Raw genomic sequence first — 56716 nt, forward strand, 5'->3', positions numbered from 1 at the left:
GCGTCAAGACTGCCGACGGCGCGCGGCCCTTCGAGCTGGTGACGTTCGACAGCAAGGGCAACGTCGACGAAAGCCTGATCCAGTTGCGCGCCCTGACTGACCGGCGTATTCCGTTCGTCCTGCAGGGCAACAGTTCGGCCGTGGCCGGGGCACTGATCTCGGCCATCAACCGCCACAATGCGCGCCAGCCCGATGCGCGCGTGCTGTTCCTGAACTATTCGGCGGTCGATCCTAGCCTGACCAACGAGAACTGCAGCTTCTGGCATTTCCGCTTCGACGCCAGCGCCGACATGCGCATGCAGGCGCTGACAGAGGTGATCCGGCAGGACCAGTCCGTGCGCAAGGTCTACCTGATCGACCAGGACTACAGCTTCGGCCACCAGGTGGCGCGTTCGGCACGCGAGATGCTGGCCGCGCGTCGCCCCGACGTCCAGATCGTTGGCGACGAGTTCCATCCGATCGGCAAGATCAAGGATTTTGCCCCCTATATCGCCAAGATCAAGGCGAGTGGCGCGGACGCCGTCATCACTGGCAACTGGGGCAACGACCTGACGCTGATGGTCAAGGCTGCGCGCGAGGGTGGGTTGCAGGCCAAGTTCTACACCTTCTACGGCAATGGCCTGGGCGCGCCCGCGGCAATGGGTGATGCCGGCGTCGGCCGTGTGCTGGCCGTGGCCGAATGGCACCCGAACGTGGGCGGCGCTGCCTCGGACGCGTTTTACCAGCAGTTCCGCGCGCGTTACCCGGAGCCGAAGGATGATTACGTGCATCTGCGCATGCAGATGATGGTGGAAATGCTGGCACGCGCGATCGAGAAGGCGGGCTCAACCGACGCGGTGAAGGTGGCGCGGGCGCTGGAGAACATGCGGTACGTCAACGACTTCCACGAGGCCACCATCCGCGCCGAGGACCACCAGGTACTGCAGCCGCTCTATGTTTCGGTGATGGAAAAGCAGGGCGGTGCGGTGCGGTTCGACAACGAGGGCTCGGGCTACGGCTTCCGCACGGTGCGCAAGCTGAAGACGGCGCAAACCACGTTGCCGACCACGTGCCGGATGGAGCGCCCCTGAGCGCAGGAGCGCCGCGAAGGCGCCGCGGTTCTCCCTGCGGCCCTTTTCGGCTATAATGTGCGGCTGTCGTCGATCGGCCTCGCGCCGTATCGCGGCAATCCCCGTGACACGACGCAAGCGGCGCATCCCGCGCTGTAGCGTTCGCAAGTGAAAGGAAATCATCATGGCAGTCGCCGATATCAACAAGTCCGAAGTCATCAAGCAGTTCGCCCGTGGCGCCAACGACACCGGCAGCCCCGAAGTGCAAGTGGCCCTGCTGACCACCCGCATCAACGAACTGACCCCGCACTTCAAGGCCAACATGAAGGATCACCACAGCCGCCGCGGCCTGCTGCGCATGGTGAGCCGCCGCCGCCGCCTGCTGGACTACCTCAAGTCCAACGACGCCGACCGCTACCGCGCCCTGATCGAAAAGCTGGGCCTGCGCAAGTAAGCTTGCGCAAGAGGTTGCGTACGATGGCAGCGCGATTCCTGGGTTTGCACGGTTTCGCGTGAGGCCTGGATGCCTGCTTCAGCATTGCTGGGGCAGGCATTTTGCATTTCTGGTCGGGTGATTACGCCCCTGCCGGCAATGCAGCAGGTTGATGGAGTGATTTTCGCTTCACTGCTTCCGGCGAGGACTCCGATTCGCCGGAACCCCGTTGCGGCAAGGCGCGCAACGGAGTAAGTTGTTCTTTTTTTTGGGTTTAGTATCCGGACCGGCCAAGGAAACAGGGCTTTGTGTCATTCCAGCGCGGCATCGGCAACAGTGCCGCGCTGGAATGGCATAGCACTTCCCTGCGACTGCAGCTGTCTCCGGCAGTTAGCCTGCGGCTGAGAACGCAGGCGTGGCACGCTGCGCAATGATTGCGGCGTGCCCGCAAGACAAGGAATGCACATGTCCATGTTCAACAAGATCGTCAAGGAATTCCAATGGGGCCAGCACACGGTCCGCATGGAAACTGGCGAAATCGCCCGCCAGGCCGGCGGTGCCGTGCTGGTCGATGTGGAAGACACCGTAGTGCTGGCGACCGTGGTCGCCGCCAAGAACCCGAAGCCGGGCCAGGACTTCTTCCCGCTGACCGTCGACTACATCGAGAAGACCTATGCGGCCGGCAAGATCCCCGGCGGCTTCTTCAAGCGTGAAGGCCGTCCGTCGGAAAACGAGACGCTGACCTCGCGCCTGATCGACCGTCCGCTGCGTCCGCTGTTCCCGGAAGGCTTCTACAACGAAGTCCAGGTCGTGGTGCACGTGATTTCGCTGAACCCGGAAGTGCCCGCCGACATCCCCGCGCTGATCGGCGCGTCGGCCGCGCTGGCCGTGTCGGGCATCCCGTTCAGCGGCCCGGTGGGCGCCGCGCGCGTGGGCTACAAGGACGGCCAGTACCTGCTGAACCCGACCCGCCCGCAGATCGCCGCTTCGGACCTGGACCTGATCGTCGCCGGCACCGAGCGCGCCGTGCTGATGGTGGAATCGGAAGCCAACCAGCTGTCCGAAGACGTGATGCTGGGCGCCGTGGTCTATGGCCACGAGCAGATGCAGATCGCCATCAACGCCATCCATGAACTGGTGCGCGAAGGCGGCAAGGCCGAGTGGGACTGGACCGCGGCTGCCAAGAACGAGCCGCTGATCGCCAAGGTCACCGAAGTCGCGCAGCCGCTGCTGCAGGAAGCCTATCAGCTGCGCCAGAAGTCGGCCCGCAGCCAGAAGCTGAAGGAAGTGTCGCTCAAGGTGGCCGCCGCGCTGGCAGACGCCGGTGTGGAAGCCGACAAGGTGGAAGTCGGCAACATCATGTTCGACCTGGAAGCCAAGATCGTGCGCGGCCAGATCCTGAACGGCGAGCCGCGCATCGATGGCCGCGACACCCGCACCGTGCGCCCGATCGAGATCCGTTCGTCGGTGCTGCCGCGCGCGCACGGCTCGGCGCTGTTCACCCGCGGCGAGACGCAGGCACTGGTGGTGGCCACGCTGGGCACCAAGAGCGACGAGCAGATCATCGACGCGCTCGCCGGCGAGTACCGCGACCGCTTCATGCTCCACTACAACATGCCCCCGTTCGCCACCGGTGAAACCGGCCGCGTGGGCAGCCCGAAGCGCCGCGAAATCGGCCACGGCCGCCTGGCCAAGCGCGCACTGATCCCGGTGCTGCCGAAGGACGATGAATTCGCCTACACCATCCGCCTGGTTTCGGAAATCACCGAATCCAACGGTTCGTCGTCGATGGCTTCGGTCTGCGGCGGCTGCCTGGCACTGATGGACGCCGGCGTTCCGGTCAAGGCGCACGTGGCCGGCGTGGCCATGGGCCTGATCCTGGAAGGCAACAAGTTTGCCGTGCTGACCGACATCCTGGGCGATGAAGATCACCTGGGTGACATGGACTTCAAGGTTGCGGGTACCGACAACGGCATTACCGCGCTGCAGATGGACATCAAGGTCCAGGGCATCACCAAGGAGATCATGCAGGTCGCGCTGGCGCAGGCCAAGGAAGGCCGCCTGCATATCCTGTCGAACATGCAGGGAGCGATGGGCCACGCCCGCACCGAGCTGTCGGAGCACGCGCCGCGCATGATCACCATGAAGATCCATCCGGACAAGATCCGCGAAGTGATCGGCAAGGGCGGTTCGACCATCCAGGCGCTGACCAAGGAAACCGGTACCACCATCGACATCCAGGAAGACGGCACCATCACCATCGCCTCGACCTCGACCGAAGGCATGGCCGAAGCCAAGCGCCGCATCGAAGGCATCACCGCCGAAGCCGAAGTGGGCAAGATCTACAACGGCACCGTGCTGAAGCTGCTGGACTTCGGCGCCATCGTCAACATCCTGCCGGGCAAGGATGGCCTGCTGCACATCTCGGAAATCGTCAACGAGCGTGTGAAGGACATCAAGGACTGGCTGAAGGAAGGCCAGCAGGTCCGCGTCAAGCTGATCCAGGCCGACGAGAAGGGCCGGCTGCGCCTGTCGCTGAAGGCCGCGCTGGCCGAAGAGGGCGGCAGCATCAGCCCGATCAACGCTGGCGAAGGTGCTGCCCCGGCAGCGCCGGCCGGCGGCTCGGAGCAGCAGCAGTAAGCGGGGCAGTACTGTCCCATAGGTGCCGCCGCAAGGCGGCGCCGCGAAGAAACGGCCGGGCAATGCCCGGCCGTTTTTTTGTTTACACTGCGGCAACCCATCGAGCGAAGGCTCACACCGAGCAAAGACAAGGAGCAGAGAAGCATGCAAGCCATCGAGATCCGCGAATACGGCGCCCCCGAAGTCCTCCAGCTGACCGAGCGGCCCGATCCGGTGCCCGCCGCGGGCGAGGTGCTGATCCGCGTGGCAGCCGCCGGCGTGAACCGCCCGGACGTGTTCCAGCGCACCGGCAACTATCCGGTGCCGCCCGGTGCGTCGGACCTGCCCGGCCTGGAAGTGGCGGGCGTGGTGGTCGGCGGTGACCTGTCTCATGCGGACAACCGCTTCGGCCTCAAGGTGGGCGATCGCGTTTGCGCGCTGGTGCAGGGCGGTGGCTACGCGCAGCTGTGCACCGCGCCGCTGGCGCAGGTATTGCCAGCCCCTGATGGCCTCAGCGATATCGAAGCCGCCGCGCTGCCGGAAACCTTCTTTACGGTGTGGAGCAATGTATTCGACCGCGGCTACCTGGGCCAGGGCCCGCGTGGCAAGGACGAAACGCTGCTGATCCAGGGCGGCTCCAGCGGCATCGGCACCACCGCGATCCAGATCGCCAAGGCGCTGGGCTTCAAGGTGTTCGTCACCGCCGGCACCGATGAAAAGTGCAAGGCGTGCGAGGACCTGGGCGCCGATCGCGCGATCAACTACAAGACGCAGGACTTCGTTGCCGAGGTGGCGGCGCTGACCGGCGGCAAGGGCGCCGACGTGATCCTCGACATGGTCGCCGGTCCGTACCTGGCACGCGAGTTGAAGTGCATCGCCGACGACGGCCGTATCGTCATCATCGCGCTGCTCGGTGGTGCCAAGGCCGAGATCCCGCTCGGCGATATCCTGCGCCGCCGCATCACCGTGACCGGCTCGACGCTGCGGCCGCGTCCGGCATCGTTCAAGGGCAAGATCGCAGCCGCGCTGCATGAGCAGGTGTGGCCGCTGCTGGCCGCCGGCAAGATCAAGCCGGTGATCCACCAGGTGTTCCCGGCCGCGCAGGCCGCCGACGCGCACCGCCTGATGGAGTCGAGCGAGCACATTGGCAAGATCGTGCTGACCTGGTGAGGCCGCGCGCCGTGCGCTGGCGCTGAAACCACGCAACGAAATGCCGCCGCCCGCCGTTGTCGGGCGGCGGTAGCGTCCCGCCCCTGCCACACGCTACAATAGCGGGTTTGATTTTGGAGGGGCACTTCGTGAGACAAAAGCTCGTCATCGGCAATTGGAAGATGCATGGCAGCCTGGCTGCGAACGCGGCGCTGCTGGAGGGAATCAAGGCCGGCGTGGCGCGTGCGTCGCTGGCGGTGTGCGCACCGTTCCCCTATCTTGCACAATGCCAGGCGGTGCTGAACGGCTCGCAAGTGACCTGGGGTGCGCAAGACGTCTCGGCGGAGGCGCGCGGTGCCTTCACGGGCGAAGTGGCCGCCTCCATGCTGGGTGAGTTTGGCTGCACTTATGCATTGGTTGGCCACTCGGAGCGCCGCACCTACCATGGCGAGACCGACCAGGTCGTCGCCGCCAAGGCGCTGCGCGCACTGGAGTTCGGTATCGTCCCGGTGGTCTGCGTCGGCGAAACGCTGGCCGAGCGCGAGGCCGGTCAGACCGAGGCCGTCGTTGGCCGCCAGCTGCAGGCAGTGCTGGACGCGCTGTCGGTGGAGCAGTTGAGCCGCGTGGTGCTGGCCTATGAGCCGGTTTGGGCGATCGGCACCGGCAAGACCGCGACCAACGCACAGGCGCAGGCCGTGCATGCCTTCCTGCGCGGCAAGGTGGCGGCGCGCGACGCGGGCGTGGCCGAGCGCATGGCCATCCTCTACGGCGGCAGCGTCAAGCCGGACAATGCGGCCGAATTGTTTTCCATGGCCGATATCGACGGGGGCCTGATTGGCGGCGCCTCGCTGAAATCGGAAGATTTTCTCGCGATCGGCAACGCCTGAATGCCGGCCGTTCCGATCGTTCCCATCGTTCCGGTCGGGCAGTAACCAGGCAAGTAACGCTTATTTAAATCAAATGGCAATCTTCAAGACTTTGTTGGTGGTGTTGCAGGTGCTGTCGGCCCTGGGCGTGATTGGCCTGGTGCTGATCCAGCATGGCAAGGGCGCCGATGTGGGCGCGGCATTCGGCTCGGGCGCCTCGGGCAGCCTGTTCGGTGCCACCGGCTCGGCAAACTTCCTGTCGCGTACCACCGCCGTGCTGGCCACGCTGTTCTTCGTGTCCACGCTGGCGCTGACGTTGCTGGGCAACTACAAGCCCGCTGCATCGCTGGGCGTGATGGGCGCCGCCCCGGCTTCGGCACCGGCCACGGCAGGCGCATCGGCTCCGGCCGCTGCCCCGGCCGCCGCTGCTGGCGCTTCGGCGCCCGCAGGTCCCGCTGTACCGAAATAATCCGATTGCCTTGCGGCGGATTCCTGAGTTTTTTTGCAGTTGTGCGTTGAACAAAGCAAGAAATTTAGGTTAGAATGCAAGGCTTGAAACGATTCCCCAGCGATGGGTCTTGAGCGAAGGCGAAACGCCCCAGCGAGAGTCCTGAAGGGCCTGAAAACCCGGCGCCAGGCAATATTGTTTCTCCCCCAGCCGACGTGGTGAAATTGGTAGACACGCTATCTTGAGGGGGTAGTGGCGAAAGCTGTGCGAGTTCGAGTCTCGCCGTCGGCACCAAACAACTTGATCGGAGTCCCTGGCCGGGCAATGCACCCGAGCGTGGGACTCCGGCAGTCCGCAAGGCGGCGCGCCATGATTCTCGTGGCTTAGCGCCTGGGGTGGGCAACAGGACGCCGCTTCAGCTGGTGCTGTTGACAACATTCCAGATAAGGCTGGCCGTACCTTGAATCTCGAAGCCTACTTCCCCGTTCTCATCTTCATCATCTTCGGTGTCGTGCTCGGCGTGGCACTGATGTCGATTGGTCGGATCCTCGGTCCGAACAAGCCCGATCCCGCGAAGCTGTCGCCGTACGAGTGCGGCTTCGAAGCGTTCGAGGATGCGCGCATGAAGTTCGACGTGCGCTACTACCTCATCGCCATCCTTTTTATCCTGTTCGATCTCGAAACCGCCTTCCTGTTTCCGTGGGGTGTTGCCCTGAGGGATATCGGCTGGCCGGGATTCATCGCCATGGGCGTGTTTCTGCTGGAATTCATCGTGGGCTTCGTCTACATCTGGAAAAAGGGCGCGCTCGATTGGGAGTGATGTGAAATGGCAATCGAAGGCGTTCTCAACGAAGGCTTTGTCACGACTACTGCTGACAAGCTGATCAATTGGACCCGCACCGGGTCGCTGTGGCCGATGACTTTCGGCCTGGCCTGCTGTGCCGTGGAAATGATGCATGCCGGCGCGGCGCGCTATGACCTGGACCGCTTCGGCGTGGTGTTCCGCCCGTCGCCGCGCCAGTCGGACGTGATGATCGTGGCCGGCACGCTGTGCAACAAGATGGCCCCCGCGCTGCGCAAGGTCTACGACCAGATGGCGGAACCGCGCTGGGTGATCTCGATGGGCTCGTGCGCCAACGGCGGCGGCTACTACCACTATTCGTACTCGGTGGTGCGTGGTTGCGACCGGATCGTGCCGGTGGATATCTACGTGCCGGGCTGCCCGCCGACGGCCGAAGCGCTGATCTACGGCGTGATCCAGCTGCAGAACAAGATCAAGCGTACCAACACCATCGCGCGCAAGGGCTGAAATGGCGAAGCTCGACATCCTGAAGGCCGCGCTCGAGAAGGCTCTCGGCAAGCGCGTGCAGAAACTGATCGAGGCGACCGGCGAACTGACGCTGATCGTCAAGGCCGACGACTACCTGGAAGCCGCCCGCATCCTGCGCGACGATCCCTCGCTGCGCTTCGAGCAGCTGATCGACCTGTGCGGCGTGGACTATTCCGACTTCGGCGACGGCGCCTGGGACGGCCCGCGCTTTGCCGCCGTGTCGCACCTGCTGTCGGTGACCCACAACTGGCGCGTGCGCCTGCGCGTGTTCGCCCCGGAGGACGATTTCCCGGTGGTGGCCAGCCTGATCGACGTCTGGAACTCGGTGAACTGGTTCGAGCGCGAAGCGTTCGATTTCTACGGCATCGTGTTCGACGGCCACCCGGACCTGCGCCGCATCCTGACCGACTACGGTTTCGTCGGCCATCCGTTCCGCAAGGATTTCCCGGTCTCCGGCTACGTCGAGATGCGCTACGACCCCGAACAGAAGCGGGTCATCTACCAGCCGGTCACGATCGAGCCGCGCGAAGTCACGCCGCGCGTGATCCGCGAGGACAAGTACGGCGGTTTGGAGCACTGAGAACGCGCCATGGCAGATATCAAGAATTACACCCTGAACTTCGGCCCGCAGCACCCGGCCGCGCACGGCGTGCTGCGCCTGGTGCTCGAGCTGGACGGCGAAGTCATCCAACGCGCCGACCCGCATATCGGCCTGCTGCACCGTGCCACCGAAAAGCTGGCTGAACAGAAGTCCTGGATCCAGAACGTGCCCTACATGGACCGTCTCGACTACGTGTCGATGATGTCCAACGAGCACGCCTACGTGATGGCGATCGAGCGCCTGCTGGGCCTGGAAGTGCCGGTCCGCGCGCAGTACATCCGCGTGATGTTCGACGAAATCACCCGCATCATGAACCACTTGATGTGGATCGGTGCGCACGCACTCGACGTGGGCGCGATGGCGGTGTTCCTGTACGCCTTCCGCGAGCGCGAAGACCTGTTCGACATGTACGAGGCGGTGTCGGGCGCGCGCATGCACGCGGCCTACTATCGGCCGGGCGGCGTCTACCGCGACCTGCCTGACACGATGCCGCAATATCGTGCCTCGAAGATCCACAACGAGCGTGCCATCAAGGTGATGAACGAAGCGCGTTCGGGCTCGCTGCTGGACTTCATCGAGGATTTCACCAACCGTTTCCCGAAGTACGTCGACGAGTACGAGACGCTGCTGACCGACAACCGGATCTGGAAGCAGCGCCTCGTGGACATCGGCGTGGTCAGTCCGGAACGTGCGCTGCAGATGGGCTTTACCGGCCCGATGTTGCGTGGCTCGGGCATCGAGTGGGACCTGCGCAAGAAGCAGCCGTACGAGGTGTACGACAAGATGGACTTCGACGTGCCGGTGGGTGTGGGTGGCGACTGCTACGCGCGCTACCTGGTGCGCGTGGAAGAGATGCGCCAGTCCAACCGCATCATCAAGCAGTGCATCGAATGGCTGCGCCGCAACCCGGGCCCGGTGATCACCGATAACCACAAGGTGGCGCCGCCCTCGCGCGTGGACATGAAGTCCAACATGGAAGAACTGATCCACCACTTCAAGCTGTTCACCGAAGGCATCCACGTGCCCGAAGGCGAAGCGTACGCAGCGGTGGAACACCCGAAGGGCGAGTTCGGTATCTACGCGATCTCGGACGGCGCGAACAAGCCGTACCGTCTGAAGATCCGTGCACCTGGCTTCCCGCACCTGGCCGCGCTGGACGAAATGGCCAAGGGACACATGATTGCTGACGCGGTAACGATCATCGGCACGCAAGACATCGTCTTCGGCGAGATCGACCGCTAATCACGGACCGCCGGCCCGGACGACGATCCGGGCGCTTTCCGAGGTGCTCCGCTGAGCGGAGCGGCCCGGAAGACCCGCGGCGGACCGGCAAGGCCTAAGGCCCGCCGGCGGAACGGCAGCGACGGCTGCAAACCTGCGGATGTACGCCCAGTGGCGCTGCCTCCGCCGTTTTACTGCAATGACCATGCTATCAGCAGAAGCTCTCAAGGAAATCGATCGCGCGATCGCGAAGTATCCGGCCGACCAGAAGCAGTCGGCCGTGATGGCGGCGCTTGCCGTGGCACAGGGCGAGGTGGGCTGGGTTTCCCCCGAAGTCATGCAGTTCGTCGCCAGCTACCTCGAGATGCCGCCCGTGTGGGTGGAAGAGGTGGCGACCTTCTACAACATGTACGACACCAAGCCGGTGGGCAAATTCAAGCTCGCCGTCTGCACCAACCTGCCGTGCGCGTTGTCGGGCGGCGAGCGGGCTGGCGAGTACCTGAAGCGCAAGCTCGGGATCGACTACAACGAGACCACCGCTGACGGCTGCTTCACCCTGAAAGAGGGCGAGTGCATGGGCGCTTGCGGCGACGCGCCGGTGATGATCGTCAACAACACCCGCATGTGCAGCTTCATGAGCGACGACAAGCTCGACGCGCTTGTCGATGAGCTCAAGAGCGAAGCCGCTGAAGCTGCAAAGGGGGGCAAGTAACATGACCAGTCTGCACGACCGCCATATCCAGCCGCTGATCCTGGCCGGCCTGGACGGCAAGAATTGGCACCTGGAAGACTACGTCAAGCGTGGCGGCTACCAGCAACTGAAGCGCATCCTGACCGAGAAGATCCCGCCCGAGCAGGTGATCGCCGACGTCAAGGCGTCGGGCCTGCGTGGCCGCGGCGGCGCGGGTTTCCCGACCGGCCTGAAGTGGAGCTTCATGCCGCGTACGTTCCCGGGTCAGAAATACCTGGTCTGCAACACCGATGAAGGCGAGCCTGGCACGTTCAAGGACCGCGACATCATTCGCTTCAACCCGCACTCGCTGATCGAAGGCATGGCCATCGGCGCGTATGCGATGGGCATCACCGTGGGCTACAACTACATCCACGGCGAGATCTGGAATGAGTACAAGATCTTCGAGGAAGCCCTCGAAGAGGCGCGTGCTGCCGGCTTCCTGGGCGACAACATCCTGGGCTCGGGCTTCAGCTTCCAGCTGCATGCGCACCACGGTTATGGCGCCTACATCTGCGGCGAGGAAACCGCGCTGCTCGAATCGCTGGAAGGCAAGAAGGGCCAGCCGCGTTTCAAGCCGCCGTTCCCGGCCAGCTTTGGCCTGTACGGCAAGCCGACCACCATCAACAACACCGAGACGTTTGCCGCGGTGCCGTTCCTGCTGGCCATCGGTCCGGAGAATTACCTGAAGCTGGGCAAGCCGAACAACGGCGGCACCAAGATCTTCTCGATCTCGGGCGACGTCGAGCGTCCCGGCAACTATGAGATCCCGCTGGGCACGCCGTTCGCCAAGCTGCTGGAACTGGCCGGCGGCATGCGTGGCGGCAAGCGCATCAAGGCGGTGATCCCGGGTGGCTCGTCGGCGCCGGTGGTGCCGGGCGACCTGATGATGGCGTCCGACATGGACTACGACTCGATTGCCAAGGCCGGCTCGATGCTGGGCTCGGGCGCGGTGATCGTGATGGACGAGACGCGCTGCATGGTCCGCTCGCTGCTGCGCCTGTCGTACTTCTATTTTGAGGAATCGTGCGGGCAGTGCACGCCGTGCCGCGAAGGCACCGGCTGGCTCTACCGCATGGTCAATCGCATCGAACACGGAGAGGGGCGCCAGGAAGACCTGGACCTGCTCAACAACGTCGCGGAAAACATCATGGGCCGCACCATCTGCGCGCTCGGCGATGCCGCGGCGATGCCGGTCCGCGGCATGCTCAAGCACTACTGGAAAGAGTTCGAGTATCACGTCGAACACAAGCAGTGCATGGTTCCGGCCTACATCTAAGCGTGGCAGAACATGGTTGAACTAGAGATCGACGGCAAGAAGGTTGAGGTTGCTGAGGGCAGCCTGGTGATGGAAGCGGCCCGCAAGCTGGGCACCTACATCCCGCACTTCTGCTACCACCGCAAACTGTCCATCGCGGCCAACTGCCGCATGTGCCTGGTCGAGGTCGAGAAGGCCCCGAAGGCGCTGCCTGCCTGCGCCACGCCGGTAACCCCCGGCATGAAGGTCTTCACCAATTCGGAGAAGGCAGTCAAGGCGCAGAAGTCCGTGATGGAATTCCTGCTGATCAACCACCCGCTGGATTGCCCGATCTGCGATCAGGGCGGCGAGTGCCAGCTGCAGGATCTGGCCGTGGGCTACGGTGCCTCGGAGTCGCGCTACAAGGAAGAGAAGCGCGTGGTGTTCCACAAGAACGTGGGCCCGCTGATCTCCATGGAGGAGATGACCCGCTGCATCCACTGCACCCGCTGCGTGCGCTTTGGCCAGGAAGTGGCCGGCGTGATGGAGCTGGGCATGCTCAACCGCGGCGAGCACTCGGAAATCACCACCTTCGTCGGCAAGACCGTTGACTCGGAACTGTCGGGCAACATGATCGACCTGTGCCCGGTCGGCGCGCTGACCAGCAAGCCGTTCCGCTACTCGGCCCGTACCTGGGAACTGGCCCGCCGCAAGTCGGTGTCGCCGCACGATGGCCTTGGCGCGAACCTGGTGGTGCAGACCAAGAACCAGCGCGTGATGCGCGTGCTGCCGCTGGAAAACGAAGACATCAACGAGTGCTGGATCTCCGACAAGGACCGCTTCTCGTATGAAGGCCTGAACAGTGCCGACCGCCTGACCCGCCCGCTGCTCAAGCAGGGCGGCGAGTGGATGGAAACCGACTGGCAGACCGCGCTGGAATACGTGGCCAACGGCCTGGCCGGCATCAAGCGCGAGCATGGCGCCGACCAGATCGCCGCGCTGGCCAGCCCGCACAGCACGCTGGAAGAGCTGTTCCTGCTGGGCAAGCTGGTGCGCGGCCTCGGCAGCGATAACGTCGACTTCCGCCTGCGCCAGTCCGACTTCTCGGCCGCGCTGAAGGGCGCGCCGTGGCTCGGCCTGCCGGTGGCTGACGTCACCGCGCTGCAACGCGTGCTGGTGATCGGCTCGTCGCTGCGCAAGGATCATCCGCTGCTGGCCTCGCGCCTGCGCCAGGCAACCAAGAAGGGTGCCCGCGTGACCGTGCTGGGCGCTGGTGGCGAAGACCTGCTGATGCCGGCGACCCGCATCGACGTGGCACCGTCCGGCTGGACCGCCGCGCTTGCCGGCGTGGCCCGTGCCGTTGCCGCCGCCAAGGGCGTCGCCGCCCCGGCCGGCACCGATGGTTTCGATGGCGGCGACGTCGCCGCCAAGGCGGCAGAAGCGCTGCTGCAAGGCGAGCGCCGTGCCGTGTTCCTCGGCAACGAGGCCGTGCGCCATCCGCAATTCTCGGCGCTGCACGCGCTGGCACAGTGGATTGCCACCGAGACCGGTGCGACGCTGGGCTTCCTGACCGAAGCCGCCAACACCGTCGGCGGCTACATCGCCGGCGCGCTGCCAAAGCATGGCGGCGCCAATGCGCAGGCGATGCTGGACACGCCGCGCAAGGCCTACATCCTGCTGAACACCGAGCCGGAATTCGATACCGCCGATCCGGGCAAGGCACTGGCCGCGCTGTCGCAGGCCAACACCGTGGTGGTGCTGTCGCCGTTCCGTTCGGAAGCGGCCATGCAGTACGCCGACGTGATCCTGCCGGTGACGCCGTTCACCGAAACCTCCGGCACGTTCGTCAACTGCGAAGGCAAGGCACAGAGTTTCAATGGCGTGGTCCGCGCCCTGGGCGAGTCGCGCCCGGGCTGGAAGGTGCTGCGCGTGCTGGGCAACCTGCTGGACGTCGCCGGCTTCGACTACGAAACCGCCGAATCGGTCCGTGCCGAAGTGCTGTCGGCTCCGGTCGAGGCTCAGCTGAACAATGCCACTGACGCGTCGATCAGCGTGGCCGCCGCTGCCGCCAACGGCATCGAACGCATCGCCGACGTGCCTATCTACCACGCCGACCCGATCGTGCGCCGCGCAGACTCGCTGCAGCTGACCGCCGCCGCGCGCCGCGCCATGCAGATCGCGCTGCCGGCCGACCTGTTTGCCCGCCTGGGCATCCAGTCGGGCGACCCGGTCCGCGTCACGCAAGGGCAGGGCAGCGTGGTGCTGCCGGCCGTGCTCGAAGCCACGCTGCCGGCCAACACCGTGCGCGTGCCCGCGGCAACGCCGGCGGCCATGGGCCTGGGCGGCATGTTCGGTACGGTCACCGTAGAGAAGGCCATCGACCTGGCACCGGCAACCACCGGCGCCGTGGCCACGGCGTAAGAACAAGAGCGAGAAGAAGACATGATTGACTGGATTACCTCGCAAGGGCAGGGCGTGCTGGGCGCGTACTGGACGCCGCTGTGGATCCTGATCCGCGCCGTGCTGATCGTGGTGCCCCTGCTGCTGTGCGTGGCTTACCTGATCCTGTGGGAGCGCAAGCTGATCGGCTGGATGCACGTCCGTCTCGGCCCGAACCGCGTGGGCCCGCTCGGCCTGCTGCAGCCGATCGCCGACGTGCTGAAGCTGCTGCTCAAAGAAGTCATGATGCCGACGCAGGTCAGCCGCGGCATGTACCTGATCGCGCCGCTGATGGTGCTGATGCCTGCCGTCGCGGTCTGGGCCGTGATCCCGTTCCAGGCCGAAGTGGTGATGGCGGACGTCAACGCCGGCCTGCTGTACGTGATGGCGATCAGCTCGGTCGGCGTCTACGGCGTGATCCTGGCCGGCTGGGCCTCGAACTCCAAGTACGCCTTTATCGGTGCCATGCGTGCCGCGGCACAGATGGTGTCGTACGAAATCGCCATGGGCTTCGCGCTGGTGACGGTGCTGATGGTTGCCGGCAGCCTGAACCTGTCGGCTATCGTCAACGGCCAGAACACCGGCTACTTCGCCGACATGGGCATCAACATCCTGTCGTGGAACTGGTTGCCGCTGCTGCCGATGTTCGGCGTGTACTTCATCTCGGGCGTGGCCGAAACCAACCGCCACCCGTTCGATGTGGTGGAAGGCGAGTCGGAAATCGTGGCCGGCCACATGATCGAGTATTCGGGCATGGGCTTCGCGCTGTTCTTCCTGGCCGAGTACATCAACATGATCATCATCTCGGCAATGACCGCGCTGATGTTCCTGGGCGGCTGGGCGCCTCCGTTCTCGAGCGTGATCACCAACGCAGTCCCCGGCTTCTTCTGGCTGCTGATCAAGGTTTTCCTGCTGCTGTCGGTCTTTATCTGGATCCGTGCCTCGTTCCCGCGCTACCGCTATGACCAGATCATGCGCCTGGGCTGGAAGGTGTTCATTCCGCTGACCGTGGCGTGGCTGATCATCGTGGCGATCTGGATCAAGTCGCCGTGGAACATCTGGCCCTGAACAGCCAAACGACGGTGCGCGCCGAAGCGCGCACCGCGTGGAAATACTAGGAAGCAATCGTCATGCTGCTCGCCATCAAGGACTTCTTCAACAGCCTGCTCCTGAAGGAACTCTTCAAGGGCATGGCGCTGACCGGCCGCTATCTCTTCGCGCGCAAGGTCACCGTCCAGTTCCCGGAAGAGAAAACGCCGATCTCGCCGCGCTTCCGTGGCCTGCATGCGCTGCGCCGCTATCCGAACGGCGAAGAGCGCTGCATTGCCTGCAAGCTGTGCGAAGCGGTTTGCCCGGCACTGGCAATCACCATCGAGTCGGACGTGCGCAACGACGGCACGCGCCGTACCACCCGCTACGACATCGACCTGACCAAGTGCATCTTCTGCGGTTTCTGCGAAGAGGCCTGCCCGGTCGATGCCATCGTGGAAACGCAGATCCTGGAGTACCACGGCGAGAAGCGCGGCGACCTGTACTTCACCAAGGACATGCTGCTGGCAGTGGGCGACCGCTACGAGCCGCAGATCGCGGCGGCCAAGGCTGCCGACGCCAAGTATCGCTGACCGGCGCATGCGCCACACGGCAGGGCGGCCACCAGTACCAGACCTGGCTGCTTCTGCCACCGAATTTGAATTCGGTCCCTTCAATGTGAGGGGCCAAAGCAAGGATGCCGCAGGAGCGGGCCACCCGAAGGGGAGGCTTGTGCCGGACGGCCCTGAGAGGATCCGATAGGAACCATGGAACTCACGACCACCATCTTCTATGTCTTTGCGCTGGTGCTGGTGCTCTCCGCACTGAAAGTCATCACTGCGAAGAACCCGGTGCATTCCGCACTGTTCCTCGTGCTGTCGTTCTTCACGGCCGCCGCGATCTGGATGCTGCTCAAGGCGGAATTCCTCGCCATCCTGCTGGTGCTGGTCTATGTCGGCGCGGTGATGGTGCTGTTCCTGTTCGTGGTGATGATGATCGATATCGATATCGAGCACCTGCGCCGCGACTTCTGGACCTACGTGCCGATGGCCTCGGTGGTGGGCGCGCTGATCATCGCCGAAATGGCGATCGTGCTGGTGCGCAGCTTCATCGGCACCACCACGCCGGTGGTCGCCAGCGGTTCGCAGGAGCCGGGCTACTCGAACACCGCCGCGCTCGGCAAGCTGATCTACACCGACTACATCTACGCCTTCGAAGTGGCCGGCATCATCCTGCTGGTGGCTATCATCGCCGCCGTGGCGCTGACCCTGCGCCGCCGCAAGGACACCAAGGCCCAGGACGTGTCGGCGCAGCTGCGTACCCGCCGCGACGAGCGCGTGCGCCTGGTGCCGATGCAGGCCGAAGTCCAGAACCCGCAGACGGAAGCCGCGGCTACCGCCAATAAGAACTAAAGCCCGGAGAAACGCTGTGCTCTCTCTCGCCCACTTCCTCGTGCTCGGTGCGATCCTGTTTGCGATCAGCATCGTCGGCATCTTCCTGAACCGCAAGAACGTGATCGTGCTGCTGATGGCGATCGAACTGATGCTGCTTGCGGTGAACATCAACTTTGTCGCCTTCTCGCATTACCTGGGCGACCTGGCTGGTCAGGTTTTCGTTTTCTTCATCCTTACTGTGGCCGCCGCCGAGTCGGCAATCGGTCTGGCAATCCTGGTCGTGCTGTTCCGCAACCTGGATACGATCAACGTGGACGACATGGACACCCTGAAGTACTGATCCGTGCCGCACTACGCAGATACCCAAGACTCACCGACCGCACACCACTAAGCGTCCTATGGCAACCACGCTCAACCCCAACCTGCTGCTCGCGATTGCGCTGGCGCCGCTAGTCGGCTCAGCGATCGCCGGCCTGTTCGGTACCAAGTTCTTTGGCCTGTTTTCCTCGGAGTCGCGCGGCGGCCGGATCGTGGCCCACACCTCGACCATCCTCGGCGTGGCCATTTCCTTCGTGCTGTCGGTGATGGTGCTGCTCGACGTGATGAACGGCGCCGGCTACAACGGCACCGTCTACGAGTGGATGGCCATCGGCAGCCTGAAGATGGAGGTCGGCTTCCTGGTCGACTCGCTGACCGCGATGATGATGGTCGTGGTGACCTTCGTCTCGCTGATGGTCCATATCTACACCGTCGGCTACATGGACGGGGACCCCGGCTACAACCGCTTCTTCGCCTATATCTCGCTCTTCACCTTCTCGATGCTGATGCTGGTGATGAGCAACAACTTCCTGCAACTGTTCTTCGGCTGGGAAGCGGTGGGCCTGGTGTCTTACCTGCTGATCGGCTTCTGGTACACGCGCCCGACCGCGATCTTCGCCAACCTGAAGGCGTTCCTGGTCAACCGCGTGGGTGACTTCGGCTTTATCCTGGGCATCGGCCTGCTGCTGGCCTACGCCGGCAGCATGAACTACACCGAAGTATTCGCCGCGCGCGACCAGCTGGCTACCGTGGTTTTCCCGGGCACCGACTGGATGATGATCACCGTGGCCTGCATCTGCCTGTTCATCGGTGCGATGGGCAAGTCGGCGCAGTTCCCGCTGCACGTCTGGCTGCCTGACTCGATGGAAGGCCCGACCCCGATCTCCGCACTGATCCACGCGGCAACGATGGTGACTGCCGGCATCTTCATGGTCGCGCGCATGTCGCCGCTGTTCGAGCTGTCGGACGCCGCGCTGTCGTTCGTGCTGGTGATCGGCGCCATCACCGCGCTGTTCATGGGCTTCCTGGGCATCATCCAGAACGACATCAAGCGCGTGGTCGCGTACTCGACGCTGTCGCAGCTGGGCTACATGACCGTGGCGCTGGGTGCTTCGGCCTACTCGGTGGCCGTGTTCCACCTGATGACGCACGCGTTCTTCAAGGCGCTGCTGTTCCTGGGTGCCGGCTCGGTCATCATCGGCATGCACCACGACCAGGACATCCGCAACATGGGTGGCCTGCGCAAGTACATGCCGATCACCTGGATCACCTCGCTGGTGGGTTCGCTGGCGCTGATCGGCACGCCGTTCTTCGCGGGCTTCTATTCCAAGGACTCGATCATCGAGGCCGTGGCCGAGTCGCATATCGCCGGTTCGGGCTTTGCCTACTTCGCCGTGCTGGCCGGTGTGTTCGTCACCGCGTTCTACTCGTTCCGCATGTACTTCCTGGTCTTCCATGGCAAGGAGCGCTGGGGCCAGAACCATGCCCACCAGCACCATGAGGGCGACCACGAGGACGAGGAAGTCTCGCACGACCACCACCATGGCCTGTCCGCCGGCGAGAAGCCGCACGAGTCGCCTTGGGTGGTGACGCTGCCGCTGGTGCTGCTGGCGATCCCGTCGGTGATCATAGGCGCCATCGCGATCGAGCCGATGCTGTTCGGCAACTTCTTCAAGATGGGCATTGCGTTCAAGGACGTGATCTTCGTCGGCGAGAACCACCACGCCATGGCCGAGCTGAAGGAAGCCTTCCACGGCTGGGTGCCGATGGCCATTCACTCGCTGACCACGCCCGTGCTGTGGCTGGCCATCGCCGGTGTCGTGCTGTCGTGGTTCTTCTACATGAAGCGCCCGGATATTCCCGAGGCGATCAAGAACCGCTTCTCGGGCCTGTACAAGCTGCTGGACAACAAGTACTACATGGACGCCATCAACCAGGCCGTGTTCGCCCGCGGCGCACGCCTGCTCGGTACCGGCCTGTGGAAGGGCGGCGACCAGAGCCTGATCGACGGCCTGTTCGTCAACGGCGCGGCGCGCGTGGTGGCTTCTTTCGCTTCGGCCAGCCGCTACCTGCAGTCGGGCTATATCTACCACTACGCGTTCGCGATGATCGTCGGCATGCTGGTGCTGCTGACGCTGACGATCACGGGCGTGATCGGCACCAAGTGATAGGCACCAAGTAAGGAAAACATAGAAATGGTTCTGTCTTTCTCAATCTGGCTGCCTGTCTTTTTCGGCCTGCTGATCCTGGCCTTCGGCTCGGACCGCAGCCCTGGCTTCGTGCGGTGGATGACGCTGTTCGGCTCGATCGCCAGCTTTATCGTCACGCTGCCGCTGGTATTCCACTTCGACCGTACGACCGCGGCGATGCAGTTCGTCGAGAAGGCGAACTGGATCGAGCGCTTCAGCATCCACTACCTGCTGGGTGTCGACGGCTTGTCGATGTGGTTCGTGGTGCTGACCGCCTTCATCACGGTGATCGTGGTGATCTCGGCCTGGGAAGTGATCACCGAGCGCGTGGCCGAGTACATGGCCTCGTTCCTGATCCTGTCCGGCCTGATGATCGGCGTGTTCTGCGCGCTCGATGGCATGCTGTTCTACGTGTTCTTCGAAGCCACGCTGATCCCGATGTACATCATCATCGGCGTCTGGGGCGGCCCGAACCGTGTCTACGCGGCCTTCAAGTTCTTCCTGTACACGCTGCTGGGCTCGTTGTTGACGCTGGTCGCGCTGCTGTACCTGTACAACAAGACCGGTACGTTCGACATCCTGCAATGGCACCAGGCCAAGCTGTCGATGAACGAGCAGATCGCGATCTTCATCGCCTTCTTCGTCGCCTTTGCCGTCAAGGTGCCGATGTGGCCGGTGCACACCTGGCTGCCCGACGCCCACGTGGAAGCGCCGACCGGCGGTTCGGTGGTGCTGGCCGCCATCATGCTGAAGCTGGGCGCCTACGGTTTCCTGCGGTTCTCGCTGCCGATCGCGCCTGACGCGAGCCACTACCTGGCCCCGTTCATCATCACGATCTCGCTGATCGCCGTGATCTACATCGGCCTGGTCGCGCTGGTGCAGGCCGACATGAAGAAGCTGGTGGCGTACTCGTCGATTGCCCACATGGGCTTCGTCACGCTGGGCTTCTTCATCTTCAGCGACATCGGCGTCGAAGGCGGCATCATCCAGATGATCTCGCACGGCTTTATCTCGGGCGCTATGTTCCTGTGCATCGGCGTGCTGTATGACCGCGTGCATTCGCGCCAGATCGCCGACTATGGCGGCGTGGTGAACACCATGCCGAAGTTCGCCGCGCTGTCGGTGTTCTTCGCGATGGCCAACTGCGGCCTGCCGGCCACCTCTGGCTTCGTCGGCGAATTCATGGTGATCCTGGGTGCCGTCAAGTTCAACTTCTGGATCGGCCTGCTGGCTGCCACCGCCCTGATCTTCGGCGCCGCCTATTCGCTGTGGATGGTGAAGCGCGTGATCTTCGGTGACGTCGTGCACCAGCACGTGCGCGAGCTGGTCGACCTGAACAAGCGTGAGTTCGTCATGCTCGGCCTGCTGGCCATCATGACGCTGTACATGGGCCTGCACCCGAAGCCCTTTACCGACGTGATGCACCCGTCCGTGGTCAACCTGCTGCAGCACGCGGCGCAGTCGAAGCTGTAATCGGGGAGAGATATCAATATGCAACCGTCCTCGACACTCGCCCCCGTGGCGCCGATCATCTTCCTGGCGATCGCCATCGCCGCGATCAACTGGATCGACCTGGCCCGGGGCAAGGGCAAGCAGAGCGTGGCCTACCCGCTGTCGCTGCTGACCACGCTGGTGCTGACCGTCTGGTTCGGCATGAACGCCGCCGCCGGCGAGACGCACTATGCGTTCTCCAACCTGGTCGTGATCGACCCGATGGCCAACGTGCTGTCGGCGTTCTGCGCGGCCGGCCTGTTTGTCACGCTGGTCTATACGCGCAGCTACCTGGCTGAGCGCGACATGTTCGCCGGCGAGTTCTACATGCTGGCGCTGTTCACGCTGGGTGGCCAGATCGTGATGATCACCGGCAACAACTTCCTGACCCTGTACCTGGGCCTGGAACTGCTGTCGCTGTCGTCGTACGCGCTGGTGGCGCTGCGCCGCGAGTCGCGCGTGACCTCGGAATCGGCCATGAAGTACTTCGTGCTGGGCGCGCTGGCTTCGGGCTTCCTGCTGTACGGCATCTCGATGATGTACGGCGCCACCGGTTCGCTGAACCTGGGCGAAGTGTTCCGCGTGGTCGAGTCGGGCCGCGTCAATACCACGATGCTGGCTTTCGGCGTGGTGTTCATCGTCGCCGGCCTGTCGTTCAAGCTGGGTGCCGCGCCGTTCCACATGTGGATCCCGGACATCTACCAGGGCTCGCCGACCGCCGTGACGCTGCTGATCGCGGGCGGCCCCAAGGTGGCGGCGTTCGCGCTGTTCATCCGCGTGCTGGTGGAAGGCCTGCTGCCGCTGGCCAACGACTGGCAGTTGATGCTGGTGGTGCTGTCGATCGTGTCGCTGGCGATTGGCAACCTGACGGCCATCGTCCAGACCAACCTGAAGCGGATGCTGGCGTACTCGACCATCTCGCACATGGGCTTCGTGCTGCTGGGCCTGCTGTCGGGTGTGGTGGCCAACAAGGCTGACGGCGCCGCCGATGCGTACAGCGCATCGATGTTCTACTCGGTGACCTACCTGCTGACCACGCTGGGTACCTTCGGCATCATCCTGCTGCGCACCAAGAAGGGCTTCGAGGCCGAGACGCTGGAAGACCTGAAGGGCATGTCGCGCCGCAACCCGTGGTTTGCCTTCCTGATGCTGGTGATGATGTTCTCGCTGGCCGGCATCCCGCCGACCGTGGGCTTCTACGCCAAGCTGGCGGTGCTGGATGCCGTGGTCAAGGCCGGCATGAACTGGCTGGCCGTGGTGGCCGTGATGTTCTCGCTGATCGGCGCGTTCTACTACCTGCGCATCGTCAAGCTGATGTACTTCGACCAGCCGGTTGGCGAAGAGCAGCTGGAAGCGACAGCCGGCCTGCGCTCGATGCTGAGCCTGAACGGCGCCGCCGTGATCGTGCTGGGCATTTTCCCGGCCGCGCTGATGAACCTGTGCTACCAGGCCATCCGCTCGACCCTGGGTTCCTGATCCGCTAACGTCCATGAGCGCATCCGCAAGCGGCTGGTTTGTCATCCTGCTGGCACTCGTCAGTGCTAACCTGCCGTTTGTGAACCAGCGCCTGTTCATGGTGATCCCGCTCCGGTGGGCGCGCAAGCCGCTGTGGCTGCGCCTGCTGGAGCTGATCGTCTGGTACGCGATGGCCGGCGCCGCCGGTTTCGCGGTGGAAGCCAGCCTCGGCAATGCCTTCCCGCAGGGCTGGCAGTTCTATGCCATCACCGCCTGCATGATGCTGGTGTTCGCCTTCCCGGGCTTCACCTGGCAATACCTCGTCAAACACCGCACGGCCTGAAGCCGGTCTCGTCGGCGCCGGGCCTGCCTGATCCGGAGCGTCCATGACCGACAAGATTCAACGCGGCACCCATTCGCTCGCCGATCCCGCGGATGCCGCCGGAAACGACGACGCACTGAAAGAAGTGTGCGTCGCCTCGGCCACGGTCCATCGCGGCAAATTCCTCACCCTCAAGCAAGACATCGTCCGCCTGCCCGACGGCAAACAGACCGGGCGCGAGTACATCGTGCATCCGGGTGCGGTGATGATGATTCCGTTGTTTGACGACGGCACCGTGCTGATGGAGCGCCAGTTCCGCTATCCCGTCGGTGAAGTCATGCTGGAATTCCCCGCCGGCAAACTCGATCCGCAAGAGGGCGCCCGGCGCTGCGGCGAACGGGAGTTGCTCGAAGAGACGGGCTATACGGCCAGGCGCTGGGACTACCTGACGCGCATCCATCCGGTCATTTCCTACTCGACTGAATTCATCGACGTCTTCCTGGCGCGCGACCTGACGCATGGCGAGGCGCAGCTGGACGATGGCGAATTCCTGGAGACGTTCATCACGCCGGTGGGGCAGGTGATCGACTGGGTGCGCAGCGGCCGCATCACGGATGTGAAGACCATCATCGGCGCGTTCTGGCTGGAGAAAGTCGTTTCCGGCGCATGGCAGCCGGGCGAGCAGACGGTGCCGGGCTGAGCCAACACAGCAGCGAGGCAAGCACTGCGCTAAGCTGGATGCAGGGCGGAAAACGTGTGTGCTGAAAGCAGCATGTTCGTTCCGCGAACGGTCGTTCGAAAAAATTTAGCACGACCGTTCACAAAATTTCGATTCGCGGATAATATAGCTTTTGACGGGCTGGAAAGATCATGAAGGTGCTCGACCTGCGCTGCGCGCATGACCATCGTTTCGAGGGCTGGTTTGCCTCGGAGGAAGAAGCGCAATCGCAAATCGCGCGTGACCTCGTCCAATGCCCGGTCTGTGGCGATCACGCCGTGACGCGGCTGCCCAGCGCGCCGCGCCTGAACCTGTCAGGCGCGACCGCGCCAAAGGGTGCCGCCAAGCCGGCGCCGCAAGCGGCAACCGCCGCAGCACCGGCGACACTGCAAGCGCTGTACATGAAGGCAGTGAAGCAGGTGCTGGCCCAGACCGAGGACGTTGGCGACCGCTTTGCCGAGGAGGCAAGGCGCATGCACTACGATGAAGCGCCGGAACGCGGCATCCGCGGTTCGGCTTCGCCAGAGGAAGTGCAGGCGCTGGCCGACGAGGGCATCGAGACTTTTCCGCTTGTCGTGCCGGATGCGCTGAAGCAGACGGCTCACTGAATTGCGTCCTGTGCCCGTTGCTGTCGGCGCATGACGCGCAAGGCAGAACAAACCGCCGGCAGCCTGAGACGATGCCGGCACCATCATGGAGACGGGCATGGATCTCAACTACTCGGCGTCCGACAACGCCTTCCGCGAGGAAGTGCGTAGCTGGCTCGAAGCCAACTTGCCGGCGGACATCCGCGGCAAGATTCTCAACCACCGCCGTCCGAACCGCGACGACCTGGTGCGCTGGCACAAGATCCTCGCCGGCAAGGGCTGGTCGGCGCCGCACTGGCCCGTCCAATACGGCGGCACCGGCTGGAACGCCACCCAGCGCCATATCTGGGACGAAGAGAACGCCCGCGTCGGCGCGCCCGGCGTGCTGCCGTTTGGCGTCGCCATGGTGGCGCCCGTGATCATGAAGTACGGCAACGAGCAGCAGAAGTCGTACTTCCTGCCGCGCATCCTGGACTGCACCGACTGGTGGTGCCAGGGCTATTCGGAGCCGGGCTCGGGTTCGGACCTGGCCTCGGTGAAGACCCGCGCTGAACTGACTTCCGACGGCAAGCACTACATCGTCAACGGCCAGAAGACCTGGACCACGCTCGGCCAGCACGCCGACATGATCTTCTGCCTGGTGCGCACCGATCCGGAAGCCAAGAAGCAGGAGGGTATCTCGTTCCTGCTGATCGACATGAAGACGCCGGGCATCACCGTGCGCCCGATCATCATGCTCGACGAAGAGCATGAGGTGAACGAGGTCTTCTTTGACAACGTCAAGGTGCCGGTCGAGAACCGCGTCGGCGAAGAGAACAAGGGCTGGACCTACGCCAAGTACCTGCTCGGCCATGAGCGCACCGGCATCGCGCGCGTGGGCAATTCCAAGCGCGAACTGGGCTTCCTGAAGCGCGTGGCGCGCCAGCAGCAGAAGAACGGCAAGCCGCTGCTGGAAGATCCGGTGTTCGGCGCCAAGGTGGCCGCGCTGGAAATCGAACTGATGGCGCTGGAGATCACCGTGCTGCGCGTGGTGTCGAGCGAAGCCGCCGGCAAGGGCCCCGGCCCCGAGGCGTCGATGCTGAAGATCAAGGGCACCGAGATCCAGCAACTGCTGACCGAGCTGATGGTCGAGGCAGTCGGCCCTTACGCCCAGCCGTTCGACACGGCCTACCTGGAGTGCGAGACCGAGCATGCGGTGACCGGCTACGACGACGCCGCGCCGCTGTCCGCGTACTACTTCAACTATCGCAAGACCTCCATCTACGGCGGGTCCAACGAAATTCAGAAGAACATCATCAGCCAGATGATTCTGGGGCTGTGAGGAGACACGTAACATGAACTTCAATCTCAGCGACGAACAGAAGCAACTGGCCGACGCCGTCCGCCGTTTTGTCGAGAAGGACTACGGTTTCGAGGACCGCAAGAAGAACTACGAAAGCGCCGCCGGCTACGGCGAATCCGCGTGGGGCTCGCTGGTCGAGCTTGGCCTGACTGCGCTGCCGGTGCCGGAAGAGCAGGGCGGTTTCTCGGGCAAGGCGCTCGACATGATGGTGGTGCAGCAGGAGCTGGGCCGCGGGCTGGTGGTGGAGCCGTACCTGGCCACCGTGGTGGGTGCCTACGCACTTGGCCTGGCCGGCGGCCAGGACGCGCTGCTGGAGCAGGTCGCCGGCGGCGAACTGAAGCTGGCCGTGGCCTTCAACGAGCCGCAGTCGCGCTATGAACTGAACAACGTGCGTGTCACGGCCCGCGACGGCAAGCTCAACGGCCGCAAGACCGTGGTGCTGCATGGTGCGCAGGCCGACAAGCTGATCGTGTCGGCACGCAGCAGCGGCGGTGAAGCCGACCAGGATGGCATCTCGCTGTTCCTGGTGGATGCGAAGGGCGCCGGTGTCAGCATCAAGGACTACCGCACCATCGATAACCTGCGCGCGGCGGACATCAGCTTCCAGGATGCGCCGGCCCAATTGCTGGGCGAGGCCGGCAAGGCTTTCCCGGTGATCGAGCAGGTAGCCGACTACGCCGCGGTGCTGCTGTGCGCTGAGGCCGTGGGCGTGATGGACACCCTCAATGCCGCCACGCTGGAATACGCCAAGACGCGCCAGCAGTTCGGCCAGCCGATCGCGCGCTTCCAGGCGCTGCAGCACCGCATGGTCGAGATGTTCATCCATGCCGAGCAGTCGCGCTCGATCACGCTGCTGGCCGCGGCCCGCTTTGAAGAGGCGTCGCCGGAAGAGCGCCGCCGCTATGTCTCGGCCGCCAAGGCGCGCGTGGGACAGGCAGCGCGCACGGTCGGCCAGGAAGCGGTGCAGATCCACGGCGGCATGGGCGTGACCAACGAACTGCCGGCCGCGCACATGTTCAAGCGGCTGACGCTGATCAACACCACCTTCGGTGACGTGGATCACCACCTGGGCCGGTTTGCTGCCCAGCCGGGGTTCCAGGACGCAGCCTGATCCTGTCATCTGCCATGCCAGCCAAAACCGCGCCGTAGTCCCAGGCGCGGTTTTTTTCTTTGCGCGCTGTTAGGGGCGGGTTCGGCAAATACGGACGCTGCGCCCTGGCATGCATGCGATCATCGTCAAGACAAGGCCATAGCCATCCACAACGGAGAGACAAGCAATGCTGTATTTCGAGGACTTTGAGGTCGGCAGCAGCCGTGAGCTGGGCTCCTACGTCGTCACCGAGGAAGAGCTCCTCGCCTTTGCCCGCCAGTACGACCCGCAGCCGTTCCATATCGACAAGGAAGCCGCCGCCAGGAGCATCTACGGCGGGCTGATCTCGAGCGGCTGGATGACGTGCTCGATCATGATGCGCCTGCTGGTGCTGAGCACCACCGGCAAATCGGCCAGCATGGGCTCGCCCGGTGTGGACGAGATCCGCTGGCTCAAGCCGGTGCATGCCGGCGATACCCTTAGCGTGGTGCTGAAGGTCCTGGATAAGCGCGCTTCGCAATCCAAGCCCGACCGCGGCGTGATCCACACCCAGTGGGAAGCCACCAACCAGCGCGGCGAACTGGTCTGCACGGTCAAGGGCATGGGCATGTACGGCCGCCGCCCCGCATAACGACACATCCAACCACCCAACGAGGAGACAACCGAGATGCGTACCATCGCAACGCTGGAAGAACTGGAAGGCCTGCAAGGGCAGGAAGTCGCGGTCAGCGACTGGATGGAGGTGACCCAGCAGCAGGTCAACCAGTTCGCCGAAGCCACCGGCGACCACCAGTGGATCCACGTCGACGTGGAGCGCGCCAAAAAGGAATCACCCTATGGCGCCCCGATTGCCCATGGCTTCCTGACGCTGTCGCTGCTGCCAAAGTTCATGCACAACGCGCTGCACATGCCGTCGAAGATCGGCGTCAACTACGGCCTGAACCGCGTGCGTTTCACCGCCCCCGTGCCGGTGGGCAGCAAGTTGCGGGCACGAATCAAGCTGCTCAAGGTCGAACGCCTGGATCCGCTGCCGAAGTCGCCTGAACTGGCGGGTGCACAGTCCACCTGGGAGGTCACGATCGAGCGCGAGGGCAGCGAGCGTCCGGTATGTGTTGCGGAATCGATTTCCCGCCGCTACGGCTGACCGGAAAAAACGCTGTGTGGGATTGAGGTGCGACAAAGTTTCTGATGCACTGCGACAATATGCCACACAGAAATGTCGCACCAGCAAAGCCGCGCAAATGCGCGGCTTTGTGCATATTTATAGTTGAAATTGTGATCTTGACGGCAATCAAGTGCTGCGATGCGATGCAAGCACATCATTGTCCGGTTATCTGAACGGTGTGTTCTGTGGCGTTGGGTTTACCCTCAATGTTGCGTTGCGGTACATTCGCGCCCACGATGTTTTACGTGTTGCGCTCCCTGGCCGAAAACCGCGCTTGCCCTGAGGGCAGGTCCGCCGGGAAGTGCAAAAGCCTCGTATTCCAACGCTACCCGGCCGCTGTACTGAGCCGGGACCGTTCGCGGTTTCGGCCACCAGGTGCCGCAGCGCCGGCAAGGTCCCACAGGGCCTGCAGCGCGCGCAGTCAGTTGTCCTTCCGTGTTCATGGCGTTGCAAGGCCGCATGGTCCTCCGGCGTTAGATTCGCCGCCCGACCGCAACGCCAGCTAAGGACACGTCCTTCCGGTTTTCCCATAGCCCCACGCCTCTTGCGCGAGCATCAGGCGGTTTAGCCACGCTTTTGCCCAAAGCGCGGTGTAACCAAACCAGTCGTGACATGAAGAAACCCATACTGCCGCGTTGGACGCGGTTCCTGCCCTGCCTCGGCCTGCTTCTGCTCGCCGGTTGCAACATGACGCTGCTCGACCCGAAAGGGCAGGTCGGCGTCGATATCAAGAACATCATCCTGATTGCCACCTGGCTCATGCTGCTGGTGGTGGTGCCGGTGATCGTGCTCACGCTGGTGTTCGCGTGGAAGTACCGCGCGTCCAACACCAAGGCGCGCTATGAGCCGGACTGGTCGCACTCCACCGCGATCGAAGTGGTGGTGTGGCTGATCCCGTGCCTGATCATCATCGCGCTGGGCATCATCACCTGGAAGTCCTCGCACGACCTGGACCCGTACAAGCCGCTGGAATCGAACAAGAAGCCCGTCACCATCGAGGTGGTGGCGCTGAACTGGAAGTGGCTGTTCATCTATCCGGAACTGAAGATCGCGACCGTCAACCAGATCGCGTTCCCGGTCGACACCCCGGTGAACTTCAAGATCACCTCGGATTCGATCATGAATTCGTTCTTCATCCCGCAACTGGGCAGCCAGGTGTACGCCATGGCAGGGATGGAGACCAAGCTGCACCTGATCGCCAACCATGCCGGCTCGTATGACGGCGTGTCCGCCAACTACAGCGGCGGCGGCTTCTCGGGCATGAAGTTCAAGGCGGTCGCCATGTCGAACTACGAGTTCGACGACTGGGTCGCCAAGGTTCGCGCCTCGTCGACCGAACTGGGCGTTGAAGGCTACAAGACGCTGGCACAACCCAGCGAGAAGGAGCCGGTCACGTACTACGGCAAGGTGGAAGACCAGCTCTTCCGCAACATCCTGCACAAGTACATGGACCACAGCGGCACGGCAGTCGCCGCCGACGGGTTCAAGGGCGGCCCGATCTGCACGTCGCGCAACACCCTCGGCGAAGAGCAGCTGTCGATGACCACGCCGGCCAAGCTGCCGGCGGGCGTGTAATCCTGGGAGCAATGATGTTTGGCAAGTTGAGTTTGTCGGCGATTCCGTTTCATGAGCCGATCATCATGGTCGTGCTGGCCGGCGTCGTCCTTGGCGGTGCCGCGCTGCTAGGCGCGATCACGTATTTCAAGAAGTGGGGCTACCTCTGGAACGAGTGGTTCACGTCCGTCGATCACAAGAAGATCGGCGTGATGTACTGCCTGGTTGCCCTGATCATGCTGCTGCGCGGCTTTGCCGACGCGGTCATGATGCGTACCCAGCTGGCGCTCGCCACCAATGGCGCCACCGGTGTCCTGCCGCCTGAGCACTACGACCAGATCTTCACCGCCCACGGCGTGATCATGATCTTCTTCGTGGCCATGCCGCTGATGACCGGCCTGATGAACCTGGTCGTGCCGCTGCAGATCGGCGCGCGCGACGTGGCCTTCCCGTTCCTGAACACGCTGTCGTTCTGGCTGTTCGTGTCGGGCGCCATGCTGGTCAACGTCTCGCTGGGCGTTGGTGAATTCGCCAAGACCGGCTGGCTGGCCTATCCGCCGCTGTCGGGCCTGGACTACAGCCCTGGCGTAGGGGTGGACTATTACCTCTGGAGCTTGCAGATCTCGGGCCTGGGCACGCTGCTGACCGGCGTGAACTTCCTGGTGACGATCCTGCGCATGCGCGCCCCGGGCATGACCCTGATGCGCATGCCGGTGTTCACCTGGACCGCGCTGTGCACCAACGTGCTGATCGTGGCCGCCTTCCCGGTGCTGACCGTGACCCTGGCACTGCTGGGCCTGGACCGCTACATCGGCACCCACTTCTTCACGAACGACGGTGGCGGCAACGCCATGATGTACGTGAACCTGATCTGGATCTGGGGCCACCCCGAGGTGTACATCCTGATCCTGCCGGCGTTCGGTATCTTCTCTGAAGTCATCGCCACGTTCTCGGGCAAGAAGCTGTTCGGCTACAAGGGCATGGTGTACGCGACCGCCGCGATCATGGTGCTGTCGTTCATCGTGTGGCTGCACCACTTCTTCACGATGGGCTCGGGCGCCAACGTCAATGCGTTCTTCGGCATCACGACCATGATCATCTCCATCCCGACCGGGGTGAAGATCTTCAACTGGCTGTTCACCATGTACCGCGGCCGGGTCCAGATGACCTCGCCGGTGCTGTGGACGCTGGGCTTCATGATCACCTTCGTGATCGGCGGCATGACCGGCGTGCTGATGGCCGTGCCGGCTGCTGACTTCGTGCTGCACAACAGCCTGTTCCTGATCGCCCACTTCCACAACGTGATCATCGGCGGCGTGCTGTTCGGCTACCTGGCCGGCATCACCTACTGGTGGCCGAAGGCGTTCGGCTTCACGCTGAACGAGCGCCTGGGCAAGTGCGCCTTCTGGTGCTGGCTGGTCGGCTTCTACTTCGCCTTCATGCCGCTGTACGTGCTGGGCCTGATGGGCATGACCCGCCGCCTGAACCACACCGACAATCCGGCCTGGACGCCGTGGCTGTACCTGGCCGTGGTTGGCGTGGTGTTCGTGGCGCTGGGCATCTTCTTCCAGGTGCTGCAGATCGTTGTGTCGATCCGCGACCGCAAGAAGCTGGCCGACGTGACCGGCGACCCGTGGGGCGGCCGTACCCTGGAGTGGGCCACCTCGTCGCCGCCGCCGTTCTACAACTTCGCGCACACCCCGGTGGTGCGTGACCTGGACGCGTTCGCCGACATGAAGGCCCGTGGCGAGACCCTGCCGACCGAAGGCTACGAGAAGATCCACATGCCCAAGAACACGGGTGCGGGCTTCATCATCGGCGCCTTCAGCCTGGTGTTTGGCTTTGCCCTGACCTGGCATATCTGGTGGATGGCCATCGTTGGCCTGGTGGGCATGGTGTGGGCGTTTATCCACCGCAGCAACGACGACCATATCGACTACTACGTGCCGGCCACCGAGGTCGAGCAGATCGAAACGCGCCATCTGCAGCGCATTGCTTCGCAGGCCTAAGAACCATGTCGACTCAAGTCCTAGACCGCATCCCCGCGCAGGCCGGCGCATCGGCCCACGCCGACGCACATGGCCATGACCATGCGCACCACGATACCAGTGCCAATACGGTGTATGGCTTCTGGATCTACCTGATGAGCGACTGCATCATCTTCGCCGGACTGTTCGCGGCTTTCGCCGTGCTGCGCGGCGAACTGGCAGGCGGCCCGTCGGCGAAGGAGCTGTTCGAGCTCAACTACGTGCTGGTGGAGACCTTCATCCTGCTGTTCTCCTCGATCACGTACGGCATGGCGATGATCTCGCTGCAGAACCGCAGCCTCAAGCACGTGCAGACGTGGCTCGGCGTGACCTTCCTGCTCGGTCTCGCGTTCATGGCGATGGAAATCAACGAGTTCCACCACCTGATCGCCGAAGGCGCCGGCCCGGGCCGCAGCGCGTTCCTGTCGTCGTTCTTCACGCTGGTCGGTACCCACGGCCTGCACGTCGCCAGCGGCATGCTGTGGATGATCGTGCTGATGTGGCAGCTGGGCAAGAAGGGCATCACCCCGACGCTCAGCAAGCGCCTGATGTGCCTGTCGCTGTTCTGGCACTTTCTGGACGTGGTCTGGATCGGCGTGTTTACCGTGGTCTACCTGATGGGACATCTGTGATGGCACAACACAACGCACCGGCGGCGCACGGCGCCCATGACGCGCATGCCGCGCACGACTCGCACAACACCCACGCCAGCTTCAAGGGCTACGCAATCGGCTTCATCCTGGCGGTGATCCTGACCGTGATCCCGTTCAAGCTGGTGATGGACGGCAGCATGGAGAAGGGCACGATCCTGTGGATCATCCTCGGCATGGCCGCGGTCCAGATCCTGGTCCACCTGAAGTATTTCCTGCACCTGGACACGTCGTCCGAGCAGCGCAGCAACGTGATCGCGCTGCTGTTCACGGCGCTGATCCTGGTGATCGTGGTGGCGGGTTCGCTGTGGATCATGTACAACCTGAACACCAACATGATGCCGATGTAAGGACTGCTGTCCCGGCATCGAAGAACGGGGTCCCGCAAGGGGCCCCGTTTTTTTTGTGCCGCTAGTGCCGCTACCCCATCAGGGCTTGAACGTATCGCCCAGCACCACGCCTTCGCGGCGCGGGTCGGCGCCGCCCACCAGCACCGCCGAGCCGCCGATGGTGGTGCGGATGATCGCGCTCAGGCCGCTCGACTGCGCCCCGATGTTCACGGTATGCCCGAGGTTGCGCAGTCCCTTGACCAGCGGGTCGTTGTCTCCCGCGATGCCGCCGGCCGGCACGCTGCTGTCGACGTTGGGATGCTCGCCGCCGACGATCATGGCCGAGCCCGCGCCATTGGAGCCGCCGAAGTCGATCATCGACACTGCCTGCTGCGCGTCCAAGTTCCAGTCCAGCGCCGCCACCAGCGTCTTGGCCACGTACTGGATGATGGTCGCGCCGCCTGGCGAGCCGGTCGTCATGTAGAAGTCCCCACGCGACCCGTCGGCATTGCGCTTGAACACCAGCGTCGGCGACATCGAGCTGCGCGGCCGCTTGCCTGGCTGCACGCGGTTGGCGACCAGCACGCCGCCCACGGCAGGCGCTGCGTTGAAGTCGGTCAGCTCGTTGTTCAGCAGGAAGCCGTTGGTCATGTGGTACGAGCCCAGCCCTGACTCGATGGTGGTGGTCATCGCTACCACGTTGCCGTACTTGTCGTGCAGCGACAGGTGGGTGGTGCCTCGCTCCTGCACGAACGACGGCGACAGCGGCACGTCGCCGAGGTTGCCTGCCGCCACCGGCGTGGTCAGAACGCCGGTGGTGCTGATCAGCGCGGCGCGCTGGCTCAGGTAGGGCTTGTTCAGCATGGTGTCCCAGCTGCCGCCCGGCAGGCCGATGAAGTCGGTGTCGGCCACGTACTTGTTGCGATCGGCATAGGCGAGGTGCCCGGCTTCGCCCAGCAGGTGGGCGCCCAGCACGCTGGGGCGGCCGCCGTTCTGGTCGACCAGCGTGGGACCATGGCTGGCCATGTCGAAGTTCTCGACGATGCCCAGGATCTGCGCCACCGCGATGCCGCCGGAGGAGGGTGGCGGCATGCCGCAAATCTCGTACTGGCGATAGGTGGTGCAGACCGCAGATCGCTTCTTGGCCTGGTAGTTGGCCAGGTCGTCCAGCGTGGTCACGCCAGGCGTGGTGTTGCCGTCGTAGGTGGTCTGGATCTTGTTGACGATGGCCTGCGCGATCGGGCCGTTCTTGTAGAAGGCATCGGCCCCGCCCGCGGCCACGGCCGTGAACACGCCGGCCAGCGCCGGGTTCCTGAGGATGGTATTGACTGCGCGCGGCGTGCCGTCGGGGTTCAGGAAGTAGGCGGCCATTTCCGGGTCGCGCTGGATGTTTGTCACCGTGGCCGCACCGGAAATCGCTGCCGCCATGCGGGGCGGGATCGCGAAGCCGTCGGTGGCAAGCTTGATGGCCGGCGTGAACAGGTCCTTCCAGGCCAGCTTGCCATGGTCATTGTGGGCCAGTTCCAGCACGCGCAGCGTGCCGGGCGTGCCGATCGAGCGGCCGCTGCGGACGGCGGTAGGTGCCGGCGCGGTCTGGTCGGAAGCGGACTTCCACTGGATGTAGTCCTCGTCGGCGCCGGCCGGGGCGGTCTCGCGGCCGTCGTAGGCGGTCACCGCCTTGCTTGCCGCGTCGTAATACATGATGAAGGCGCCGCCGCCGATGCCGGAGGACTGCGGCTCCACCAGGTTCAGCACCATCTGCGCCGCGACCGCGGCATCGGCCGCGGTGCCGCCGTCCTTGAGCACGTCGCAGGCGACCTTGGTGGAGAGCGGGTTGTTGGTCACGGCCATATAGGTCTTGCTGTAGACCGTCGACTTGGGCGCGTAGCCGGTGGCCTGCTCGGGCGCGTTCGGGTCGCCGGGCAGCACCACCGCCTGGCCGCCGGTGCTGCCATCGAGTTCGCAGCCGGTGGCCGCCGGCGTGGTGACAACGGGTGGCGGGTCGTCGCCGCCACCGCAGGCGCCCAGCGCCAGGGTGAAGGCGGCCAGGGCCAGGATGCCTTTGCGGCGCGATGCGGATTGCAGGGCGTGGAGCGACGGTTGCGGGACGGCGAGTGACGCCGTCTGATCTTCGGAAAACGGCATGGCTTCTCTCTGGGTTGTGTGGACCCGCATTCTTGTGTCGACCAGCGCCTGGCGCGATCGGCCACCGCGTCATGGCGGGTTGGACGGCGGCTATCTCTTACCGTAGGTTGGCCATGCGCCGGTCTTAATGGATGGTTGTACCGATTTACAGTCATCCAATTCCGGTTTAAAAGTCTGCTTACTTCTGCGCGGCGTGTCGCCATTGGCAAGCCGCATGCGCTTCAGCGCCATTCCCCCTTGCGCAGCGCGCCGCCGACCCGGCGCGAGCGACACGACCGATTCTGGCGCATGGTCGCAACCCGCTCGCGGGCACCATGCACCGTCACTGCTCCCATTTCTCCCGTTGCACTGTCTCAGTGCCACTCGCGCTGCACGCCCGTGGTGCGCGATGGTCCCCACGACCCGGTTAAGCCATGCGCGTCGTGCCTGGCAGCCAGGTCGCGGCGCGAAATCGGTGGCACGCTAGTTGCAGATGCATCACCCCGGGGAGCGTAGTCCCTACTAACACCACGAACGGGAGCTGCAAATGCAACGACGTGACATGCTGAAGCTGTCGGCCATCGCCGCCGCGGCAATGATCGGTACCAGCCCGCTGGCCATGGCGCAGTCCAAGGAACCGATCAAGGTCGGGATCCTGCACTCGCTGTCCGGCACGATGGCCATCTCGGAAACGTCGCTGAAGGACGTGGCCCTGATGACCATCGACGAGATCAACAAGAGCGGCGGCGTGCTCGGCCGCAAGCTCGAGCCGGTGGTGGTGGACCCGGCCTCCAACTGGCCGCTGTTCGCGGAGAAGGCGCGCCAGCTGGTCAGCAAGGACAAGGTCGCGGTGACTTTCGGTTGCTGGACTTCGGTGTCGCGCAAGTCGGTGCTGCCGGTCTATGAAGAGCTGAACTCGCTGCTGTTCTACCCGGTGCAGTACGAAGGCGAGGAAATGTCCAAGAACGTCTTCTACACCGGCGCAGCGCCCAACCAGCAGGCGATCCCGGCGGTGGAATACCTGATGAGCAAGGAAGGTGGCGGCGCCAAGCGCTTCTACCTGCTGGGTACCGACTACGTCTACCCGCGTACCACCAACAAGATCCTGCGCGCCTTCCTGAAGAGCAAGGGCGTTGCCGACAAGGACATCGAAGAGGTCTACACCCCGTTTGGCCACAGCGACTACCAGACCATCGTCGCCAATATCAAGAAGTTCTCGCAGGGCGGCAAGACCGCGGTGATCTCGACCATCAACGGCGACTCCAACGTGCCCTTCTATAAGGAACTGGGCAACGCCGGCCTGAAGGCCAAGGACGTGCCGGTGGTGGCGTTCTCGGTGGGCGAGGAAGAACTGCGCGGCATCGACACCAAGCCGCTGGTCGGCCACCTTGCGGCGTGGAACTACTTCATGTCGGTCAAGAACGCACAGAACGACGCCTTCAGGAAGCAGTGGGCGGCCTGGGTCAAGGCCAACAACCTGCCAGGCGGCGACAAGCGCGTGACCAACGACCCGATGGAAGCCACCTATGTCGGCATCCATATGTGGGCGCAGGCGGTGAAGAAGGCCGGCACCACCGACACCGACAAGGTGCGTGCGGCGATGTACGGCCAGACCTTCAAGGCGCCGGATGGCTTCACGCTGACCATGGGCGAAAACCACCACCTGTACAAGCCGGTGATGATCGGCGAGGTGAAGGGCGACGGCCAGTTCTCGGTGGTTTGGAAGACGCCGAAGGCCGTGCGCGCGCAGCCGTGGAGCCCGTTCATCTCGGGAAATGAAGGGAAGCCGGACAAGGTGCTGTAAGCCTCGTTTGCTTGCCACCACGCGGCTCCCCCGCTCCCGCTTGCGGGAGAGGGGGAGCAAACAGTCAGCTCGCTTCATTCCTGCCACTCGCAAGCTCCTATGCGCAATCCCTCATCCGTTCAAGTCGTGGCCTGGCTGCGCGCCCTGCTGGCAGCGCTGCTGCTGGCCGCGGCGCCGTGGGCCGTTGCGCTGACGCAGGCCGACCTGAAGCCGCTGGCCGAAGACGACTTCGACGCCAAGACTGCCGCGCTGTCCGCGTTGACCAGGGCATCGCCTGCCGAAGCCGGCCCGATCCTGAAGGCCCTGCAGGACGACACCCTGCAATATGCGCCTTCGGTCGGCATGGTGCGCCAGGACGGCGACAAGGTGGTCGATGCCATCACCGGCAAGGCGGTCACGGTGAAGCCCGACGAGCTCGAATCCCTGACCCTGAACAACAGCCTGCGCGCGCTGGTCGACAGCGCCGCCAGCAGCCTGCAGCTGCAATCGCCTGACATCGCGGTGCGAGCGCAAGCCATCAGCACGCTGCGCGACCAGCCGGAAAGCGCCTCGCTTGCCGCCGTCGAAGCCGCGCGCAAGACCGAGGCCGATGCCGGCCTGCGTGCCAGCCTCGACGTGATCTGGGCCAACCTCGTGCTGGCAGAAACCGCGCCGAACACGGATCCCGCCGCGCATGACGCGCGGCTCGAAGCGATCCGTATCCTCGGCAAGGACAGCAACCCGCAGAGCCGCCAGAAGCTGGCGCCGCTGGTCGAGCGCGACAGCGCCGGCAACTACCGCGAGCCCGATGCCGATGTGCGCCTGGCCGCGCAGCAGGCACTGGACCAGTTGCGCCGCGACCAGCGCCGCGCCGAGCTGATCGGCAATCTGTTCGCCGGCCTGAGCCTGGGCAGCGTGCTGCTGCTGGCCGCGTTGGGCCTGGCCATCACCTATGGCCTGATCGGCGTCATCAACATGGCGCACGGCGAGTTCCTGATGATCGGCGCTTATGCCACCTATGTGGTGCAGTCGCTGTTCCGCACCTATGCACCGGATGCGTTCGCGTGGTACCTGCCCGCCGCGCTGCCGGCGTCGTTCCTGGCGGCGGCCGTGGTGGGCTTCGTGCTGGAGCGGCTGGTGCTGCGCCACCTCTATGGCCGCCCGCTGGAAACGCTGCTGGCCACCTTCGGCATCAGCCTGCTGCTGATGCAGGCGGTGCGCACGCTGTTCGGCGCGCAGAACGTGGAAGTGGCCAATCCCGGATGGATGAGCGGCGGCCTTGAATGGATGCCGGGGCTGGTGATTCCGTACAACCGCGTGGTCATCATCCTGTTCGCGCTGGCGGTGGTGGCGGTGGCGTGGGCGGTGCTCAACCGCACGCGGCTGGGGCTGTTCGTGCGCGCCACGACGCAGAACCGCACCATGGCGGCCTGCGTCGGCGTGCGCACGTGGAAGGTCGACAGTTATGCCTTTGCCTTCGGTGCCGGCATCGCCGGGCTGGGCGGCTGTGCGCTGTCGCAGATCGGCAATGTCGGTCCCGACCTGGGCCAGGCCTACATCATCGATTCGTTCATGGTGGTGGTGCTGGGCGGCGTGGGGCAGCTGGCCGGCACCATCGTGGGCGCGTTCGGGCTGGGCATCATCAACAAGTTCATCGAGCCCTTCTATGGCGCGGTGCTGGCCAAGATCTTTGTCCTGGTGCTGATCGTGCTCTTCATCCAGAAGCGGCCGCAGGGACTTTTCGCGCTCAAGGGGCGCAGCGCGGAGGCATGATGCAGCGATTCCAATCGAGTTCTTCCGCGGCACCGTTCCGGCTTGCCGTACCCGAGCGCCAGTCGCTGTTCTCGCCGCGCGGCTGGATGGCGCTGGTGGCGCTGACCGTGATCGTCGGCATCGGCGTGCCGGTGTGCGCGCTGCTCGTGCCGGAGGGCCATGCGTTGCACCTGTCGGCCTATGCGCTGACGCTGGTCGGCAAGATCATGTGCTTTGCGCTGGCGGCGATCGCGCTCGACCTGGTGTGGGGCTACTGCGGCATCCTGAGCCTCGGCCATGGCCTGTTCTTCGCGCTGGGCGGCTATGCCATGGGCATGTACCTGATGCGCTCGATCGGGCGCGAAGGCGTGTACAAGAGCGACCTGCCTGACTTCATGGTGTTCCTCGACTGGAAGGAGCTGCCGTGGTTCTGGCATGGCACCGACCACCTTGGCTATGCGCTGTTGCTGGTGGTGCTGGTGCCTGGCGTGGTGGCGTGGCTGTTCGGCTTCTTTGCCTTCCGCTCGCGCATCAAGGGCGTGTACCTGTCCATCATCACGCAGGCGTTGACATATGCGGCAATGCTGCTGTTCTTCCGCAACGAGACCGGCTTCGGCGGCAACAATGGCTTTACCGATTTCAAGCGCATCGCCGGCTTTGCCATCGCCGCGCCGCAGACGCGCACGGCGCTGTTCGTGCTGACCTTCCTGGCGCTGCTGGGCGGCTTCGTTGCCTGCCGCTATATCGTCACGTCCAAGCTGGGCCGCGTGGTCACGGCGGTGCGCGATGCGGAGATGCGGGTGATGTTCTCCGGCTATAACCCGCTCGGCTACAAGCTGTTCGTGTGGACCTTCTCCGCCGTGCTGTGCGGCATCGCCGGCGCGCTGTACGTGCCGCAGGTCGGCATCATCAACCCGGGCGAGATGTCGCCCGGCAACTCGATCGAGATGGCGGTGTGGGTCGCCGTGGGCGGCCGCGGCACGCTGATCGGCCCGGTCATCGGCGCGTTCCTTGTCAATGGTGCCAAGACCGTCTTCACCGCCCACTTTGCCGAGTACTGGCTGTTCCTGCTCGGTGCGATGTTCGTGCTGGTGACGCTGTACCTGCCCGACGGCGTGACCGGCCTGTGGAAGCGCTTGCGCGAGCGCCGCGTGCAGGCCGCTGCACCGATCACGCCGGAACCTGTTTCCACGCCCGCGGTGGCTGGCCGCACCGGAGGTGAAGCATGAACGCCGCACTCGAACACGGCCAGGCCGAAAGCGGCGACGCCACCGGGCTGGGCCGGGTGCTGGAGCCGGGCACCATCGATGTTTCGCACGGCCCGATCCTCTACCTGGAAGACGTTACCGTGCAGTTCGACGGCTTCCGCGCGCTCAACAAGCTGAACCTGTCGATCGACCATGGCGAGCTGCGCTGCGTGATTGGCCCTAACGGCGCGGGCAAGACCACGATGATGGATGTCATCACCGGCAAGACCGGGCCGCGCAATGCCAATGTCAACGGGCGTGTATTCCTCGGCCAGACCATCGACCTGATGCGGATGACCGAGCCGCGCATCGCGCAGGTCGGCATCGGCCGCAAGTTCCAGAAGCCCACCGTGTTCGAGCAGCACGCGGTGTGGGAGAACCTGGAGCTGGCGATGAAGGCCGACAAGCGCTGGTGGTCGTCGCTGCGCGCGCGGCTGACCGGCGAGGGGCATCGCCGCATCGAGGAGACGCTGGCGCTTACCGGCCTGGAGGATGAAGCGTACCGGCCCGCCGGACTGCTTTCTCACGGGCAGAAGCAGCGGCTGGAGATCGGCATGCTGCTGATGCAGCAGCCGCAACTGCTGCTGCTCGACGAGCCGGTGGCCGGCATGACCGATGAGGAAACCATGCAGCTGGCCAGCCTGCTCAACGGCTTGCGCGGCAGCTGCTCGATGATGGTGGTGGAGCACGACATGGAGTTCGTGGCCGCGCTGGCCGGCGATGCCGGCAAGGTCACGGTGCTGGCCGAGGGCAGCGTGCTGGCCGAAGGCACGCTGGACAGCGTCAAGCGCGACGAACGCGTGATCGAATCCTACCTGGGAAGATAACCATGCTGCAGGTCAATGCACTGAACCAGTTCTACGGCGGCAGCCATATCCTGCGCAACGTCTCCTTCGACGTGCCCGCGGGCAGGCTGACCACGCTGCTCGGCCGCAACGGCGTAGGCAAGAGCACGCTGCTGAAATGCCTGATGGGCGTCGTGCCGACGCGCAGCGGCAGCATCCACTGGGACGGCAAGCCGCTGGAGAAGAAGGCGCCGTACGAGCGCGTCTCGGCCGGGCTGGCCTATGTGCCCCAGGGGCGCGAGATCTTTCCGCGGCTGACGGTCGAAGAGAACCTGCTGATCGGCGCGGCCAGCCGCGCGCGGCCATCGGGCGTGCCCGATCGCATTTACCAGCTGTTCCCGGTGTTGCGCACGATGCGCCAGCGCCGCGGCGGTGACCTGTCCGGCGGCCAGCAGCAGCAACTGGCGATCGGCCGGGCGCTGATGAGCGAGCCGCAACTGCTGATCCTCGACGAGCCGACCGAAGGCATCCAGCCGTCGATCATCCAGGACATCGGCCGCGCGCTGCGGCTGCTGGTGGATGAGTTCGGCATGACCGTGCTGCTGGTCGAGCAGTACTACGAGTTCGCGCGCCATATCGCCGACCACTATGTGGTGATGAGCCGCGGCGAAGTGGTTGCGCGCGGTGCCGGGCCCGGCATGGAGCAGGACGGCGTACGGGAGCTGATTGCCGTGTAAGGGCAGGGCGGGGGAATGCGCATCGCACGCCGCTTCCGCGCAGGCAGGCGGCGCGCTATGATTGCCTGCAACCCCCGCCATCGCGCGCCCGCCGCCGGCATTGCCACGCCATGCGTCATCCAGATTTTCCTTCGTCACTCGCCGTGCCTGCCGCATGGCAGGCCAGCCTGCGGCTGCGCTTTGCGCAACGCGGCGAACGCACCGCGCTGGTCGAGCGCCGCCACCAGGGGCCATTGCTGGTGCAGAAGCCGCTCTATCCCGAAGGCGGCATCTGCCATGCCGTCATCCTGCATCCGCCGGCTGGCGTGGCGGGCGGCGACAGCCTGGATATCGATGTGACGGTCGAAGCCGGTGCCCATGCGGTGCTGGCCACGCCGGGCGCCACCAAGTGGTACAAGTCGCTCGGCCGCGATGCGGCGCAGCAGGTGCGGCTGTCGGTTGGGGCGGGGGCGCGGCTGGACTGGCTGCCGCAGGAGAACATCGTGTTCGACGATGCACGCGCGCGCATTGCGACGGTGCTCGACGTGGCGCCGGGCGGCAGCGCCATTGGCTGGGATGCCGTGGTGCTGGGCCGGCAGGCATCGGGCGAGCAATGGGCGCGCGGCGCGCTGTGGCTCGATACCCGCGTTGGCGGGGGCGAGCGCGCGTTGTGGATCGAGCAGTCGCATCTCGATGCGGGGTCGCCGCTGCGCACGGCCGTGGCGGGACTCGATGGGCTCAATGTGCTGGGCACGCTGTGGGCGGTGGGCGAGGGCGCCACGCAGGAACTGGCGGAGGCGCTGGCCGGACGGTTGCCCTACGGCCCGGAACTGCGCGCGGGCGTGACCTGCCTGGCAGCCCATGGCCAGTCCATGCTGCTGGTGCGCGTACTCGGCCGTCAGATGGAAGCCGTGCGCCATGTGATGGTCGATTGCTGGAGCGCGCTGCGCGAGCCGATGCACGGTGTGGCGCCGCGACCGCTGCGGCTGTGGGCGACGTAGGGCCACAACGCCACGCAGGGCCACGTAGGGCCACGTAGGGCCACGTAGGGCCACGATCGGACAACAAGACAGACAAGGAACAAGAGATGGAACTGACGCCGAGAGAGAAGGACAAGCTGCTGATCTTTACCGCCGCGCTGCTGGCCGAACGGCGCAAGGCGCGCGGGCTCAAGCTCAACTATCCGGAAGCGGTGGCGCTGATCACCGCCGCCATCATGGAAGGCGCGCGCGACGGCCGCACCGTGGCCGAGCTGATGCACGAAGGCACCACCGTGCTGACGCGCGACGAGGTGATGGACGGCATCGCCGAGATGATCCCCGAGATCCAGGTCGAAGCGACGTTTCCCGACGGCACCAAGCTGGTGACCGTGCACCATCCCATCGTCTGAAGCTTCACTGCGACGACAGATTCGAAGAGCAAATCCAACCGAGAGCCGTTATGAACCGTTCCGCCTGCCTGCGCCTTGCCCTGGGCACCCTCCTGACCGTTGCCGCCACCGCCGCGCTGGCGCACCCCGGCCATGACGCCGCCACCGTAGGCGCCAGCCTGTGGGCCGGCCTGGAACACCCCTTCACCGGCGCCGACCACCTGCTGGCGATGGCGGCGGTGGGCGTATGGAGCGCACTGGTGGCGCGCTCGGCTGCCGATACGCTGCGCCTGCCGCTGGTCTTCGTCGCGCTGATGCTGGTCGGTGCCGCGCTCGGCCTGGCCGGCATGGCGCTGCCCGCGGTGGAACCGATGATCGCCGTGTCCTTGCTGGTAGTGGGCTTGATGCTGGCGCTGCGCGCCAGGCTGCCGGCATGGGCCGGCGCCTTGCTGGTTGGCGGCTTTGCGGTGTTCCACGGTTACGCGCATGGCGCGGAGCTGCCGGCCACCGCCGAGGCGCTGCCCGCCGTGCTGGCCTACGTTGGCGGCTTTGCCGTCGCGACCATGGCGCTGCACCTGCTCGGTATCGCGGCCGGCACGCTGCTGCGACGCCATGCCGGCTGGCTGGCCCGCCTGGCCGGTGCCGGCGTGGCACTGTACGGCGCCGGTCTGCTGGTGGCCTGAGGAGACGCGCCATGATCCCCGGTGAACTGATGCCTGCCGATGGCGAGATCGAACTCAACGTCGGCCGCGCCACGGTCAGCGTGACGGTGGCCAATACCGGCGACCGGCCGATCCAGGTCGGCTCGCACTTCCACTTCTACGAGACCAACACCGCGCTGTCGTTCGATCGCGAGGCCACGCGCGGCTTCCGGCTGAATATCGCGGCGGGCACGGCGGTGCGTTTCGAGCCGGGCCAGACCCGCACTGTCGAGCTGGTGGCGCTGGACGGTGACCGCATCGTCTACGGCTTCAACGGCAAGATCATGGGAGCACTGTGATGGCAAAGATCTCCAGGCAGGCCTATGCCGAGATGTTCGGCCCGACCACAGGCGACCGCGTGCGGCTGGCGGACACCGGGCTCATCATCGAAGTCGAGAAGGACTTCACCATCTACGGCGAGGAAGTGAAGTTCGGCGGCGGCAAGGTGATCCGCGACGGCATGGGCCAGAGCCAGCGCATGGCAAAGGACTGTGTCGATACGGTCATCACCAATGCGCTGATCGTCGACCACTGGGGCATCGTCAAGGCGGACATCGGGCTGAAGGACGGGCGCATCGCGTCGATCGGCAAGGCCGGCAATCCGGATATCCAGCCGGGCGTGACCATCGTGGTCGGGCCCGGCACCGAGGTGATTGCGGGCGAGGGCATGATCGTCACCGCGGGCGGCATCGACAGCCATATCCACTTCATCTGCCCGCAGCAGATCGAAGAGGCGCTGATGAGCGGCGTCACCACCATGATCGGCGGCGGCACCGGGCCGGCGACGGGCACCTTCGCCACCACCGTGACGCCGGGGCCGTGGTTCATGGAGCGGATGCTGCAGGCGGCCGACGCCTACCCGATGAATATCGGCCTGCTCGGCAAGGGCAACGCCAGCCAGCAGGCGCCGATCCTGGAGCAGGTGGAGGCTGGCGCGATCGGGCTGAAGCTGCATGAGGACTGGGGCACCACGCCGGCGGCGATCGACACCTGCCTGTCGGTGGCTGACGCGACCGATACGCAGGTGGCGATCCATACCGATACGCTGAACGAAGCGGGCTTTGTCGAGGCCACGATTGCGGCGTTCAAGGGCCGCACCATCCATACGTACCACACCGAAGGCGCAGGCGGCGGCCATGCGCCGGACATCATCAAGGTGTGCGGCGAGGCCAACGTGCTGCCGTCGTCGACCAACCCGACGCGGCCATACACCGTGAACACGCTGGACGAGCACCTCGACATGCTGATGGTGTGCCACCACCTCGATCCCTCGATCGCCGAGGATATCGCCTTCGCCGAAAGCCGCATCCGCCGCGAGACCATCGCCGCGGAGGATATCCTGCACGACCTCGGCGCGTTCTCGATGATCTCCAGCGATTCGCAGGCCATGGGCCGCGTCGGCGAGGTCATCATCCGCACCTGGCAGACCGCGCACAAGATGGCGCTGCAGCGCGGCAAGCTGCCGGGCGATCCGCACGATGCGCGTGGCGGGCACGACAACTTCCGCGTCAAGCGCTATGTCGCCAAGTACACGATCAACCCGGCACTGACGCACGGCATCGCGCATGAGGTGGGCTCGATCGAGGTCGGCAAATGGGCCGACCTGGTGTTGTGGCGTCCGGCGTTCTTTGGCGTCAAGCCGAGCCTGATCCTGAAGGGCGGCATGATCGCGGCGGCGGCGATGGGCGATCCCAATGCATCGATCCCGACGCCGCAGCCGGTGCATTACCGGCCGATGTTCGCAGCGGCCGGCGGGGCGTTGCACCGGTCTTCGCTGACCTTTGTCTCGCAGGCGGCGCTTTCGGCCAATATCGGCGAACGCTATGGCCTGGCCAAGACGCTGTCGGCGGTGCGCGGCACGCGTACGGTCTGCAAACGCGACATGGTGCACAATGACTGGCAGCCGCACGTCACGGTCGACCCCGAGACCTATCAGGTCGTCGCCGACGGCCAACTGCTGACCTGCGAGCCGGCCACCGAGCTGCCCATGGCGCAGCGCTATTTCCTGTTCTGAACCGCCGGGGCACGCGCCCCGCATCGCGCATGCTGAAGATCGACAAATTCCTGAGCGCCCCGCACGGCATCGCGCCGGTGCTGGTGCGCCGTGCTCCCAAGCTGGTCCTGCCTTTCAACGAACGCAGCAAGAGCCGCCTGCGCGCGGTGCTCGACGACGGCACCGAGGCCGCGCTGTTCCTGCCGCGGGGTACGGTGCTGCGGGGTGGGGATTTGCTGGTGGCCGAGGATGGCAGTTTTGTCGAGGTGCAGGCTGCGGCGGAGGCCGTGCTGGATGTGCGTTCGGAGGACCCGCATGCGCTGATGCGCGCGGCTTACCACCTGGGCAACCGGCACACGCCGGTGGAGATCGGGCGCGACTACCTGCGGCTCGAGTATGACCCGGTGCTGGCCGACATGCTGCAGCGCCTGGGCTTGCGCGCCGAGCGCGCGGAACTGCCGTTCGAACCGGAGGCCGGGGCGTATGGCGGCGGGCACAGGCATGGGCACGATGCCACGTTCGCGGAGGATTATGCGGCGGCGCAGGCGGTGTTCCATGAGCATCACGGGCACTCGCACTCGCACTCGCACGGGCATAGTCATGATCACGAACATGGCGACGCCGAACATGTTCATGATGCGAATTGTGGGCATAAGCACTGATCAGCACCAGAGGCTGAGAGCAACGACGGGCGCTGTGAATCAACCTGAGAACCTGACCGATACCGACACCGTGCTCCCCTCTCCCGCTTGCGGGAGAGGGGCAGGGGGAGAGGGCCAGCGCTTGCCGGCACCGTCATTTGTCCGCATGCTCCGCGCCAACCAGGCCGAAGCGGAGCAACGTCAATGGTACCACTTCCGCGCCCACCGATTTCTGAGGCTGAAATTCAAGCGCCAACACCAGTGTGGACCTTATATTGCAGATTTCATCTGCATGGCGTTCAAACTAGTCATCGAAGTGGATGGTGGCCAGCATGGCGCCGAGGTTGACGCGAAGCGCGATGCCTGGTTTCAGCGTGAGGGATATCGTGTGTTGCGGTTCTGGAATCATGACGTAATGGGTAATACGGAGGCAGTACTGGAGAAAGTACGCGAGGTTTTGTTGGAGCTGGGGTTCGTGGATACGCCGGCCCTCTCCCCCGACGCCTCTCCCGCAAGCGGGCGAGGGGAGCAAACCGTCGCAAAGCGAGGGCCGTCCTCATGACCAACCTCCACCAACTCATCTCGCTGCTGCACCTTGCGTCCCCCGCCTTGCCCATCGGTGGCTTCAGCTATTCGCAAGGGCTTGAAGCCGCGATTGAAGCCGGCATCATCCATGACGCCCAGACGGCTGAGCGCTGGATCCGCGACAACCTGCTCCATGTCCAGGCGCAATGTGAAGCGCCGCTGTGGCTGCTGTTGCATCGCTGCTGGCGTGCCGGTGACACGGCGGCATTGCAGGCGTGGAACGACTGGTTCCATGCCACCCGCGAGACCTCGGAGCTGCGCCTCGAGACTGAGCAGATGGGCTGGTCGCTGTCGAAGCTGATCGCCCAGATGGCATGGGGCACGCCTGCATTGCGCGAAGCGCTGGCAACGCTGTCACCGGTTTGCCTGCCAACCGCCTTCACGGCAGCCTGCGTTGCGCTGGAGGTCGACGCCCACGACGGCCTGGCCGCCTATTGCTTCAACTGGGCCGAGAACCAGGTTGCCGCCGCGATCAAGGCGGTGCCGCTTGGCCAGGTTGCCGGGCAGCACATGCTGCGCCGCCTGCACGGGGCGGTACTGGAAACCGTGGACGAAGCCACGCGCCGTGCCGATGCCACGCCGCCGCAACTATCAACCTTTTCCCCCATGCTGGGCCTGCTTTCCGCACGCCACGAAACGCAGTACTCCCGGCTGTTCCGTTCCTGAATCCACATCGCACCATGACCCAGGCCCGTACCAAGAAGAACCCTCCGCTGCGCGTTGGCGTCGGCGGCCCGGTAGGCTCCGGCAAGACCACGCTGCTCGAGATGCTGTGCAAGGCCATGCGCGACCGCTATGACCTGGTCGCGATCACCAATGACATCTACACCAAGGAAGACCAGCGCCTGCTGACGATCTCCGGCGCGCTGCCCGCAGAACGCATCATGGGCGTGGAAACCGGCGGCTGCCCGCACACCGCGATCCGCGAGGATGCGTCGATCAACCTGGAAGCGGTGGACCGCATGCTGGCGAAGTTCCCGGATGCCGACGTGGTGTTCATCGAGTCCGGCGGCGACAACCTCGCGGCAACGTTCAGCCCAGAACTTTCTGATCTGACGATCTACGTGATCGACGTAGCCGGCGGTGAGAAAATTCCGAGAAAAGGCGGCCCCGGGATTACCAAGTCGGACTTGCTGGTGATCAACAAGACGGACCTCGCGCCGTACGTCGGCGCGTCGCTGGAAGTGATGGAAAGCGATGCCCGCAAGATGCGCGGTGCCCGGCCGTTCGTGATGGGCAGCGTGAAGTCCGGGCAGGGCCTGGACGAAGTGATCCGCTTCATCGAACGGCAGGGCATGCTTGGCGTCTAGGACTCGATGTCGCCCGCGGCGGCCTTGGCGCCGGGTTTGACATAGCTCACCGGCGGGCGGAAGCTGCCCTTGCCCGCCAGCGCCCGCGCTACCGCCGCCACCAGGTTCAGCTCGGGCTCGTTGAGCTCGGCCATATGGCGCATGGTGGCTTCGATGGCCGCCTGCTGCCGGTTGCCGTAGGGCATCGGCGGTTGTTCCACCTGCAAGTCGCTGGCGTCGTGGCGCGCGAAGTCCAGCATTTGAGATGGCGGGACCGCAAGGGTCTCGGCCAGCGTGCAGATATTGATCAGCGCCAGGTTGCGCTTGCCCCCTTCGATGCCGCTCAGGTATGAACGCGCCAGACCGCTTTCCAGCGACAACGTTTCCTGGGACCAGCCGCGCTGCTTGCGCAGCCAGGCGAGATGCAATCCGAAAAGTCTGAGATTTCGAGAAGTCATTGGGGTCGTAAGAAGTTCGGAGTGGTCTGAGGCTAAGGGTTTGACCTTGAGGCCACGACAACTTATTCTCCCCCTCACTATCGATGCCCGATCCGCGGATTAAGGGATGCGCCAGTGCATATGGCGCGGCACGATGGCATGACACCGGACGGCTTGCATGGCCGTGCCAGACGGGACGACTGCGCAATGCCTGGCGCGACGCTTTCGCGCGTGCGCCGTGTTGCGCGGACAGGATGCCCGCATCCTGTCGCCCTGCTCAGGGAATTCCCATGCAGATCTTCACGCTGTTCGAAGCGCAGATGCGCGCCTTCCACTCCGGCCACGCTACCGTGGCGGATCTGACCATCGGTTTCCAGTCGCGCCTGCTGCCCGCTACGGCCGGCATTGGCGAAACCTGCGACTACGTATTTCTACGCGCGGGAGAAGCGCAGCCCCAATTCGTGGCAGAGCGGCCCGAGTGGTGGGCCTGCCTGCGCGGTGGGCTGCGCCTGTCGGCGCCCGGCCGCGGGAGCCTGCTGGCGGGAGGCGGCGAGCTGTTCGCGCCTGCCACCGGCATGCCGATGCAGGTCCGCGCGATGGTCGATACGATCCTGGTGCGCGCCGTGGCGCAGGGTGCGGAAGCGGCGCCGGTGTCGCTGCCCGCTGGCGCGCGTCGCTGCGCGCTGGGCAGGATGGGGGCGGACGAACCTGAAGGCATGGCAGCCGTCGCGGCGGTGGGCGGTGCCGCGCTGCTGCAAGACTGCTCAGGCATGCGGCCCGAATTCATCCAGCTCGATGCGTCCGGCGGCGACTGGGCGCAGCGGCTGCGCGCGCGCGGCTTGCGCTGGGCGCTGTGCTATCGAGGTGCTGCAGGGTTGTACTGGCACGGGCCTGAGGCGCCAGCGGCGGACGACGAGGCGTTCCTGCAGCCCGGCGCGCTTTACGCGCCGGATGCGAACGAAACCTGTCGCCTCGACGTGCTCATGCCCGGCACGGGCCTGCTTTGCTGCTTCGGGCCGCCGGGAGAGCTCGGCGATCGCGGGGAGGAGGACGAAGGCGGGACCGGCCAGGCCTTCCGTTGCGCCGGACGCCTGGCCGGGGAGCGTGCCGCCACGCCGGCGCTGGTGGCGGCGTGAGCGGAGTGAGGGAGCGGCGCTGCGGCCCGGGGCCATGCCCGGGCCGGCCTTCAGTGGCGCTTGTACTGCGTGGCGCCGAACAGCACTTCGCGCGCCGCCTTGTCGTCCTGCAGCGCCTTGCGCGCGCTGGCCAGCACCTCTACGCCGCGCTTGACCGCGGGGCGCTCGGCGATCTCGTTGAACCACCGCTTCAGGTGCGGGTATTGGTCCAGCTCGACGCCCTGGTTCTGCCAGCTGCGCAGCCACGGGAAGGTGGCGATATCGGCGATGGTGTACTGGTCGCCGGCCAGCCATTCGTGCTTTGACAACTGCGTGTCGATCACGCCGTACAGGCGCCTCGCTTCGTTGGTGTAGCGATTCACCGCGTATTCGATCGTCTCGGGCGCGTAGATGCGGAAGTGGTGCGCCTGGCCCAGCATCGGGCCGACGCCGCCCATCTGGAACATCAGCCACTGCAGCGCGTCGTACTTGCCGCGCACGTCCCCGGGCAGGAACTTGCCGGTCTTGCCGGCCAGGTACAGCAGGATGGCGCCCGATTCGAACAGCGAGATCGGCTTGCCGTCCGGGCCGTCGGGATCGACGATGGCGGGAATCTTGTTATTGGGGCTGATCTTGAGGAAGTGCTCGCCGAACTGGTCGCCGGCGCCGATGTTGATCGGATGGACCTTGTACTCCAGGCCGCATTCTTCCAGCATGATGTGGACTTTGTGGCCGTTGGGCGTTGCCCAGGTATAGACGTCGATCATCGCAAAAGCTCCCCTGGCTGCGATCATGTTGACTGCCACGCCAACCACTGACGTGGCGAACCGGGCGATTTAAGCACAGAAGAAAAAAACGCGCAGGCAGGCTGCGCGTTTCCATGCTGGCATCAGGGGCGAGCGCGCCCCCAGCGGCGGGCGCTCAGAAGCCGCGCGCCACCGGCATCTTGATGCTGTCCGGGTTCACGTTCATGTGCTTGGCCAGCTCCAGCTTGGCGATGGCGTTGCGGTGCACCTCGTCCGGACCGTCGGCCAGGCGCAGCGTGCGCTGGTGCGCCCACCAGTTGGCCAGCGGGAAGTCGCTGGAAACACCCGCGGCGCCGTGCACCTGGATGGCCCAGTCGATCACCTTCAGCGCCACGTTCGGTGCGATGACCTTGATCATGGCGATCTCGGCCTTGGCCACCTTGTTGCCGACGGTGTCCATCATGTACGCGGCCTTGAGCGTCAGCAGGCGCGCCATCTCGATCTCGCAGCGCGCTTCGGCGATGCGTTCCTGGGTCACGCCCTGGCTGGACACCGGCTTGCCGAAGGCCACGCGCGACAGCGCGCGCTTGCACAGCAGTTCCAGCGCGCGCTCGGCCACGCCGATGCTGCGCATGCAGTGGTGGATACGGCCCGGGCCGAGGCGGCCCTGCGCGATCTCGAAGCCGCGGCCTTCGCCCAGCAGGATGTTCGAGGCCGGCACGCGCACGTTCTTCAGCTCGATCTCCATGTGGCCGTGCGGCGCGTCGTCGTAGCCGAACACCGGCAGGAAGCGCTTGATGGTGATCCCCGGGGTGTCGGCCGGCACCACGACCATCGACTGCTGCTCATGGCGGCCGGCGTCGGGGTTGGTCTTGCCCATCACGATATAGACCTGGCAGCGCGGATCGCCGGCGCCCGACGACCACCATTTGGTGCCATTGATGACGTAGTGGTCGCCATCGCGCTCGATGCGGCATTCGATGTTGGTGGCGTCCGACGAGGCCACCGCGGGCTCGGTCATCAGGAAGGCAGAGCGGATCTCGCCGGCCAGCAGCGGCTCCAGCCATTTGTCCTTCAGTTCCTCGGAGGCATAGCGCTCCAGCGTCTCCATGTTGCCGGTGTCGGGCGCGGCGCAGTTGAAGACCTCGGCCGACCAGGGCACCCGGCCCATGATCTCGCACAGCGTGGCGTATTCCAGGTTGGACAGGCCCTGCGGCGCGCGCGGCGAGCGCGGCAGGAACAGGTTCCACAGGCCAGCTTCGCGCGCCAGCGGCTTCAGTTCCTCGATCACCTTGGTCGGGACCCAGGCGTTGCCGGCGCGGCGGTTGGCGTCGATCTCTTCGGCGAAGCGCTTCTCGTTCGGATAGATGTGCTTGTCGAAGAAGGCCAGCAGCTTGGCCTGCATTTCCTTGACCTTCGGGCTGTACTCGAAATCCATGTGGTCTCCTCGCTACGGGATCAATGGGCGCCGGCATGGCAGCGGCGCCGGTTGGCTACGTCATTCAGGTGGAATGGGCCGATGCAATGCACTCTATCTGAAAGACGTTAATTAGAAAAATGAATTTTCTGGATTTGCCAGTATCAATTCCCTGCATTCCGTGACAGAATCGCCGTCATGCAGCTCTCCCGGATCGACCTCAACCTCTTCGTGGTGTTCGACGCCATCTACAGCGAAGGCAGCATCACCGCGGCCGCGCGCCAGCTCAACCTGACGCAGCCCGCGGTCAGCCATGCGCTGGGGCGGCTGCGCACGCTGTTCGACGACCCGCTGTTCGAGCGCCGCGGGCAGGGCATGGCACCCACGCCGCTGGCCCGTTCGCTGGCGGGCGAGGTGCGCGGCGCGCTGCAATCGTTCGCGCGCACGTTGCAGGATACGCCGCACTTCGATCCGACCAATACGGTGCGGCGCTTCACCATCGGCATGCGCGACGCGCTGGAATCGACGCTGCTGCCGCCGCTGATGGCGCGGGTGACGGCAATGGCGCCGCACGTGGAAATCGCCGCAATCCGCTTTGACCGGCGCGAGATGGAGTCCGAACTGCTGGCCGGGACCATCGACACCGCGATCGATATCCTGCTGCCGGTTTCGCCGGCCATCCACCACGCGCCATTCATGAACGACCCGATGGTGGTGCTGGCACGCCGCGACCATCCGCTGGTGAAGAAGGAACTGACGCTGGAGCGCTACCTGGCGGCCGAGCACGTGCACGTGTCATCGCGCCGCCGTGGCGCCGGGCTGGAAGACCAGGCGCTGCACCGCATGGGCCTGACGCGGCGCGTGCGGCTGCGTTGCCAGCACTATGCCGCCGCGTGCCGCGTGGTCAGCTGCACCGACCTGCTGGCGACGCTGCCGCTGCGCTATGCGCGCATCGCCAACGAGCCCTATGCCAACCGGCTGCTGTCGCTGCCGTTCAAGGTCCCGACGCTGGAACTGCACCTGTACTGGCACGCGGGCGGCGAGAACGATGGCGCCAACAGGTGGCTGCGCGAGCAGTTGATGGCGGTGATGACATCACTGGGTGGTGGCACCGCTGATGTGACGCCTGCGGGCTAAGCGGATGGCACGTCGCATGCCGCTTGCGACAAGGTGCGTCGGAAGCCGCCCCCGTGCTCCGCGCGCGGTTCACACGTAAGCAATTGTTCGCAGGCTAGACCCTGCCGGGTCACGCTCATACCATCGACCGGTCTTTCTGCCTCCGGCGCCTCCCGCGTCGGTTGTCCGCGCGTGCGGATCCCTCAGGCAGATGCCTTATTCCACGACTACGAGACATCCAGACCGATGACCGGGACACGCTTGCTTGCTGATTGCCAACCCACGCTGCCGCGACGCGCGCGCCGCACCACGTTCACCCTGACCGGCCTCTGCGCCGCTGCCGCGCTGGCCCTGTCCGCCTGTGGCGGCGGTGGCGACGGCGGCGGTGGAAGCACCTCGGGCGCTGCGCCACAGGGTTCCTCGCAATCCGGCACCCAGTCCAGCGCGAACCCCAGCGCGAACCCCGGCTCGACGCCCGGTTCCTCTTCCACGCCGGTCACGGCCGGCGGCTGCTACACCGTCAGCGGCGCGGCGCCGGCGCCCGCGGCTGGCAGCGGCATCACGCTGCTGCCGGCGCGCGGCAGCGCGGTCAGCAACTACCGCGTGCTCGACGAACCGCGCAGCGCGGGCCTGTGCTACGCCAACTACCGGCGCGAGCAGGTCGGCCTGCCGGCGCTGGCCGCGCGCGACGCGCTCAACAACGTGGCGCAGAACCACACCGGGTACATGCTGGCCAACGCCACGCTGACGCACGACGAAGTCAGCGGCAAGCCCGGCTATACCGGTGCCACGCCCAACGCGCGCATCCAGGCGGCTTACTCGACCAATGCCACCGCGGAAGTGGTGGCCGGCGCCAACCGCTGGACCTCGGTGGCCAATGCCAACCTGTCGATGTCGCCCAAGGATGCGCTGGCCTCTGACCTGATCAACGCGCCGTTCCACCGCGCCGCGCTGCTGGGCAGCTACGGCTCGGCCGGCAGCGGCTTTGCGGAGAGCGTGGGCCCGAACGGCAGCGGCACGTCTGCAAGCTACTACCAGACCATCGACCTGGCCGATGCGTCCAAGGGCGGCACAGACAACCAGATGGTGGCTTACCCGTTCAACGGCCAGGCCGACGTGCCCGCCAGCTGGGTCAACTCCGAAAGCCCCAACCCGGCGCCGGGCTACGAAGGCAAGACCGTGGGCTACCCGGTCTCGCTGCAGGCGATCAACACCTCGCTGCAGTTCGATGCCGACAACTTCGCCATCACCGACGCACAGGGCAACAGCGTCAACTGCCTGAAGGTCGACAGCCGTTCGTCGGGCCTGTCCAGCGCCGCGCGCGGGCTGGCGATCTGCACGCCGGTGGCACCGTTGGCAAGCGGCCAGCGCTACAACGTGCGCGTGACCGGCCGGCTGGGTTCGCAGCCGGTGGACCTGAGCTGGTCGTTCACCACGCGCTGATCTTCCGCGGTCAGCCACCAGGCACCGGCGCGCTCACTGCGGCGCGCGGTGCTGCAGATCGATGCGCACCTGGCCCGGGGCCAGCGTGCGGTCGGCTTGCACGGCATATGGCAACGGCGGGCGCTGTCCCGCCGGCATCGACTGCCATAGCCGTTCCACCCATTCCCTGATGTCCGCGCTGTCCGGTTCGGCCGCCCACACGCTGAGCGGCGGGCTTGCCTGCATGCGCGCCGCGATTGACGCGGGATCTTCCTGCACCGACACAACCATCGCCGCTGTGGCAAGCGCCGCGGGTGCGCGCGCCGCCGCCATCGGCGGGGCCATCTTGCGCGCGAAGTCGGCGCGCGGGGCGGCTGCCGGCGCCGGTGCGGGCGGGGCCGCCGGCGCAGGCGCGGCTTCCGCCATGGCGGAGTAGGCGGGCATCGGCGGGGCTGCTGCGACGGCGGGGGCTTGAGGCGGCAAGCCTTCGGTGGCCGGGGCAGGGGCGGGCATTGCCTGCGTATCGCCGCGTGGCGTCGCCTTGCGCTCGGCGCGCGGCTGTATGCGCTGGCGCGGGGTGGCTTCGCGTTCTTGCCGTAGCTCCTGCGATGCCGATGTAGTGGCCCTGGGTGCCGGTGGTGCGGGATTTGCCGGAGCGGCGACGGGTGCGTCCTGCGTCGGCGCGGGTGCGTCCCCGGCTGCCGGCGCCGTTGTCGGCGCGGCAGGTGCAGCTGCAGTTGTGGCTGCAGGTGTGGTTGACTCTTGCACCGCTGCCGGTTGCAAGGCGCCTTCGTCGATCTGCCGCAGCACGATGCTGGTGGTCAGCCCGGCCACGGCCGCCACGCTAGCCACCGCGCCGAGCGAACGCCACCAACGGCGTGCGCGTGCCGTGCGTGTCTGTTCTGTCCGCCCTGTGGCCTGCGCCGTGGCTGTGCGGTGCGCCTGCGCCGCCAGCCAGTCGCGCGTGGCATCGCTGACGGGCGCACCCAGGGCCTGCGCCACCGGCTGGCCTGCCGCAATGCCGGTCAGCACCGCATCGCGCCGGCCCGCCTGCGCTGCCTGCAGCCGCGCGGCTTCTTCCATCACCGCGGACGCGAGTCCCGGCGGCGCGGTGAATGGCAGGGAGCCGGCGCGGCGCGCGTCGGCCTCCTGTTGGGCCGCCCGCGCCGCTGCATGCACCGCGTCGGCCAGGCGTTCCGACGGCATGTAGCGGGGCAGGTCCTTCAGCAGCGAGGCGAGCCGGTCCTGCCCGTCGATGAAGCGGTCGGCGGCGCTCATGGCCCAGGCTCCCGCGCGCCGGGCACGCTGCCTGCCAGGTCGGCACGCAGGCGCGCAAAGGCATAGCGCAGCCGGCTCTTCACGGTCTCGAACTTCTCGCCCAGCATCTGCGCGATATCCTCGACGCTCATGTCGCTGAAGAAGCGCAGCACCACCACCTCGCGCTGCGCCACCGGCAGTTGCAGCAGCGCGCGGTGGACGTGGTGCGCATGCTGCCGCAACTGCAGCTCGGCTTCCGGCGACAGGTCGTCGGCGGGCAGTTCCGGCGGCTGGCCATCGTCCGTGTCATGGCGCTGGCGCGCATCCGCGCTGCGCACCTGGTCAAGCCAGGCATTGCGCGCGATCTGGTACAGGAAGGTGCGGAACGCCGCGGCGGGCTGGTAATCGCCGCAGCGGGTCATCAGCTTGACCCAGGTCTTCTGCGCGATGTCTTCGGCCTCGCCGGTGTTGCCCTGGCACAGCCACGCCACGTAGTTGTAGAGGCCGGCGTTATGGCGGCGGAACAGTTCGGCGATGGGCTGCTCGATGATGCCGGAAGCGACCAGCAGCATCAGGTCCTGGTCGGGCAGCGCGGCCAACGGGGGAGGCGGGACGGGGTCTGGAGCCTGCATGCGCCCGAGTATAGGAGAGCGCAGGGCGGGGCGACAAACCGCTGCGCCGCCCTGCGCCGATACGTTGTCAGCGCGCCGCACGCTCGGGAGCCGCACCACTGGCATCCGCCGGCTTGCTGGTCGCGAGGCTTTGCGCCAGGTCCACCAGCTTGAGGAATTCGCCGCGGTAGCCGAAGCGGTCGGCGCCGCGCGCGCCTTGCGCCAGCGCATGTGCCTCGGCGTAGCCCCAGCTGGCGGTGTGCTTGCCGCCGCGCAGCGCCTGGCCGAAGCCCGCCACGGCGGCAGCGAAGCGGAAGTCGTCGTCGCCTTGGGCCAGCGGCCGGATCGCCTGCCGCGCCACAGTGATATCCATCAGCTGGCTGGTGCTGGCCGTGGGCAGCTTGTAGCGCAGCTTCACATGCGCCAGTTCGCCATCGCGGCCATCGCGGCCATCGCGGCCGTTTGCCGGCGTGGCCGGCTGGTAGCGCAGCGGATCGACCAGCCCGGGCTGGCCGGCCAGCGTCAGCTCATACAGCGCGGTCACCGTATGGCCGGCGCCGATGTCACCGGCGTCGACCTTGTCGTTGTTGAAATCCTCGCGCGCCAGCATGCGGTTTTCATAGCCGATCAGACGGTATTCCTTCACCGTCGCCGGGTTGAATTCCACCTGGATCTTCACGTCTCGCGCGATGGTGGCCAGCGTCGAGCTGACCTCGTTCACCAGCACCTTGTTGCCTTCCATCAGGTTGTCGATATACGAGTAGGCGCCGTCGCCGGCATCGGCCAGCTGCTCCATCAGCTGCTCGTTGTAGTTGCCGGTGCCGAAGCCCAGCGTCGACAGCGACACGCCCGACTTGCGCTTCTCTTCGACCATGCCCTTGAGCTGCCGGAAGTCGGTCACGCCGACATTGAAGTCGCCGTCGGTCGCCAGCAGCACCCGGTTGATGCCGCCTGCAATGTAGCCCTGCTGCGCGGCCTGGTAGGCCAGTGCGATGCCGCTGGCGCCGGCGGTGCTGCCACCGGCCACGAGCTGGTCGATGGCGGCGCTGATGGCGGTCTTGTCGCTGCCCGGCGTGGGCGGCAGCGCCACGCGGGTGCCGCTGGCATAGGTGACCAGCGTGATGCGGTCCTGTGCGCGCAGCTTGTTCACCAGCAGCTTCAGCGAGGACTTGAGCAGCGGCAGCTTGTCGGGCGAGTCCATCGAGCCGGACACGTCGACCAGGAACACCAGGTTGGCCGGCGGCAGCGCGCCGCTGGCGATGTCCTTGCCCTTGATGCCGATGCGCAGCAGCACGTTGGACGGATGCCACGGCGCGGGCGCCAGCGCGGTGTGCACGGCGAAGGGCCTGCCGTCGGCGGGCTGGCCGTAGTCGTAGGGGAAGTAGTTCAGCAGCTCTTCCACGCGTACGGCATCCGCGGGCGGCAGCCGGCCGGCATTGAGCAGGCGGCGCATATTGCTGTAGCTGCCTGTGTCGACGTCGATGCTGAAGGTGGACACCGGGGCCTGCGCGACGAGTTTGACGCTGTTCTCTTCGATCTGGCCGTAGCGCTCGCGGTCCGAGGCCTGCGGTGGCGGCAAATAATAGGGTCGCGGCATGGCCATTGGGGCATGGGGCGCGACGGCGCGCATTTCGGCGGCGGGTGCGACGCTGGCGGCTTTGGCCGATCCGGCAGCGTGGTCGCGGACTGGCGCGGGCGCCGGGGCCGGCGGCACAGGTTGCGGCGCCTGCGTCAGCGAAGGCGAATGCCCGCCGCAGGCCGACAGCGCCAGCGCGGCGGCGCAGCAGGCAGCAGCGGCCCGGGCGCGCCGGGCGCCGACGGTGGAAAC

Annotated in this window: 55 protein-coding genes and 1 tRNA gene (2 of these 56 running past the window's edge); 49 read left to right on the forward strand and 7 right to left on the reverse strand. The window is 65.4% G+C overall.

Features of this window, described 5'->3' with window-relative positions:
- From LPA45_RS04730 to cyoD, 32 genes are all read left to right on the forward strand, one after another.
- Positions 1–1070, forward strand: the 3' portion of a protein-coding gene (locus LPA45_RS04730; protein WP_116317523.1) for a branched-chain amino acid ABC transporter substrate-binding protein. The gene continues 199 nt to the left of window position 1, outside the view; the window shows 1070 of its 1269 coding nt (coding positions 200–1269); its start codon lies beyond the left edge, outside the window; its stop codon occupies positions 1068–1070.
- A 163-nt stretch (positions 1071–1233) separates the two neighbouring features.
- On the forward strand, positions 1234–1503 hold the full coding sequence (gene rpsO, locus LPA45_RS04735) for a 30S ribosomal protein S15 (protein WP_010809136.1): 270 nt from the start codon (positions 1234–1236) through the stop codon (positions 1501–1503).
- A gap of 444 nt (positions 1504–1947) precedes the next feature.
- Positions 1948–4122, forward strand: a complete 2175-nt coding sequence (pnp, locus tag LPA45_RS04740) for a polyribonucleotide nucleotidyltransferase (protein WP_116317524.1) — start codon at positions 1948–1950, stop codon at positions 4120–4122.
- 144 nt (positions 4123–4266) lie between these two features.
- On the forward strand, positions 4267–5271 hold the full coding sequence (locus LPA45_RS04745) for an NAD(P)H-quinone oxidoreductase (RefSeq protein WP_116317525.1): 1005 nt from the start codon (positions 4267–4269) through the stop codon (positions 5269–5271).
- A 161-nt stretch (positions 5272–5432) separates the two neighbouring features.
- Entirely contained in the window at positions 5433–6137 is a 705-nt protein-coding gene (gene tpiA, locus LPA45_RS04750) for a triose-phosphate isomerase (RefSeq protein WP_233527979.1), read from the forward strand.
- A 73-nt stretch (positions 6138–6210) separates the two neighbouring features.
- On the forward strand, positions 6211–6585 hold the full coding sequence (secG, locus tag LPA45_RS04755) for a preprotein translocase subunit SecG (RefSeq protein ID WP_029044771.1): 375 nt from the start codon (positions 6211–6213) through the stop codon (positions 6583–6585).
- Between the two features lie 188 nt (positions 6586–6773).
- A tRNA-Leu gene (locus LPA45_RS04760) sits at positions 6774–6858 on the forward strand.
- Between the two features lie 166 nt (positions 6859–7024).
- Positions 7025–7384: an NADH-quinone oxidoreductase subunit A gene (locus LPA45_RS04765; protein ID WP_010809131.1), complete on the forward strand. Its 360-nt coding sequence runs from the start codon at positions 7025–7027 to the stop codon at positions 7382–7384.
- 6 nt (positions 7385–7390) lie between these two features.
- Positions 7391–7873, forward strand: a complete 483-nt coding sequence (locus tag LPA45_RS04770; protein ID WP_011297145.1) for an NADH-quinone oxidoreductase subunit B family protein — start codon at positions 7391–7393, stop codon at positions 7871–7873.
- Between the two features lies 1 nt (position 7874).
- On the forward strand, positions 7875–8474 hold the full coding sequence (locus LPA45_RS04775; RefSeq protein WP_116317527.1) for an NADH-quinone oxidoreductase subunit C: 600 nt from the start codon (positions 7875–7877) through the stop codon (positions 8472–8474).
- A gap of 9 nt (positions 8475–8483) precedes the next feature.
- Positions 8484–9737 carry an NADH-quinone oxidoreductase subunit D gene (locus tag LPA45_RS04780; protein ID WP_116317528.1) on the forward strand — a complete coding sequence of 418 codons (1254 nt, stop codon included), beginning with the start codon at positions 8484–8486 and terminating at the stop codon, positions 9735–9737.
- A 184-nt stretch (positions 9738–9921) separates the two neighbouring features.
- Complete coding sequence (gene nuoE, locus LPA45_RS04785) at positions 9922–10428, forward strand: NADH-quinone oxidoreductase subunit NuoE (protein ID WP_116317855.1); 507 nt, start codon at positions 9922–9924, stop codon at positions 10426–10428.
- A gap of 1 nt (position 10429) precedes the next feature.
- Positions 10430–11725 (forward strand): NADH-quinone oxidoreductase subunit NuoF, encoded by a 1296-nt coding sequence (gene nuoF / locus LPA45_RS04790; RefSeq protein WP_116317529.1) that lies wholly within the window; start codon positions 10430–10432, stop codon positions 11723–11725.
- 12 nt (positions 11726–11737) lie between these two features.
- The gene (gene nuoG / locus LPA45_RS04795; protein WP_367394955.1) at positions 11738–14104 is read left to right on the forward strand and encodes an NADH-quinone oxidoreductase subunit NuoG; all 2367 of its coding nucleotides are present in this window, start codon (positions 11738–11740) and stop codon (positions 14102–14104) included.
- Positions 14105–14125: 21 nt separating this feature from the next.
- Entirely contained in the window at positions 14126–15190 is a 1065-nt protein-coding gene (gene nuoH, locus LPA45_RS04800) for an NADH-quinone oxidoreductase subunit NuoH (protein ID WP_116317531.1), read from the forward strand.
- Between the two features lie 62 nt (positions 15191–15252).
- Entirely contained in the window at positions 15253–15744 is a 492-nt protein-coding gene (nuoI, locus tag LPA45_RS04805; protein ID WP_022534067.1) for an NADH-quinone oxidoreductase subunit NuoI, read from the forward strand.
- 174 nt (positions 15745–15918) lie between these two features.
- Positions 15919–16563 (forward strand): NADH-quinone oxidoreductase subunit J, encoded by a 645-nt coding sequence (locus LPA45_RS04810; protein WP_116317532.1) that lies wholly within the window; start codon positions 15919–15921, stop codon positions 16561–16563.
- Between the two features lie 16 nt (positions 16564–16579).
- Entirely contained in the window at positions 16580–16885 is a 306-nt protein-coding gene (gene nuoK, locus LPA45_RS04815; RefSeq protein WP_029044763.1) for an NADH-quinone oxidoreductase subunit NuoK, read from the forward strand.
- A gap of 58 nt (positions 16886–16943) precedes the next feature.
- Entirely contained in the window at positions 16944–19031 is a 2088-nt protein-coding gene (gene nuoL / locus LPA45_RS04820) for an NADH-quinone oxidoreductase subunit L (RefSeq protein WP_116317533.1), read from the forward strand.
- Positions 19032–19058: 27 nt separating this feature from the next.
- Positions 19059–20525: an NADH-quinone oxidoreductase subunit M gene (locus LPA45_RS04825; RefSeq protein ID WP_116317534.1), complete on the forward strand. Its 1467-nt coding sequence runs from the start codon at positions 19059–19061 to the stop codon at positions 20523–20525.
- A gap of 18 nt (positions 20526–20543) precedes the next feature.
- Positions 20544–22019 (forward strand): NADH-quinone oxidoreductase subunit NuoN, encoded by a 1476-nt coding sequence (gene nuoN, locus LPA45_RS04830; protein WP_367394956.1) that lies wholly within the window; start codon positions 20544–20546, stop codon positions 22017–22019.
- A 13-nt stretch (positions 22020–22032) separates the two neighbouring features.
- Positions 22033–22341, forward strand: coding sequence for a DUF2818 family protein (locus LPA45_RS04835; RefSeq protein WP_116317536.1), 309 nt, complete (start codon positions 22033–22035; stop codon positions 22339–22341).
- 43 nt (positions 22342–22384) lie between these two features.
- A complete protein-coding gene (locus LPA45_RS04840; RefSeq protein WP_199414500.1) occupies positions 22385–23020 on the forward strand; it encodes an NUDIX domain-containing protein in 636 nt (211 codons plus the stop codon).
- Positions 23021–23190: 170 nt separating this feature from the next.
- Positions 23191–23646 carry a DUF1178 family protein gene (locus LPA45_RS04845; RefSeq protein ID WP_317924991.1) on the forward strand — a complete coding sequence of 152 codons (456 nt, stop codon included), beginning with the start codon at positions 23191–23193 and terminating at the stop codon, positions 23644–23646.
- A 97-nt stretch (positions 23647–23743) separates the two neighbouring features.
- The gene (locus LPA45_RS04850; RefSeq protein WP_116317538.1) at positions 23744–24946 is read left to right on the forward strand and encodes an acyl-CoA dehydrogenase family protein; all 1203 of its coding nucleotides are present in this window, start codon (positions 23744–23746) and stop codon (positions 24944–24946) included.
- Positions 24947–24959: 13 nt separating this feature from the next.
- Positions 24960–26078: an acyl-CoA dehydrogenase family protein gene (locus LPA45_RS04855; RefSeq protein ID WP_116317539.1), complete on the forward strand. Its 1119-nt coding sequence runs from the start codon at positions 24960–24962 to the stop codon at positions 26076–26078.
- Positions 26079–26244: 166 nt separating this feature from the next.
- Positions 26245–26688 (forward strand): MaoC family dehydratase, encoded by a 444-nt coding sequence (locus tag LPA45_RS04860; protein WP_116317540.1) that lies wholly within the window; start codon positions 26245–26247, stop codon positions 26686–26688.
- Between the two features lie 36 nt (positions 26689–26724).
- Positions 26725–27201, forward strand: coding sequence for a MaoC family dehydratase (locus tag LPA45_RS04865; protein WP_116317541.1), 477 nt, complete (start codon positions 26725–26727; stop codon positions 27199–27201).
- A 633-nt stretch (positions 27202–27834) separates the two neighbouring features.
- Complete coding sequence (gene cyoA / locus LPA45_RS04870; protein WP_116317542.1) at positions 27835–28797, forward strand: ubiquinol oxidase subunit II; 963 nt, start codon at positions 27835–27837, stop codon at positions 28795–28797.
- 14 nt (positions 28798–28811) lie between these two features.
- On the forward strand, positions 28812–30785 hold the full coding sequence (gene cyoB, locus LPA45_RS04875; protein ID WP_116317857.1) for a cytochrome o ubiquinol oxidase subunit I: 1974 nt from the start codon (positions 28812–28814) through the stop codon (positions 30783–30785).
- Positions 30786–30790: 5 nt separating this feature from the next.
- Positions 30791–31435, forward strand: coding sequence for a cytochrome o ubiquinol oxidase subunit III (gene cyoC, locus LPA45_RS04880; RefSeq protein ID WP_116317543.1), 645 nt, complete (start codon positions 30791–30793; stop codon positions 31433–31435).
- A complete protein-coding gene (gene cyoD / locus LPA45_RS04885) occupies positions 31435–31803 on the forward strand; it encodes a cytochrome o ubiquinol oxidase subunit IV (protein WP_116317544.1) in 369 nt (122 codons plus the stop codon). The genes cyoC and cyoD overlap by 1 nt, the downstream gene beginning before the upstream one ends.
- Before the next feature lie 78 nt (positions 31804–31881).
- On the opposite strand, the gene LPA45_RS04890 is transcribed toward cyoD, so the two are convergent.
- On the reverse strand, positions 31882–33927 hold the full coding sequence (locus LPA45_RS04890) for a gamma-glutamyltransferase family protein (protein WP_116317545.1): 2046 nt from the start codon (positions 33925–33927) through the stop codon (positions 31882–31884).
- 526 nt (positions 33928–34453) lie between these two features.
- Between LPA45_RS04890 and urtA the strand changes: the two genes are divergently transcribed.
- From urtA to ureG, 14 genes are all read left to right on the forward strand, one after another.
- Positions 34454–35710 carry an urea ABC transporter substrate-binding protein gene (gene urtA, locus LPA45_RS04895; protein WP_116317546.1) on the forward strand — a complete coding sequence of 419 codons (1257 nt, stop codon included), beginning with the start codon at positions 34454–34456 and terminating at the stop codon, positions 35708–35710.
- A 99-nt stretch (positions 35711–35809) separates the two neighbouring features.
- Positions 35810–37462, forward strand: coding sequence for an urea ABC transporter permease subunit UrtB (gene urtB, locus LPA45_RS04900; RefSeq protein ID WP_116317547.1), 1653 nt, complete (start codon positions 35810–35812; stop codon positions 37460–37462).
- On the forward strand, positions 37462–38670 hold the full coding sequence (gene urtC, locus LPA45_RS04905) for an urea ABC transporter permease subunit UrtC (protein ID WP_116317548.1): 1209 nt from the start codon (positions 37462–37464) through the stop codon (positions 38668–38670). Before urtB ends, urtC begins: the two co-directional genes overlap by 1 nt.
- Positions 38667–39515, forward strand: a complete 849-nt coding sequence (urtD, locus tag LPA45_RS04910; RefSeq protein ID WP_116317549.1) for an urea ABC transporter ATP-binding protein UrtD — start codon at positions 38667–38669, stop codon at positions 39513–39515. The genes urtC and urtD overlap by 4 nt, the downstream gene beginning before the upstream one ends.
- A 2-nt stretch (positions 39516–39517) precedes the next feature.
- Entirely contained in the window at positions 39518–40210 is a 693-nt protein-coding gene (gene urtE / locus LPA45_RS04915; protein WP_116317550.1) for an urea ABC transporter ATP-binding subunit UrtE, read from the forward strand.
- Positions 40211–40320: 110 nt separating this feature from the next.
- Entirely contained in the window at positions 40321–41190 is an 870-nt protein-coding gene (locus tag LPA45_RS04920) for an urease accessory protein UreD (protein ID WP_116317551.1), read from the forward strand.
- Positions 41191–41276: 86 nt separating this feature from the next.
- Positions 41277–41579 (forward strand): urease subunit gamma, encoded by a 303-nt coding sequence (locus tag LPA45_RS04925; protein WP_116317552.1) that lies wholly within the window; start codon positions 41277–41279, stop codon positions 41577–41579.
- A 50-nt stretch (positions 41580–41629) separates the two neighbouring features.
- Positions 41630–42241, forward strand: coding sequence for a HupE/UreJ family protein (locus tag LPA45_RS04930; protein ID WP_116317553.1), 612 nt, complete (start codon positions 41630–41632; stop codon positions 42239–42241).
- 11 nt (positions 42242–42252) lie between these two features.
- A complete protein-coding gene (locus LPA45_RS04935; RefSeq protein WP_116317554.1) occupies positions 42253–42558 on the forward strand; it encodes an urease subunit beta in 306 nt (101 codons plus the stop codon).
- Positions 42555–44273, forward strand: a complete 1719-nt coding sequence (ureC, locus tag LPA45_RS04940) for an urease subunit alpha (RefSeq protein WP_271815524.1) — start codon at positions 42555–42557, stop codon at positions 44271–44273. Before LPA45_RS04935 ends, ureC begins: the two co-directional genes overlap by 4 nt.
- Positions 44274–44302: 29 nt before the next feature.
- Entirely contained in the window at positions 44303–44914 is a 612-nt protein-coding gene (gene ureE / locus LPA45_RS04945) for an urease accessory protein UreE (protein ID WP_116317556.1), read from the forward strand.
- A 145-nt stretch (positions 44915–45059) separates the two neighbouring features.
- Positions 45060–45455, forward strand: a complete 396-nt coding sequence (locus LPA45_RS04950) for an endonuclease domain-containing protein (RefSeq protein WP_199414501.1) — start codon at positions 45060–45062, stop codon at positions 45453–45455.
- Positions 45452–46144 carry an urease accessory protein UreF gene (locus tag LPA45_RS04955; protein WP_116317557.1) on the forward strand — a complete coding sequence of 231 codons (693 nt, stop codon included), beginning with the start codon at positions 45452–45454 and terminating at the stop codon, positions 46142–46144. The genes LPA45_RS04950 and LPA45_RS04955 overlap by 4 nt, the downstream gene beginning before the upstream one ends.
- A 14-nt stretch (positions 46145–46158) precedes the next feature.
- A complete protein-coding gene (ureG, locus tag LPA45_RS04960; RefSeq protein ID WP_063241503.1) occupies positions 46159–46788 on the forward strand; it encodes an urease accessory protein UreG in 630 nt (209 codons plus the stop codon).
- Here the strand turns inward: ureG and LPA45_RS04965 are convergent.
- Positions 46785–47225 (reverse strand): helix-turn-helix domain-containing protein, encoded by a 441-nt coding sequence (locus LPA45_RS04965; RefSeq protein ID WP_116317558.1) that lies wholly within the window; start codon positions 47223–47225, stop codon positions 46785–46787. The genes ureG and LPA45_RS04965 overlap by 4 nt on opposite strands.
- A gap of 269 nt (positions 47226–47494) precedes the next feature.
- Between LPA45_RS04965 and LPA45_RS04970 the strand changes: the two genes are divergently transcribed.
- The gene (locus tag LPA45_RS04970) at positions 47495–48340 is read left to right on the forward strand and encodes a hypothetical protein (protein WP_116317559.1); all 846 of its coding nucleotides are present in this window, start codon (positions 47495–47497) and stop codon (positions 48338–48340) included.
- A 50-nt stretch (positions 48341–48390) separates the two neighbouring features.
- Here the strand turns inward: LPA45_RS04970 and LPA45_RS04975 are convergent, their stop codons facing one another.
- Both LPA45_RS04975 and LPA45_RS04980 read right to left on the reverse strand, forming a co-directional pair.
- On the reverse strand, positions 48391–49086 hold the full coding sequence (locus LPA45_RS04975) for a glutathione binding-like protein (protein WP_116317560.1): 696 nt from the start codon (positions 49084–49086) through the stop codon (positions 48391–48393).
- Positions 49087–49240: 154 nt separating this feature from the next.
- Positions 49241–50503 carry an acyl-CoA dehydrogenase family protein gene (locus tag LPA45_RS04980; protein ID WP_317921927.1) on the reverse strand — a complete coding sequence of 421 codons (1263 nt, stop codon included), beginning with the start codon at positions 50501–50503 and terminating at the stop codon, positions 49241–49243.
- A 177-nt stretch (positions 50504–50680) separates the two neighbouring features.
- Between LPA45_RS04980 and LPA45_RS04985 the strand changes: the two genes are divergently transcribed.
- On the forward strand, positions 50681–51619 hold the full coding sequence (locus tag LPA45_RS04985; RefSeq protein ID WP_063241508.1) for a LysR family transcriptional regulator: 939 nt from the start codon (positions 50681–50683) through the stop codon (positions 51617–51619).
- A 225-nt stretch (positions 51620–51844) separates the two neighbouring features.
- Positions 51845–53041: a CAP domain-containing protein gene (locus tag LPA45_RS04990; protein WP_116317562.1), complete on the forward strand. Its 1197-nt coding sequence runs from the start codon at positions 51845–51847 to the stop codon at positions 53039–53041.
- 33 nt (positions 53042–53074) lie between these two features.
- Here the strand turns inward: LPA45_RS04990 and LPA45_RS04995 are convergent, their stop codons facing one another.
- The 3 genes from LPA45_RS04995 to LPA45_RS05005 all read right to left on the reverse strand — a co-directional run.
- Positions 53075–54298 (reverse strand): hypothetical protein, encoded by a 1224-nt coding sequence (locus LPA45_RS04995; protein ID WP_367394957.1) that lies wholly within the window; start codon positions 54296–54298, stop codon positions 53075–53077.
- Positions 54295–54876: a sigma-70 family RNA polymerase sigma factor gene (locus tag LPA45_RS05000; RefSeq protein ID WP_233527959.1), complete on the reverse strand. Its 582-nt coding sequence runs from the start codon at positions 54874–54876 to the stop codon at positions 54295–54297. Before LPA45_RS05000 ends, LPA45_RS04995 begins: the two co-directional genes overlap by 4 nt.
- Positions 54877–54976: 100 nt before the next feature.
- Positions 54977–56716: the 3' portion of a von Willebrand factor type A domain-containing protein gene (locus LPA45_RS05005; RefSeq protein WP_367394958.1), read on the reverse strand. The gene runs 21 nt beyond the window's last position; the window shows 1740 of its 1761 coding nt (coding positions 22–1761); its start codon lies beyond the right edge, outside the window; it ends in the stop codon at positions 54977–54979.

Origin of the sequence: Cupriavidus sp. Agwp_2, from assembly GCF_040784895.1 — a bacterium.
GTDB lineage: Bacteria > Pseudomonadota > Gammaproteobacteria > Burkholderiales > Burkholderiaceae > Cupriavidus.

Bases quoted from the DNA above. Each gene is read 5' to 3' on its own strand.
- LPA45_RS04950 (WP_199414501.1), top strand. From the start codon at position 45,060: ATGCTCCGCGCCAACCAGGCCGAAGCGGAGCAACGTCAATGGTACCAC.
- urtC (WP_116317548.1), top strand. From the start codon at position 37,462: ATGCAGCGATTCCAATCGAGTTCTTCCGCGGCACCGTTCCGGCTTGCC.
- LPA45_RS04925 (WP_116317552.1), top strand. From the start codon at position 41,277: ATGGAACTGACGCCGAGAGAGAAGGACAAGCTGCTGATCTTTACCGCC.
- LPA45_RS04810 (WP_116317532.1), top strand. From the start codon at position 15,919: ATGGAACTCACGACCACCATCTTCTATGTCTTTGCGCTGGTGCTGGTG.
- LPA45_RS04825 (WP_116317534.1), top strand. From the start codon at position 19,059: ATGGTTCTGTCTTTCTCAATCTGGCTGCCTGTCTTTTTCGGCCTGCTG.
- urtA (WP_116317546.1), top strand. From the start codon at position 34,454: ATGCAACGACGTGACATGCTGAAGCTGTCGGCCATCGCCGCCGCGGCA.
- secG (WP_029044771.1), top strand. From the start codon at position 6,211: ATGGCAATCTTCAAGACTTTGTTGGTGGTGTTGCAGGTGCTGTCGGCC.
- tpiA (WP_233527979.1), top strand. From the start codon at position 5,433: ATGCATGGCAGCCTGGCTGCGAACGCGGCGCTGCTGGAGGGAATCAAG.
- LPA45_RS04745 (WP_116317525.1), top strand. From the start codon at position 4,267: ATGCAAGCCATCGAGATCCGCGAATACGGCGCCCCCGAAGTCCTCCAG.
- nuoE (WP_116317855.1), top strand. From the start codon at position 9,922: ATGCTATCAGCAGAAGCTCTCAAGGAAATCGATCGCGCGATCGCGAAG.
- cyoB (WP_116317857.1), top strand. From the start codon at position 28,812: ATGTTTGGCAAGTTGAGTTTGTCGGCGATTCCGTTTCATGAGCCGATC.
- LPA45_RS04965 (WP_116317558.1), bottom strand. From the start codon at position 47,225: ATGACTTCTCGAAATCTCAGACTTTTCGGATTGCATCTCGCCTGGCTG.
- LPA45_RS04975 (WP_116317560.1), bottom strand. From the start codon at position 49,086: ATGATCGACGTCTATACCTGGGCAACGCCCAACGGCCACAAAGTCCAC.
- urtE (WP_116317550.1), top strand. From the start codon at position 39,518: ATGCTGCAGGTCAATGCACTGAACCAGTTCTACGGCGGCAGCCATATC.
- pnp (WP_116317524.1), top strand. From the start codon at position 1,948: ATGTCCATGTTCAACAAGATCGTCAAGGAATTCCAATGGGGCCAGCAC.
- LPA45_RS04840 (WP_199414500.1), top strand. From the start codon at position 22,385: ATGACCGACAAGATTCAACGCGGCACCCATTCGCTCGCCGATCCCGCG.
- LPA45_RS04775 (WP_116317527.1), top strand. From the start codon at position 7,875: ATGGCGAAGCTCGACATCCTGAAGGCCGCGCTCGAGAAGGCTCTCGGC.
- LPA45_RS04865 (WP_116317541.1), top strand. From the start codon at position 26,725: ATGCGTACCATCGCAACGCTGGAAGAACTGGAAGGCCTGCAAGGGCAG.
- LPA45_RS04835 (WP_116317536.1), top strand. From the start codon at position 22,033: ATGAGCGCATCCGCAAGCGGCTGGTTTGTCATCCTGCTGGCACTCGTC.
- LPA45_RS04850 (WP_116317538.1), top strand. From the start codon at position 23,744: ATGGATCTCAACTACTCGGCGTCCGACAACGCCTTCCGCGAGGAAGTG.
- nuoI (WP_022534067.1), top strand. From the start codon at position 15,253: ATGCTGCTCGCCATCAAGGACTTCTTCAACAGCCTGCTCCTGAAGGAA.
- cyoC (WP_116317543.1), top strand. From the start codon at position 30,791: ATGTCGACTCAAGTCCTAGACCGCATCCCCGCGCAGGCCGGCGCATCG.
- LPA45_RS04970 (WP_116317559.1), top strand. From the start codon at position 47,495: ATGCAGATCTTCACGCTGTTCGAAGCGCAGATGCGCGCCTTCCACTCC.
- ureE (WP_116317556.1), top strand. From the start codon at position 44,303: ATGCTGAAGATCGACAAATTCCTGAGCGCCCCGCACGGCATCGCGCCG.
- LPA45_RS04855 (WP_116317539.1), top strand. From the start codon at position 24,960: ATGAACTTCAATCTCAGCGACGAACAGAAGCAACTGGCCGACGCCGTC.
- LPA45_RS04920 (WP_116317551.1), top strand. From the start codon at position 40,321: ATGCGTCATCCAGATTTTCCTTCGTCACTCGCCGTGCCTGCCGCATGG.
- LPA45_RS04990 (WP_116317562.1), top strand. From the start codon at position 51,845: ATGACCGGGACACGCTTGCTTGCTGATTGCCAACCCACGCTGCCGCGA.
- LPA45_RS04955 (WP_116317557.1), top strand. From the start codon at position 45,452: ATGACCAACCTCCACCAACTCATCTCGCTGCTGCACCTTGCGTCCCCC.
- cyoD (WP_116317544.1), top strand. From the start codon at position 31,435: ATGGCACAACACAACGCACCGGCGGCGCACGGCGCCCATGACGCGCAT.
- urtB (WP_116317547.1), top strand. From the start codon at position 35,810: ATGCGCAATCCCTCATCCGTTCAAGTCGTGGCCTGGCTGCGCGCCCTG.
- LPA45_RS04995 (WP_367394957.1), bottom strand. From the start codon at position 54,298: ATGAGCGCCGCCGACCGCTTCATCGACGGGCAGGACCGGCTCGCCTCG.
- urtD (WP_116317549.1), top strand. From the start codon at position 38,667: ATGAACGCCGCACTCGAACACGGCCAGGCCGAAAGCGGCGACGCCACC.
- nuoL (WP_116317533.1), top strand. From the start codon at position 16,944: ATGGCAACCACGCTCAACCCCAACCTGCTGCTCGCGATTGCGCTGGCG.
- LPA45_RS04980 (WP_317921927.1), bottom strand. From the start codon at position 50,503: ATGGATTTCGAGTACAGCCCGAAGGTCAAGGAAATGCAGGCCAAGCTG.
- ureG (WP_063241503.1), top strand. From the start codon at position 46,159: ATGACCCAGGCCCGTACCAAGAAGAACCCTCCGCTGCGCGTTGGCGTC.
- LPA45_RS04845 (WP_317924991.1), top strand. From the start codon at position 23,191: ATGAAGGTGCTCGACCTGCGCTGCGCGCATGACCATCGTTTCGAGGGC.
- nuoG (WP_367394955.1), top strand. From the start codon at position 11,738: ATGGTTGAACTAGAGATCGACGGCAAGAAGGTTGAGGTTGCTGAGGGC.
- cyoA (WP_116317542.1), top strand. From the start codon at position 27,835: ATGAAGAAACCCATACTGCCGCGTTGGACGCGGTTCCTGCCCTGCCTC.
- LPA45_RS04860 (WP_116317540.1), top strand. From the start codon at position 26,245: ATGCTGTATTTCGAGGACTTTGAGGTCGGCAGCAGCCGTGAGCTGGGC.
- LPA45_RS04985 (WP_063241508.1), top strand. From the start codon at position 50,681: ATGCAGCTCTCCCGGATCGACCTCAACCTCTTCGTGGTGTTCGACGCC.
- LPA45_RS04780 (WP_116317528.1), top strand. From the start codon at position 8,484: ATGGCAGATATCAAGAATTACACCCTGAACTTCGGCCCGCAGCACCCG.
- nuoF (WP_116317529.1), top strand. From the start codon at position 10,430: ATGACCAGTCTGCACGACCGCCATATCCAGCCGCTGATCCTGGCCGGC.
- LPA45_RS04770 (WP_011297145.1), top strand. From the start codon at position 7,391: ATGGCAATCGAAGGCGTTCTCAACGAAGGCTTTGTCACGACTACTGCT.
- LPA45_RS04930 (WP_116317553.1), top strand. From the start codon at position 41,630: ATGAACCGTTCCGCCTGCCTGCGCCTTGCCCTGGGCACCCTCCTGACC.
- rpsO (WP_010809136.1), top strand. From the start codon at position 1,234: ATGGCAGTCGCCGATATCAACAAGTCCGAAGTCATCAAGCAGTTCGCC.
- LPA45_RS04890 (WP_116317545.1), bottom strand. From the start codon at position 33,927: ATGCCGTTTTCCGAAGATCAGACGGCGTCACTCGCCGTCCCGCAACCG.
- nuoN (WP_367394956.1), top strand. From the start codon at position 20,544: ATGCAACCGTCCTCGACACTCGCCCCCGTGGCGCCGATCATCTTCCTG.
- nuoH (WP_116317531.1), top strand. From the start codon at position 14,126: ATGATTGACTGGATTACCTCGCAAGGGCAGGGCGTGCTGGGCGCGTAC.
- LPA45_RS04935 (WP_116317554.1), top strand. From the start codon at position 42,253: ATGATCCCCGGTGAACTGATGCCTGCCGATGGCGAGATCGAACTCAAC.